Origin of the sequence: Citrobacter sp. Cm038 (genome assembly GCF_030333105.1) — a bacterium.
Taxonomy (GTDB): Bacteria; Pseudomonadota; Gammaproteobacteria; order Enterobacterales; family Enterobacteriaceae; genus Citrobacter; species Citrobacter murliniae.
This window is the reverse complement of sequence record NZ_JAOWGO010000022.1, coordinates 173,014-230,684: the sequence shown is the minus strand read 5'-3', so window position 1 is coordinate 230,684 and position 57,671 is coordinate 173,014. Positions and strand designations below refer to the sequence as shown.

Sequence of the window (57,671 nt, the reverse complement as noted above, 5' to 3'; positions counted from 1 at the left end):
GGTTATCGCGCGTTGCTGCGGCTTTTTTCACAATTCCCGGCTAATTTTTGTCTGAATACTATACGACTCGCTCAGAATTCAGACAAAACAAAACGGCCCGTAGGCCGTTTTCACATAATCTGTAGCAACATACTGGAAAAGCGCCGGTTGTTGCAAATCCGTTTTTCTACGCGATGCTTCCCGCTCCACCTCCACGACAGGGAGGAGAGGCAAAAACAGTATCCTGCAACCCTTCCCACTCCTTAGTCGTGTAGGTATGCAGGGCTAGTGCATGCACGGTTGTGGAGAGCTCCGCCGTTAACGTACCGTAAATCATCCGATGACGATTAAGAAAACGCTCACCTGCAAAGCGATCGCTGACCAGCACAACCTTAAAGTGGCTTTCAGAACCTGCCGGAACATTGTGACGATAGCTTTCATCCACAACTTCGAGGAACACGGGTTGGAACGCTGCCCTTAATTTTTCTTCTATTTGCTCACGAATCATCATGAAATATTTCCTCCGACAACGCTGAGATGTCACCCATCCCTTTAAATACTAGCCGCTTTTACCGTTTTCATTACACCTAAGCAACAAATAATTAGCGTTTGTCTGATTTTCTCATTCAAACGAATGAAGTTCACTGGTTCATCTGTTCGTTTGATTGCAAAAACTCCACTTATGGTATCTACAAAGTAACTAAACGGACAACGCGATGAATTTACATGCGTTACCCACTTCCCCTCGTCGTTGGCGATGTTATGATGGCGGGAAATTTCTCTAACCATACAATTTAGATTCGCTGAGAGCCCTGGCATGTTTAAAAAAATCCTCTTTCCTTTAGTCGCGCTGTTTATGTTGACTGGCTGCGCAACTCCACCCACCACCATTAACGTTTCTCCGAGAATTACCCTGCCGCAGCAGGATCCTAGCCTGATGGGTGTGACTGTCAGCATCAACGGCGCCGACCAGCGTCAGGATCAGGCACTGGCGAAAGTGACCCGCGACAATCAACTGGTTACTCTGACTGCTTCCCGCGATCTGCGCTTCCTGCTGCAAGAAGTACTGGAGAAACAGATGACCGCGCGCGGTTACATGGTAGGTCCGAACGGTGCAGTTAACCTGCAAATCATCGTTAGCCAACTGTATGCTGATGTGTCTCAAGGTAGCGTGCGCTATAACATCGCCACCAAAGCCGACATCGCTATTATCGCAACCGCGGCAAACGGCAACAAGATGACCAAAAACTACCGCGCAAGCTACTCTGTTGAAGGCGCATTCCAGGCCTCTAACAAAAATATTGCGGACGCCGTTAACAGCGTCCTGACAGACACCATCTCTGATATGTCTCAGGACACCAGCGTTCATGATTTCATCAAGCAGAACGCACGTTAATTTCTGCATCCTGACCCGGCTAACGCCGGGTCAGCTTTAAATACTCATGCCCAGTCACTATTTACGCATTTTCCAGCAACCGAAATCAGCTATTCTGCTGATGCTAGGCTTTGCCTCCGGTTTACCACTCGCACTGACCTCCGGTACGCTCCAGGCATGGATGACGGTTGAGAATATCGACCTTAAAACCATCGGCTTCTTTTCTCTGGTCGGCCAGGCCTACGTCTTTAAGTTCCTCTGGTCCCCGGTTATGGACCGCTACACGCCACCTTTTTTAGGGCGACGTCGCGGCTGGCTGCTCACTACCCAGCTATTACTACTCATTTCTATCGCCGCAATGGGATTCCTGGAACCTGGCTCGCAACTACGCTGGATGGCTGCACTCGCAGTAGTCATCGCGTTCTGCTCAGCCTCACAGGATATCGTCTTTGACGCATGGAAAACGGACGTTTTGCCCGCAGAAGAGCGAGGAACCGGCGCGGCAATCAGCGTGCTGGGTTACCGCCTGGGGATGCTGGTTTCCGGTGGACTGGCCCTGTGGATGGCCGATCGCTGGTTGGGCTGGCAAGGAATGTACTGGTTGATGGCAGCACTACTCATTCCTTGTATTATCGCCACCCTGTTGGCCCCCGAACCCACAGATACTATTCCGGTTCCCAAAACGCTGGAACAAGCGGTTGTCGCCCCACTACGTGACTTCTTTGGGCGTAACAACGCCTGGCTTATCCTGCTGCTCATTGTGCTGTATAAACTTGGCGATGCCTTCGCCATGAGCCTGACCACGACATTTTTAATTCGCGGCGTCGGATTTGACGCAGGCGAAGTCGGCGTCGTCAATAAAACGCTGGGGCTGCTGGCCACAATTGTTGGCGCACTCTACGGCGGGATCCTGATGCAGCGACTGTCGCTGTTCCGTGCATTGCTGATTTTCGGCGTTCTGCAAGGGGCGTCAAATGCAGGCTACTGGTTACTTTCCATTACTGATAAGCACATGTTCAGTATGGGCGCGGCAGTATTCTTCGAAAACCTCTGCGGCGGCATGGGGACAGCGGCGTTTGTCGCCCTGTTAATGACGTTATGTAATAAATCTTTTTCTGCAACGCAATTCGCCCTGCTCTCAGCCCTTTCCGCAGTTGGACGCGTTTACGTAGGTCCGGTAGCGGGTTGGTTTGTCGAAGCGCACGGCTGGCCAACATTTTATCTGTTCTCTGTGTTTGCCGCGATCCCAGGTCTCGTGTTGTTGCTGGTTTGCCGTCAGACGCTGGAACATAGCTGGCAAAACGAAAGTTTTATCCCGCGCACGGAATTCCGCGGAGCATACAATCTGGCATTAATGACGCTATTGGTGGGCTGCTGTCTACTGGCTGTATGGCTGTTACTGCTAACGATGAACGCCCTCGATTACACCAATTTCTCCTTCCTGTCGGAACTCCTTGAAGTTGCGGTCCTGATCGCCGTCTGTGGGATCGTATTCGGTGGACTGCTGGATTACCTGGCTCTACGCAAAACGCGTCTGGCGTAATTTGACCGGTTTATTTGGCCGTTGTAATCACCCTGCGTAATTATAACGGCTAAATAAACAACGATTGATAAAAATAATATTTGTTGTTTTGTGCCCCATAGAATTTGGAAATTATTGACGCCTTTTATAAATTCTATTTTCCTTACTCGATTCAGCCAAGACTGATTTATTTTCCGCCCTTCAATTGTCTCTTTATTGATAATCAATTGTTAAACAATTGTTTTATTTTACCATTGGTTATACCAATTGCCCTCTATGCCTTCTCCATGAACCCGCTTTCGTTATAACATGATGTTGCAACAGGTTCTTAAAGCCAACCTGACATATATTGCAACATATGTGACACGCACGGCAGAACCCGGTAACACAGATCCAATGATGTTTACAGTAATGTAACCTTCCCGTAAAATGCCCTCACACTTTAAACGCCACCCGGTCCCGTGGAATTGAGGTCGTTAAATGAGACTCAGGAAATACAATAAAAGTTTGGGATGGTTGTCATTAATTGCAGGCACTGCATTACTCAGTGGCTGTAATTCTGCGCTGCTTGACCCTAAAGGACAGATTGGACTGGAACAACGTTCACTGATACTGACGGCATTTGGCCTGATGTTGATTGTCGTTATTCCTGCCATCTTGATGGCTGTTGGTTTTGCCTGGAAGTACCGTGCAAGCAATAAAGATGCGAAGTACAGCCCGAACTGGTCACACTCCAATAAAGTGGAAGCTGTGGTCTGGACGGTGCCGATTCTGATCATCATTTTCCTTGCTGTACTCACCTGGAAAACCACTCACGCACTTGAGCCAAGCAAACCGCTGGCGCATGACGAGAAGCCCATTACCATCGAAGTGGTTTCCATGGACTGGAAATGGTTCTTCATCTATCCGGAACAGGGTATCGCTACCGTGAATGAAATCGCCTTCCCGGCGAACACTCCGGTTGAATTCAAAGTGACATCCAACTCCGTGATGAACTCCTTCTTTATCCCGCGTCTGGGTAGCCAGATTTATGCCATGGCCGGTATGCAGACTCGCCTGCATCTGATCGCTAACGAAGTCGGTACTTATGATGGTATCTCCGCAAGCTACAGCGGACCAGGCTTCTCCGGTATGAAGTTCAAGGCTATCGCAACAAAGGACCGCGCCGAATTCGACCAATGGGTTGCTAAAGCGAAACAGTCCACGAACACCATGAGTGACATGGCGGCGTTCGAGAAAGTGGCTGCGCCAAGTGAATACAACCAGGTGGAATACTTCTCCAACGTGAAACCGGATTTGTTTAAAGACGTTATTAACAAATTTATGGCTCACGGTAAGAGCATGGACATGACCAAACCAGAAGGTGAGCACAGCGCACACGAAGGGATGGAAGGCATGGACATGAGCCACGCGGAATCCGCTCACTAAGGGGCCGAGGAAGAATACGATGTTCGGAAAATTGACACTGGATGCAGTCCCGTTCCATGAACCAATCGTCATGGTTACGATCGCTGCCATTATCATCGGTGGAGCGGCCTTACTAGGCCTTATCACTTACTTTGGTAAGTGGACCTACCTGTGGAAAGAGTGGCTAACTTCGGTTGACCACAAACGCCTTGGCATCATGTATGTCATCGTCGCAATCGTCATGTTGATCCGTGGCTTTGCTGACGCCATCATGATGCGTAGTCAGCAAGCGCTGGCTTCTGCGGGTGAAGCGGGCTTCCTGCCTCCTCACCACTACGACCAGATCTTCACGGCTCACGGCGTGATCATGATCTTCTTCGTAGCAATGCCATTTGTTATCGGTCTGATGAACCTGGTGGTTCCACTGCAGATCGGCGCACGTGACGTTGCATTCCCATTCCTGAACAACCTGAGCTTCTGGTTCACCGTTGTCGGCGTAATCCTGGTTAACCTGTCTCTGGGCGTAGGTGAATTCGCACAGACCGGTTGGCTGGCGTATCCGCCACTCTCGGGAATAGAGTACAGTCCAAGCGTCGGGGTCGATTATTGGATATGGGCGGTCCAGCTGTCCGGTATCGGTACAACACTGACCGGTATCAACTTCTTTGTGACCATCATTAAGATGCGTGCACCAGGTATGACTATGTTCAAGATGCCAGTATTTAGCTGGGCATCTCTGTGCGCAAACATACTGATTATCGCCTCCTTCCCAATCCTGACCGTCACCGTCGCGTTGCTGACCCTGGATCGCTATCTGGGTACCCATTTCTTTACCAACGATATGGGCGGCAACATGATGATGTACATCAACCTGATTTGGGCCTGGGGCCATCCGGAAGTGTACATTCTGGTTCTGCCGGTCTTCGGTGTTTTCTCCGAAATCGCTGCAACCTTCTCGCGTAAACGCCTGTTTGGTTACACCTCGCTGGTGTGGGCAACCGTGTGTATCACCGTACTGTCGTTCGTTGTTTGGCTGCACCACTTCTTCACCATGGGTGCGGGCGCTAACGTAAACGCCTTCTTCGGTATCACCACGATGATTATCGCCATCCCGACCGGGGTGAAGATCTTCAACTGGTTGTTCACCATGTATCAGGGCCGCATCGTATTCCACTCAGCAATGCTGTGGACGATTGGCTTCATCGTAACCTTCTCAGTCGGCGGTATGACCGGCGTGCTGCTGGCGGTTCCGGGTGCAGACTTCGTACTGCACAACAGTCTGTTCCTGATTGCGCACTTCCATAACGTTATCATCGGCGGCGTCGTGTTCGGTTGCTTCGCGGGTATGACCTACTGGTGGCCAAAAGCGTTCGGCTTCACGCTGAACGAAACCTGGGGCAAACGCGCATTCTGGTTCTGGATCATCGGCTTCTTCGTGGCATTTATGCCGCTGTACGTGCTGGGCTTTATGGGGATGACCCGTCGCCTCAGCCAGCAGATTGACCCTCAGTTCCATCCGATGCTGGTCGTTGCCGCTTGCGGTGCCGCGCTGATTGCACTGGGTATCCTGTGCCAGCTGATTCAGATCTTCGTTTCTATTCGCGACCGCGAGCAGAACCGTGACCTGACCGGTGACCCATGGGGTGGCCGTACACTGGAATGGGCAACCTCTTCCCCGCCTCCGTTCTATAACTTTGCCGTTGTGCCGCACGTTCACGAGCGTGATGCCTTCTGGGAAATGAAAGAAAAAGGTGAAGCGTACAAACAGCCTGCGCACTATGAAGAGATTCATATGCCGAAAAACAGCGGTGCAGGTATCGTCATTACCGCCTTCGCAACACTGTTTGGTTTCGCCATGATCTGGCATATCTGGTGGCTGGCGATTGCAAGCTTCGCAGGCATGATCATCAGCTGGATTGTGAAAAGCTTTGATGAAGACGTGGATTACTACGTGCCGGTACCGGAAGTCGAAAAACTGGAAAACCAGCATTTCGATGAGATTACTAAGGCAGGGCTGAAAAATGGCAACTGATACTTTGACGCACGCGAATGCCCACGCGCACGAACACGGGCACCACGATGCAGGCCAGACCAAAATCTTCGGATTTTGGATCTACCTGATGAGCGACTGCATTCTGTTCTCTATTCTGTTTGCAACCTATGCCGTTCTGGTGAACGGCACCGCAGGTGGCCCAACAGGTAAGGACATTTTTGAACTGCCGTTCGTTCTGGTTGAAACATTCCTGCTGTTATTCAGCTCCATTACTTACGGCATGGCGGCTATCGCCATGTACAAGAACAACAAGAGCCAGGTTATCTCCTGGCTGGCGTTGACCTTCTTGTTTGGTGCCGGATTTATCGGGATGGAACTCTATGAATTCCATCACCTGATTGTTAACGGTATGGGCCCGGATCGTAGCGGCTTCCTGTCAGCATTCTTCGCGCTGGTCGGTACCCACGGTCTGCACGTCACCTCCGGTCTTATCTGGATGGCAGTGTTGATGGTGCAAGTTGCTCGTCGTGGCCTTACCAGTACTAACCGTACCCGTATCATGTGCCTGAGCCTGTTCTGGCACTTCCTGGACGTGGTGTGGATCTGTGTGTTCACTGTTGTTTATCTGATGGGGGCGATGTAATGAGTCATTCTAACGAGAGCGGCGGCGCATCCCATGGCAGCGTAAAAACCTACATGACAGGTTTTATCCTGTCGATCATCCTGACGGTCATTCCGTTCTGGATGGTAATGACAGGTTCTGCCTCTCCGGCCGTCATTCTGGGGACTATTCTGGCGATGGCAGTGGTACAGATTCTGGTGCACCTGGTGTGCTTCCTGCACATGAATACCAAATCTGATGAAGGTTGGAACATGACGGCCTTTGTCTTTACTGTGCTTATCATCGCCATCCTGGTTGTGGGCTCCATCTGGATTATGTGGAACCTCAACTACAACATGATGATGCACTAAGAGCGGCGATTATGATGTTTAAGCAATACCTGCAAGTAACGAAACCAGGCATCATCTTTGGCAACCTGATCTCGGTGATTGGGGGATTCCTGCTGGCCTCTAAAGGCAGCATTGACTATCCCCTGTTTATCTACACGTTGGTTGGGGTGTCACTGGTTGTGGCGTCGGGTTGTGTATTTAACAACTACATCGACAGGGATATCGACAGGAAGATGGAGAGGACCAAAAACCGCGTGTTGGTTAAGGGTCTGATTTCCCCTGCGGTCTCGCTGGTATACGCCACCCTGCTGGGTATTGCTGGCTTTATGCTGCTGTGGTTTGGCGCTAACCCTCTGGCCTGCTGGCTAGGGGTTATGGGCTTCGTCGTGTATGTTGGCGTATATAGTCTGTACATGAAGCGTCACTCGGTTTACGGCACGCTGATTGGCTCACTCTCCGGCGCTGCGCCGCCGGTGATTGGCTACTGTGCGGTAACTGGTGAGTTCGATAGCGGTGCACTGATTCTGTTGGCTATTTTCAGCCTGTGGCAGATGCCGCACTCTTACGCGATTGCGATTTTCCGCTTTAAGGATTATCAGGCAGCCAACATCCCGGTACTGCCGGTGGTAAAAGGCATTTCAGTCGCGAAGAACCATATCACTCTGTATATCATTGCGTTTGCCATCGCTACGCTGATGCTCTCACTGGGCGGTTACGCTGGATACAAATATCTGGTGGTTGCAGCAGCAGTGAGTGTCTGGTGGCTAGGCATGGCGTTGCGTGGTTATAAAGTGGAAGATGACCGGGTCTGGGCACGTAAGCTGTTCGGTTTCTCCATCATCGCCATTACTGCGCTGAGCGTGATGATGTCCGTCGACTTTATGGTGCCAAACTCGCAGAACCTGCTGACTTACGTCTGGTAAAATCTGCTGATGCGAAAAAGGGTGCTTAGGCACCCTTTTTTATGTGCGTCACAATCCCTCCTGAAACGTAATATTTACTCATTAACCGTGTATTTACCCCGCCACCATACCGCTTTACACTAGGCGCGAAATTAATACAGAGGTGGGAATGAACGATTATAAAATGACGCCTGGTGAGTTGCGCGCCACCTGGGGTTTAGGGACCGTATTCTCGTTGCGCATGCTTGGCATGTTTATGGTCCTGCCGGTTCTGACCACATACGGTATGGCGCTACAGGGTGCCAGCGAAGCGCTTATTGGTCTTGCCATCGGCATTTATGGCCTGGCGCAAGCCGTTTTCCAGATCCCCTTTGGTTTGGTCTCTGACCGCATTGGTCGAAAACCGCTTATCGTTGGCGGGCTGGCGATATTCGTTTTTGGCAGCGTGATTGCTGCACTTTCAGACTCCATTTGGGGAATTATTCTCGGTCGCGCGCTGCAGGGTTCCGGGGCGATTGCTGCCGCCGTGATGGCGTTACTGTCCGACTTAACGCGTGAGCAAAACCGCACTAAAGCGATGGCGTTTATCGGCGTCAGCTTCGGTATCACTTTTGCCATTGCAATGGTGTTAGGTCCGATCGTCACCCATGCGCTGGGATTACACGCGCTGTTCTGGATGATTGCAGCCCTCGCCACCACTGGCATCGTGCTGACGATTTGGGTAGTCCCCAATAGCACCACCCATGTGCTGAACCGCGAATCGGGCATGGTAAAAAGCAGCTTCCGCAAAGTGCTGGCAGAGCCTAAACTCCTGAAGCTCAATTTCGGCATCATGTGCCTGCACATCTTGCTAATGTCCACCTTTGTCGCGTTGCCTGGCCAGCTTGCGAAAGCGGGTTTCCCCGCAGCGGAACACTGGAAAATTTATCTGGTAACGATGCTGCTGTCTTTTGTTTCCGTGGTGCCATTCATCATCTATGCCGAAGTAAAACGTCGGATGAAACGGGTTTTCCTGTCGTGTGTGGTACTAATTCTTGCCGCAGAGATTGTATTGTGGATCGCGAACATTCATTTCTGGGGCCTGATTGCGGGTGTTCAGTTATTCTTCCTTGCCTTTAACCTCATGGAAGCCCTCCTCCCTTCGCTTATCAGCAAAGAGTCTCCCGCAGGTTATAAAGGGACGGCAATGGGCGTTTACTCCACCAGCCAGTTTCTCGGTGTCGCGATTGGCGGCTCACTTGGTGGATGGGTTGTCGAGATGTTTGATGGCCAGGCTGTATTCCTCGCCGGTGCATTGCTGGCAGCGGTCTGGCTGCTGGTCGCAAGCACAATGAAAGAGCCGCCGTATGTCAGTAGCCTGCGTGTCGAAATTCCACCGGAAATTGCCGCGGATGACACACTTAAGCAGCGTTTGCTGGCCAAAGAAGGGGTGAGCGAAGTGTTGATTGTGGCGAATGAACATTCGGCCTACGTGAAAATCGACAGTAAAGTGACCAATCGATTTGAAGTTGAGCAGGCGATAAGCCAGGCGTGATCGTGAGCTTGCCGGATAGTGAGTAACCCACCATCCGGCATAAGAACTTAATCGCGGAAGTTCTTGAACTGGAATGGCTGCCCCAAATCGCCACCGCGAACCAACGCCATAACGGCTTGCAGATCGTCACGAGCCTTACCAGTCACACGAATTTCTTCGCCCTGAATCTGCGCCTGCACCTTCAGCTTGCTGTCTTTAATCAGCTTCACAATTTTCTTCTGCACTGCGCTTTCAATGCCCTGCTTCAGTTTCGCTTCCACAAACCAGGTTTTGCCGCTGTGCACGAAGGTTTCCGGCACGTCCAGCGAAGTCCCTTCAATACCACGCTTCAGGAGCTTGGCACGCAAAATATCCAGCAACTGATTAACCTGGAAATCAGATTCGCTCAGCACCTTAATGGTCTTATTTGACTCGTTCAGCTCAAAAGTAGCCTCTACGCCACGAAAATCAAAACGTGACTCTACTTCGCGACTCGCATTATCGACCGCGTTACGGGCTTCCTGAAGATCAACTTCAGAGACAATATCGAAAGATGGCATCTTTTCTTCTCCCTTCATTTTTGATGCGAAGCATAATACCTGCAAAGTTACTCAACAGACAGCGCTATACTAGGCTGTACCTTTTAATTGTACGTGGTACTGATATCCGCGAACAATAATAGGGTGCGGCCGATATGGATTAACACCTGGTGCTGTTGCAGGTGAGGAGGAAGAATGAAAATTACCGTACTGGGATGTGGAGCCTTAGGGCAACTTTGGCTTACAGCGCTGTGCAAACATGGACATGAGGTACAAGGGTGGCTACGTGTACCACAGCCTTATTGCAGCGTTAACCTGATTGACACGGATGGGTCAGTTTTTAATGAATCCCTGACGGCAAACGACCCCGACTTTTTGGCGAAAAGCGATCTATTGCTGGTCACACTAAAAGCCTGGCAGGTTTCTGATGCGGTAAAGAGCCTGGCTACAATTCTGCCTGAAACCACGCCTATTCTGTTGATTCACAATGGAATGGGAACGATAGAAGAACTGCATAACATTCCGCAGCCATTGTTAATAGGCACCACGACGCAGGCAGCACGTCGTGACGGCAATGTCATTATTCATGTGGCGAAAGGTACAACGCGTATCGGCCCGGCGCGTGAGCAAGATGGTGATTTTAGTTATCTGGCCGAAATCCTGCAGGATGTGCTGCCGGACGTTGCCTGGCATAACAACATTCGCGCTGAGCTGTGGCGTAAACTGGCAGTAAATTGCGTCATTAACCCGCTCACCGCGCTATGGGACTGCCCTAACGGCGAACTACGCCAACATCCTGAAAAAATAGCGCTGATATGCCAGGAAGTAGCTGCGGTCATTGAACGCGAAGGTCACCATACATCAGTGGATGATTTACGTTATTATGTCGAGCAAGTGATTGACAGTACGGCGGAAAACATCTCATCAATGCTGCAGGACATTCAAGCCCTGCGTCATACCGAGATCGATTACATTACCGGCTATTTGTTAAAACGCGCACGTGCGCACGGCATCGCCGTCCCGGAAAATGCCCGCCTGTTTGAAATGGTTAAGCGAAAGGAGAGTGAGTATGAGCGCTCAAGCACTGGTATGTCTCGCCCCTGGTAGTGAAGAGACCGAAGCGGTCACCACTATCGACCTGTTGGTGCGTGGCGGCATTCAGGTAACTACCGCAAGTGTCGCCAGCGATGGCGACCTGACGATTGTTTGCTCACGCGGCGTGAAGCTCCTGGCGGATGCGCCGTTGGTCGAAGTCGCTGATGGCGATTATGACATCATCATCCTGCCCGGCGGTATTAAAGGCGCGGAATGTTTCCGTGACAGCCCACTGCTGGTTGAAACCGTAAAACAGTTTCACCGCTCCGGGAGAATTGTCGCCGCGATTTGCGCCGCAGCGGCAACCGTACTCGTCCCACATGATATTTTCCCCATCGGCAACATGACCGGTTTCCCGGCGCTGAAAGACCGCATTCCAGCGGAGCAGTGGCAGGATAAGCGCGTCGTATGGGATCCTCGCGTCAACCTGTTGACCAGCCAGGGGCCAGGGACGTCTATCGACTTCGGCTTGAAAATAATCGATCTGCTGGTTGGACGCGAAAAAGCCCATGAAGTGGCGTCACAACTGGTCATAGCTGCGGGTATTTATAACTACTACGAGTAAACGAGATTCACCACCAGTCTACACTGACCCGACCTACTGTCTGATACGAGCGATAGGTCGGGTAATGCACTGTTGTCACCTGAATTATCCCTTAGAACCAAGGGATCCCACTCATCACATTAGTGTAAAACAGCATTCTTCCCGCCAGTTCACCCGTTACTATCAACATAATCCAACCCCAACTATTCAGGCCTAGATTCAGACGAGATACTCCCCATACCGCCACGCAAATACTGGCAAAAAGTTGCCACCAGAGCAAAGGGCTGGACGCATCTGCACCGGGGATCTGATAGCGAACCAACAGCGCACCAACGCTTAATAGAATTCCGATGAAGATTCCTGAGCGACTCAATATTGATATCGGCTTATGCCAATAGCTATACGCTGCAGTCACACTAATAAAACCGAGCAACACAGCTGTCCCCAAAAATCCGATGGGCGTAGCAGCAGAATGCCATAGCGGATGCAGCGCCATCTGGTAATAAACCTGAGAAGTCACCAAAATTGACGCCAACCCAACAAGCGCCGTCATCCCCCCCAGAAGATTAACGGTTCGATGCTGAGGCTTAAACCAACATAGCCCCATCCAACAAAATATCATTGCATTCAGCGCAATAAACATAACCACTTCCCTGCTAAGCCAGGATATTCCCAACCCTGCCAGTGAGCGGTATGCACCTGAGGGCGTTCCCAGATGCGCCAGTGATGCTAAAGACCCCAATACAGTGATGATCCAAAAAAGCAATGCCAACATACGATACTGGTTTGCACTGAATTTAGTTGCACTGAAACTCTGGCACAGCGTAAGCGCCAGCACTCCGCCAGCTCCCCATTGTGCAAAGACTGTGAAAAAAACGAGTGGCAATTCATAATGTTCCATTTTTCACCTCAGTCCTGTGCCGGAATAATCACAATATTGGGCTTACTGATGTTATGGTCAGGTAGGTTGTAGCGTTTTTCCAACACCGTCCATTGAGTAGTGTATTCTTTGCGTAGCGCCTCTATATCACCAAAACATAATACTCCCGCAGGGCAAGACTCGACACAACGCGGCTGCAACCCCTCATCTAACCTTTCTGCACACAGATTGCATTTGCTGGTTTTTCCCTCATTAGGATCATAAACGGGCGCACTCCAGGGGCAGGCCATAATGCACATTCGACACCCGATACATCGTTCGTGGTCCTGCACAACAATACCGTCCGCCCGTTTGGTATACGCTCCTGCCGGGCACACTTTCATGCATTGTGGGTCATCACAATGATTGCATGACATACTGATAAAGGCCTGAGTGTTTGGTTCATCCGTGTGACATTCACGGACCCGACGCCATAGTACCCCGAGCGGCGTCATATTTTCTGATTTACAGGCCATGCTGCAGGTCTTACAGCCATAACAGTTCTGCATATCAATAAGAAATCCGAATTGTTTTATCATGATTGAGCCTCCCTTCTGACATCAACCAGCGTACTGTTACAACAGTGTCCATTACCCAGCAGTTCCACCTGATCGTTGGTGACATGACTGCTGCTTCCGCCCTGCTGTTCCCACCAGCCGTTATCCAGACTTACAACGCCTCGTTTAATATGCGTTGTAACATCAGCAATGGCACGGTGCTCCCCACGATGATTGAAGACGACAACCCATTCTCCGGCCTGTATCTGACGATGTTGGGCATCTTCCGGGTGAATCATAACGTTCGGGCGATTGCGCTGAACTTCAAGGATCCACTCGTTCATGCCGTGGCTGGAATGCACGCTGCGCGCCAGCTTACGTTGTACCGCCATAAGGGGGTACTTACGGGCAAGTTCAGGCGAACCTTTCACCGATTCCGTCACCTGCTTCCAGGTCACCACGGGCATAAATTTCTTTTTCGCCCACTCTTCAATATAAAAATGTGCTTTGCCAGTCGACGTGCGGAACTGCCCATCTTTAAACGGGATCCAATCCTCTTCAACAGGGCACACAGGACCGTTTTTCAACATCTCTCGCGTAATACCGGAGCCTTTGAGACACGCATCGATGTAATGCTCAATCGGCTGATTAAAAAACTCTCCAAAGCCAAAACGTTCGGCAAGCCGGGCAAAAATCCAATAATCGGGCTTTGCTTCTCCCGGTGGCTCAACCGCTTTTTCCATCAACTGAACATAATGGCTTCGCACTCCCGCCATCAGGCTGACATCCTCAAAAATCGTCGTGACAGGCAGCACCAGGTCGGCATACAACGCGGATGAACTCATCAGGTTGTCCGCAACCACAACAAACGGAACTTTTTTAAACGCTTCTCTGACCTGGTTAGTGTTAGGAAGCTGCGTCATCGCACCCAGCGTCATATTCCACCAGAACTTAATAGGATGAGGCTTTTCGTTAACAAGCCAGTCACCAATTTTAGAAATGGGAATGGAGGGGATTTTTTCCGCATGAGGTGCTGGTGGAATAATCGGCGAGAATTTAGCCATCTGCCGGACTCCTCCTGCATCACAGACACCCGCCCCACGTTTTCCGATATTGCCGGTGATAAGTGCCAGATAAAACTGGCTTGCGGCCACGTACGTTCCAAACTCTGTCCTCTGTGCACCGGACATATTCTGAACAATCATGGCTGGCTGTGTGGAAGCGTAATCGCGCGCCAGACGTAACACGGTCTGTGCCGGAACATCAGTTTCTTCCTCAACCCTCTGCGCCGACCAGGGTTTGGCCTGCGCCCACACGGTATCCAGCACCGTCATAAACTTACGATCAACAGGCAGTTCATCGCTCAATAACGCAGGGATTACACCTGGTTCATCATGTTGTTTCAGTGTCTGAGTTCGCGTATCAAAAACCAGATAGCTGTCAGTATCCTGAGGATCTGCACGCATCAGTTGCTGCTGGTCATCAACCAGGTAGATAGCTCCTGTATGTGCTCGCAAGAAATCAGCGTCATAACGTTTTTCTTCCATAATGATGTTGATCATTCCCAGCGCCAATGCGATATCCGTACCGGGCACGATAGGAACCCATTCATCGGCTTTGGCTGCTGTTTCGTTAAAGCGTGGATCAATAACGACTATCCGCGCTCCATTACGCTGTGCCTGTGAATAATATTTGAAGTATGCGTGCATAGTGACTGCAGGGTTATTTCCCCAGCACAGGATATATCGACTATCGGCTATCGTATCCCGGGTATCCGCATACCTTAATCCCACCATTGGCATCATGGCGGCAGTTACCGCCGCACAACATAACGATCCAGCTTGTTTCGTTGCTCCACCGAGATAATCAAAAAAAGCCTTACCCATATCATTTTTAATAGAATCCATATTTCCGGATGCTGCGGTAAGGAATAGGCCTTTATTACCGTCAGTCGCGATAGTTTCTCTGATTTTCTTTTCAATCAAATCCAGCGCTGCGTCCCAGCTGATCGGCTTAAACTTGCCTTCCCCCTTTTCTCCTGTACGGAGCAGAGGTTGCGTTAAACGCAGAGGATGGTAGACCCATTTAGTTCGGCTAATCCCTCGCAAACAACATTTCACATTGAAATCTTTTGTCGCTTCAATTTTCATTAAGCGATCTTTCCAGACATAGGCAGTGAGATTGCAGTGCAAACACTCCATCGCACAGGTAGAACGAAACGTCTGGTAATCCGCTTGCTTTAGACGAAATCGGGGCAGCAGCGAGCCATTGGCCTGTCGTAAAGTTAAAAAAACGCCCCCCAGAGAAGACAATCCCACCACGCCCAGCCCTTTTAGCAAGGTTCTTCTTTTTAAACGTATCTTATTTAATGCTTCCATAATTGCATCCTCATAAAGTTCATCATTAGTGAACCAAAGGGCACCATTAGTTAACTTGCGATGTATCAAGTTCTAATCATTTAGGAGTAGTGTTGTTTTTTAAATTGCGAGGGCAGTAAGGATTTAAAGCACAGTGATATAATTGGGAGAATCTTAAATAGAGAAAAAATATGACTGAGACATCTCAAGGGGTAAATTCGGTTGATATCGCCGTCGGCATTCTGACTTTTGTTGCACGTTACAACGGCCAGGCAAGAGCTATCGATATCGCTACTGGATGCAATCTATCCAAAAGCCGATTACATAAGTATCTGATTTCATTGTGTAGAACAGGGATGTTGTACCAGAATGAGAAAGGAATTTACTCTCTGGGGGCAACTATTCATCAGCTGTCCGGGAACGGCTCAGGCGAAAGCAATACGATCCGCAAACTCAATGACGTACTCACCGCTTTTCGCGATAAGTTTAACTATTCTACGGGGGTGGTTGTCAGCACTGGCGAAGGACTCGTACTCAAGCACTATAACCGTAGCTTTCGTAATGTTGATATTGATTTTCTCCCCAACACCCCTGTACCGCTTCATCACAGCGCTGCCGGGCAGATTTTCATGGGCTTTACAGACCATCCGCAAGGTGATCAATATACTTCACTGATTACTCAAGTCCGGCTACAGGGCTTTGCTGTGCGTTATCAACCTACCCACGGCATTCCTGGGGCGCAGTCTATTGCCTGCCCACTGCTGGATAATAAAGAGAAGTTAATTGCAATCGCTGTGACGATGGGTTTTTTTAGTACAGAAGACATTCCACAGATTGCGGTACAACTTATGAACACTGTGGGTTCGCTTAGCCAGTAGACTTATGTTGCCCCGACACCTAAGGCCAGGGCAACAAAAGAACTAAGGACGATACACCTTCACATTTTCGAAGCCCTGCTCGCGCAGATAGAGCGCCTGCAGACGACTCATCACGCCACGTTCACACCACAGCAACCAGGTTTTATTCTGGTCCAAATCGCCGAATTTAGTGCTGAGTTTGTAGAACGGCAGAGAAACCACATCGACACCTTCAACCTTCAGCGGTTTGTCATCCTGTTCATCCACAGAACGGATATCCAGAATCACATCGTTCGGGCCGAAACCACTCACGGTTTCTACTTCCACGACAGTCTGCTGCGTCTGCTGGGCGATGTCGCGAATATCAATATTATTGGCTTCTTCAACCACTTTATCGAGGATCGAGAAGTCGAAGTTTTCTTCTTCGGCCTCAATCTTCGCTTTGATGGCTTTCACCGTTGGGCTTTTCGAGATCACACCACAGTATTCCGGCATGGTGCGGGCAAAATCCTCAGTACCAATTTCCCGCGCCAGGTTAATGATGTGCTCTTTGTCGTGAGAAATCAGCGGGCGCAGGATCAGCGTGTCAGATACATTGTCGATCAGGCGCAGGTTAGTCAGCGTCTGGCTGGACACCTGGCCCAGCGCTTCACCGGTCACCAGCGCCTGTACGCCGTAACGCTCGGCCACTTTAGACGCCGCGCGAACCATCATACGTTTGAGGACCACGCCCATCTGACCATCGTCGACTTTTTCCAGGATCTCACCGACCACCGGCTCAAAGTTGATAGCGACAAAACGCACGCGATGCGAGCTACCAAAGCGGTTCCACAGGTAATGTGCCACCTGACGAACGCCGATTTCATGCGCGGCACCGCCGAGGTTAAAGAAGCAATAGTGTACGCGACAGCCGCGACGCATCAGCATATAGCTGGAGACGCCGGAATCGAAACCACCGGAAATCAGGGAAAGAACATCTTCCTGCGTCCCGATAGGGAAACCGCCAATTCCTTCATAGCGACCTTTTACCAACAGCAGACGGTCATTTTCGATTTCAAGATTGACGGTCACATCAGGTTTCGTCAGCTTCACGCGTGCGGATTCAATATGCTGATTCAGTCCACCGCCAACATAACGTTCCACCTCGATGGAGCTAAACTCATGTTTACCGCGACGCTTGACGCGCACACAGAAGGTTTTACCTTCCAGTTGATCGCGGTATTGCACCAGCGCTTTCTCGAAAATATCGTGCATATCAGTGAACGGCACGTCTTCCACTTCGAGAATATGGTGGATACCTGGAATACGAGTCAGTGCGTCACGAATATCCAGGCGCTGGCTTTCATCTTTAGCGCGAACCTCAACGTGATCCCAGTGACGGACGACGGCAAGGTCCTCATCATAGTGCTTTAAAACGTTACGGATGTTCCCTGTCAGAATTTTTATAAAGCGCAAACGCACAGATTGGCTTTTGATGGTGATTTCTGGGAACAATTTAATGATAAACTTCATGGCGGCAATGGTTCTTTGGCAAGTCTGAACGACTTGTAATGGGAAAAATACAGCAGCCCATACCCTGCGGCTGCATCCAGGCGCGCAAGTATACCACCATCATGGTCATCCTGTGCACATTGCCTTACCATTGCGCGTTATTTGATAATTGCGCTGAGTCCGTTACCATGACCAGGCTGAAAATATTAAGAGTCAGACATTCATTATGCCGAAGAAAAATGAAGCGCCCGCCAGCTTTGAAAAATCGCTGAGCGAGCTGGAACAGATTGTTACCCGTCTGGAAAGCGGCGACCTGCCGCTGGAAGAGGCGCTGAACGAATTCGAACGTGGCGTACAGCTGGCGCGTCAGGGACAGGTGAAGTTGCAACAGGCTGAACAGCGCGTGCAAATTCTGCTGTCAGATACGGAAGACGCCGCCCTTACGCCTTTTACACCGGATAATGAGTAAATGGATTTTACGCAGCAGCTTCAGGCTTGCGTTGAGCAGGCCAACCAGGCACTGAGCCGTTTTATCGCGCCACTGCCCTTTCAGAACACTCCCGTGGTTGAAACCATGCAATATGGCGCATTATTAGGCGGTAAACGTCTGCGCCCGTTCCTGGTTTACGCCACCGGTCAGATGTTTGGCGTGAGCCTGAGTACACTTGACGCTCCCGCAGCCGCCGTCGAATGCATCCATGCTTATTCGCTGATGCACGATGATTTGCCCGCCATGGACGACGATGACCTGCGTCGCGGCCTGCCAACTTGCCACGTGAAATTTGGCGAGGCAAACGCGATTTTGGCCGGAGATGCGCTGCAAACGCTGGCGTTTTCCATCATCAGCGACGCGCCGATGCCGGAAGTCGCTGACCGTGACCGCATCGCCATGATCTCTGAACTGGCTCAGGCCAGCGGTATCGCCGGTATGTGCGGCGGACAGGCACTTGATCTGGCAGCAGAAGGTCACCAGGTTGAGCTGGATGCGCTGGAGCGTATTCACCGCCATAAAACCGGAGCTTTGATTCGCGCTGCCGTTCGTCTGGGTGCGTTAAGCGCGGGTGATAAAGGGCGAGAATGCCTGGCAATACTCGATAAATACGCAGAAAGCATCGGTCTGGCCTTCCAGGTTCAGGATGACATACTGGATGTGGTAGGCGATACTGCAACATTGGGTAAACGTCAGGGTGCCGATCAGCAGCTTGGCAAAAGTACCTATCCTGCACTTCTGGGTCTTGAGCAAGCCCGGAATAAAGCCCGGGATTTGATTGAGGAAGCCCGCCAGTCGTTAAGTTTGCTGGCCGCACAGTCACTCGATACCTCGGCACTGGAAGCGCTAGCGGACTACATAATCCAGCGTGATAAATAAACTAACATATCCAATGAGCTTGCGATGAGTTTTGATATAGCCAAATACCCGACCCTGGCGCTGGTCGACTCCACCCAGGAGTTAAGACTGCTGCCAAAAGAGAGCCTGCCAAAGCTTTGCGACGAACTGCGCCGCTATTTGCTCGACAGCGTGAGCCGTTCCAGCGGGCATTTTGCCTCCGGTCTGGGCACTGTGGAGCTTACCGTCGCGCTGCACTACGTCTACAACACCCCTTTCGACCAGTTAATCTGGGATGTGGGACATCAGGCTTATCCGCACAAAATTCTTACCGGTCGCCGCGATAAAATCGGCACCATTCGTCAGAAAGGCGGCCTGCATCCGTTCCCATGGCGCGGCGAGAGCGAGTATGACGTATTAAGCGTTGGGCACTCCTCAACCTCTATCAGCGCAGGCATTGGTATTGCGGTTGCCGCCGAGAAAGAAGGCAAAGAGCGCCGCACCGTTTGCGTGATTGGCGACGGAGCTATCACTGCGGGAATGGCGTTTGAAGCCATGAACCACGCGGGGGATATTAAGCCTGACATGCTGGTTATCCTGAATGACAACGAAATGTCTATTTCGGAAAACGTCGGCGCGCTGAACAACCATCTGGCGCAACTGCTCTCTGGCAAGCTCTATTCTTCGCTACGCGAAGGCGGAAAGAAAGTCTTCTCCGGCGTGCCGCCAATTAAAGAACTGCTCAAACGCACTGAAGAACACATCAAAGGCATGGTGGTGCCGGGCACGCTGTTTGAAGAACTGGGCTTTAATTATATCGGCCCGGTAGACGGTCACGACGTAATGGGACTCATCACCACGTTGAAAAATATGCGTGACCTGAAAGGCCCGCAGTTTCTGCACATCATGACCAAAAAAGGTCGTGGCTACGAGCCTGCAGAAAAAGACCCGATCACGTTCCACGCAGTGCCAAAATTCGATCCTTCCAGCGGATGTCTGCCGAAAAGCAGCGGCGGTCTGCCGAGCTATTCAAAAATCTTCGGTGACTGGTTGTGCGAAACCGCAGCGAAAGACAACAAGCTGATGGCAATCACCCCGGCGATGCGCGAAGGCTCTGGGATGGTGGAATTCTCACGCAAGTTCCCGGACCGCTACTTTGACGTGGCGATTGCCGAACAGCACGCGGTGACCTTTGCAGCTGGTCTGGCGATTGGCGGTTATAAACCCGTCGTCGCTATCTATTCCACCTTCCTGCAACGCGCCTACGATCAGGTGCTGCACGATGTCGCCATTCAGAAACTGCCGGTACTGTTTGCCGTTGACCGCGCGGGGATCGTGGGTGCGGACGGGCAAACCCACCAGGGGGCGTTCGATCTCTCCTTCCTGCGCTGCATCCCGGAAATGGTCATTATGACCCCGAGTGATGAAAACGAATGCCGTCAGATGCTGTTCACCGGCTATCACTACAATAACGGCCCAACCGTCGTACGCTATCCGCGCGGTAATGCCGTTGGCGTTGAGCTGGCACCGCTGGAAAAATTACCGATTGGTAAAGGGATCGTGAAGCGCCACGGTGAGAAACTGGCAATTCTGAACTTTGGTACACTGATGCCAGAAGCCGCTAAAGTTGCGGAAGCGCTGAACGCTACGCTGGTCGATATGCGCTTTGTCAAACCGCTGGATGAAACATTAATTCTGGAGATGGCCGCCCGCCACGAGGTGCTGGTCACGCTGGAAGAAAATGCCATTATGGGCGGTGCTGGCAGTGGCGTAAACGAAGTGCTGATGGCACACCGCAAGCCGGTTCCTGTGCTCAATATTGGTCTGCCTGATTTCTTTATTCCACAAGGCACCCAGGACGAAGCCCGCGCAGATCTTGGTCTTGACGCCGCCGGAATTGAGTCCAAAATCAAGGCCTGGCTGGCATAATCCCCTCTTCGCTCCTGCTATGCTTAAGAGATTATTCATAGCGGGAGCTGCAGCATGCAATACAACACCTTAGGAAAAACCGACCTTCGGGTATCTCGTCTTTGTCTGGGCTGCATGACGTTTGGCGAACCTGACCGTGGTAATCATGCCTGGACGCTGCCTGAAGAAAGCAGTCGCCTAATCATCAAACACGCCCTTGAGGGTGGCATCAACTTTTTCGACACCGCTAACAGCTACTCCGCAGGCAGCAGTGAGGAAATTGTCGGTCGTGCCCTGCGCGATTTCGCCCGTCGTGAGGAGGTGGTGGTGGCAACCAAAGTTTTTCACCGCGTTGACGACCTGCCGGAAGGGTTATCCCGTGCGCAAATTTTGCGTTCTATTGACGACAGCCTGAGACGACTCGGCATGGACTATGTCGATATCCTGCAAATTCACCGCTGGGATTACAACACGCCAATTGAAGAAACGCTGGAAGCTCTCAACGACGTGGTGAAAGCCGGGAAAGCACGCTATATCGGCGCATCCTCCATGCACGCTTCGCAGTTTGCTCAGGCGCTGGCCCTGCAAAAACAACACGGCTGGGCGCAGTTTGTCAGCATGCAGGATCACTACAACCTGATTTACCGCGAAGAAGAGCGCGAAATGTTGCCTCTCTGCTCTCAGGAAGGTGTCGCGGTGATCCCGTGGAGTCCGCTGGCGCGTGGTCGCCTGACGCGGCCATGGGGAGAGACGACAGCGCGTCTGGTTTCTGATGAGGTTGGCAAAAATTTGTACAACGAGAGCGATGAAAACGACGCGCAAATTGCTGCACGACTGACCCGAGTCAGTGAGGAACTTGGCGCGACACGTGCGCAGGTGGCTCTGGCATGGCTGCTGAGCAAACCCGGTGTTGCCGCACCGATTATCGGCACATCGCGTGAAGAACAGTTAGATGAATTACTTAACGCGGTGGATTTAACGCTGAAACCAGAGCAGATTGCTGAGCTGGAAATGCCGTACAAACAGCATCCGGTCGTGGGATTTAAATAACAAATTGCCCGATAGCGCTACGCTTATCGGGCATACCTGTTCACTCTCAGAACAGCCCAATCGGCCAGTGATGCCCGATAAAATAGAGGATCCCAGCAGAAAGGATCCCGGCCACAATATCATCAATCATGATCCCCGTACCGCCATGCACGTTACGATCGAACCAACGAATCGGCCAGGGTTTCCACATATCCAGAATACGAAAGATCACAAATCCGCCGGCAACCCACTGCCAGTCATTGGTCGGCAGCGCCATCAGGGTTATCCACATCCCGACAAACTCGTCCCAGACAATGCTGCCGTGATCGTGCACACCCATATCTTTCGCCGTCTGATGGCAAAGATAGACGCCGATGCAGATCGACAGCATGACAACCAGAGAATAGAGCTGCCACGGCAGAAACGTCATTAGATACCAAAACGGGATCGCCGCCAGCGATCCCATGGTGCCCGGTACAATGGGACTCAACCCACTGCCAAACCCGGTGGCCAGCAGGTGCCACGGATTGCGCATACTCAAACGGCTTTTTGCGACATCTTTTTTAAGGCGTGGCAAAATGGTCATATCCTTTCCAGTCAAAAGTGACAGGCTTGCCGTCACGCGTAAAGTGAATGCCTTCCACGTCAGCACTCATCTGTCCGATGCAGGTAAATGATGCGCCCAGATGCCCCAGCGCCACGTCCAGGGCGCCACGGTTTATTTCCGGTACAGTAAAGCATAACTCATAATCTTCACCACCCGAGAGCGCCCAACGCAACGCCTGTTCAGGCTCAACGCATTGGGCAAGCGCTGTCGAATATGGCAAGGCATCGACGTTAACCCGTGCGCCACAGCCACTGGCATTGACGATATGCCCCAGATCAGAAATCAGACCATCAGAAAGATCGATTGCCGCACTCGCCAGGTCGCGCAGGCCCTGGCCCTGCAAAATTCGTGGCGTTGGACGCAGATGCCGCTTAAGCAAATAGTCCGCATGTTTTGCATCTGCAACCTGTAAATGGTGCTGCAAAATCGCCAGCCCTGCAGCGCTGTCGCCTGGCGTACCGGTCACGTAGATCCAGTCTCCTGGCTTCGCACCGGAGCGTTTTAAGGCCCGTCCTACCGGGACGTAGCCATGGATACCCAACGTCATCGACAAGGGCCCACGCGTGGTGTCACCGCCAATCAGTTGCATATCATAATAATTGAGGAGTTCAAACAGGCCATCACTGAAGGCTTCGAGCCAGGCTTCATCGACGTCAGGCAAAGTGAGCGCAAGCGTTAGCCATGCAGGATCAGCCCCCATCGCAGCCAGATCACTCAAGTTCACTGCCAGCGCTTTCCAGGCCAGATCGGTGGGATCGATGTCAGGAAGGAAGTGATTACCCGCTACCAGCGTGTCAGTACTGATCGCCAGGGTTTGTTTATCAGGGATATTCAGGAGTGCGCAATCGTCACCAATACCGGTTTCGACATCAAGACGAGAGCTTCTAACACGGTCAAAATAACGGGCAATCAGGGAGAATTCGCCACATGCCATACGTTATGCCTCAGCAGGAAAAAAGAAAAGGCCGGCGACAGCGGAAATATAATTCCGCTATCCTACCGGCCTGGAGATCACTTTTTGTTGGGGCGAATCGCAGGTGCTGCTTTATCCAGTACGCCGTTAACGAATTTATGGCTATCTTCAGCGCCGAAGGTTTTCGCCAGTTCAATCGCCTCGTTGATGGCCACTTTATACGGCACATCACTACGTTTAGACAGTTCAAACAGCGCAATACGCAGCACGGCTTTTTCTACCTGACCCAGCTCTTCCAACAGGCGAGACAGGTAAGGCTTCATTAGTCCATCCAGGTACGCGCTGTTAGTCGCCACCCCGGACAGCAGTTCACGGAAATACAGAACGTCGACATCTTTTACGTCCTGTTCCGCCAGGAACTGGTATTCAACATCAGCGATGTCGTTCTGGGACAACTGCCAGGAGTAGAGCGCCTGGACGGCACACTCACGGGCGCGGCGACGAGCAGCAGGTTTCACGGATTTCCCCTTACAAAAATCAGGCCTTAATGGCTTTCAATACATTAATCATTTCAAGTGCAGTCAGTGCAGCTTCTGCGCCTTTGTTGCCGGCTTTAGTGCCAGCGCGTTCAATGGCTTGTTCAATACTTTCGGTGGTCAGAACACCGAAGGCTACCGGAATGCCACTGTCCTGAGCGACATGCGCCAGGCCATTGCTTGCACCGCCAGCCACATATTCGAAGTGTGCGGTACCGCCACGAATCACCGTGCCTAACGCAATCACCGCGTCGTATTTACCGGTTTTTGCCAGCGCACCTGCCGCCAGCGGCAGCTCATACGCGCCTGGAACCCAAACGACGGTAATGTTTTCATCTTTAACCTGACCAATACGTTTCAGGGCGTCGATCGCACCTTCCAGCAGGCTGTCATTGATAAAGTTGTTGAAACGCGCAATGGTGATGGCGACGCGAGCGTCCGGGGTAGCAACGTTAGCTTCAATAATGTTCATATTCTTCCTTCGGATTCACTAGACCCCGCAGGGGGGCGGATTTTATCATAATAATCTGTGCGCTGCTTCCCTTTCGAACCGGGAGATCATGCGCCCACTAAATGCAGGCAAAGGTCCGGACCTACATGGCGTATCTCATTGAATTTGAAATGGGGGGCATCAGCCAGTTTCTCAAGCCCTGGCAGCACACATAATCCTCGTGCATCGCTCCCTAACAGTTTAGGCGCAACATAGATGATTAGCTCATCAACCACTCCGGCCTGTAATAACGCGCCCGCAAGCGTCGGGCCAGCCTCAACCCAAATGCTGTTAATTTGTTGCTTGCCTAGTTGCATCAGCAGCACCACCAGGTCCAGATGCCCGTTATGTTCAGGAATCTTCAGGCTACGAACCGCCTCCGGCCAGCTGCGAGGATCGTCATGAGTACGGGCAATCCAGGTTTCTCCCGGCTGCTGCACAATACGATGCTCCGGCGTCACCTGGTTTTGGCTATCAAGGACAATGCGGATCGGCTGACGCAGATTTTCTTGCGGATAGAGAGCCTGGGTTGACTCCCCCAACTCCTCCCAACGGACGGTAAGCTGAGGATCGTCCGCCAGTACCGTGGCGCTGCTGGTCAAAATGGCATGGTTTTGTGCGCGCAGGCGCTGCACATCGCGGCGCGCCTCGGGCGAGGTTATCCACTGACTTTCGCCGCTGGCCATCGCAGTGCGGCCATCGAGCGATGCGCCAAGCTTAAGCTGCACATACGGGAATCCTGTACGCATCCGCTTGAGGAAGCCTTTATTAAGTTGTTCAACCTCACTCATCATCAGCCCGTGGCTGACGTCAATGCCCGCCTGTTGCAGGCGATAAAGCCCGCGCCCAGCGACCTGCGGATTGGGGTCCTGCATGGCGGCCACAACTCGCGTCACGCCTGCGGCGATCAGCGCATCACAGCACGGCGGAGTCCGACCATGGTGGCTGCAGGGTTCCAGCGTAACGTAGGCCGTTGCGCCTTTTGCTTTCTCACCCGCCATCCGCAACGCATGAACTTCAGCATGCGGTTCACCTGCGCGATGATGATAACCTTCACCGACGATCTCGCCATCTTTAACAATCACACAGCCTACGTTGGGGTTGGGATGTGTGGTAAAACGTCCGCGCGCAGCAAGCTTCAGCGCTCGCGCCATGTAAAATTCATCCTGCATGGCTTAGTCCTGTAGGCGAGCAATCTCTTCGCCAAATTCTTTGATATCTTCAAAGCTCCGGTAGACCGAGGCAAAGCGGATGTAGGCGACTTTATCGAGCTTTTTCAGTTGCTCCATCACCAGGTTACCGATCATCTTGCTCGGAACCTCACGTTCGCCTGTCGCGCGCAGCTGGGATTTTATATGGTTTAACGCCATTTCGACGTCATCAGCGCTAACAGGTCGTTTCTCAAGTGCTCTGAGCATACCGCTACGCAGTTTTTCCTCATTAAAAGGTTCACGCACATCATTGCTTTTTACAACGCGCGGCATGACAAGTTCAGCCACTTCAAAAGTGGTAAAACGTTCGTTACAGACCAGACACTGCCGGCGGCGGCGTACCGAGGAGCCCTCGCCTACAAGACGAGAGTCAATTACCTTAGTGTCTACGGCGAAACAGAATGGGCAATGCATACGGCGTCCTGACCAGGTGGTTAACAGAAATCTATTTTACCCTGAACTGGCGTGACAACAAAGGCAGAGCGCTTTTGAGATAAAGGATCGATGCCTTCGTGCTCTTTGCACACTACCATTATGCTATCGCGACAATAAAGGAAGTAACCTACATGACAAGACGTTACCTAAGAATTCTCCTGGTGGGAAGTCTCTTTAGTCTTAGCGCCTGTGCACAGCAAAGCGAAGTACGCCAAATGCATCAAAGCGTCAGCACGCTGAACAAAGAGATGACACAGCTTAATCAGGAAACGGTGAAAATAACGCAGCAGAATATGTTGAATGCAAAATCCACCAGTGGCGTCTATTTACTACCGGGTTCCAAAACCCCCGCCCGACTGAACAGTCAGATCGGTACGTTACGCATGTCACTGGTGAATATTGCACCAAATGCAGACGGTACGCGCCTGACATTACGTATTCAGGGCGAATCCGACACCCCTTTACCCGCTTTTAGCGCCACCGTAGAGTACGGGCAAATTCAGGGCACCACGGACAACTATCAGGAGGTGAATGTTCAGAATCAATTGATAAACGCTCCGGCAAGTATTCTTGCACCCAGCGACGTAGACATTTCGTTACAGCTTAATGGCCTGTCTCCGGAGCAACTGGGGTTTGTACGCATCCACGACATCCAGCCTGTGACACAATAAACTTTTTTGCGGAACGTTTTGTGCGTTCCGCAACATCACCAGCCTTCATTTTGTTACTCCTCTGACATCATCGAGATTTTTAGTAAAACTTGGCAACATTCATGGGAGCCAGTACAATTCGCCGCCTAAAGTACGCAAACGTGAACGCAATCGATTACGCAAATGATAGAACTGTGAAACAAGACATATTTTTGTGAACAATGATTTTTATAATAGGCTCCGAAGAAATACGAAATATTTAGAAACGCAAATTGCGCCTTTTTCACTCCCGAAAGGGATTTCAAACAGTGGCATACATATGAAAAAAACATTACTTGCAGCCGGTGCAGTACTGGCGCTCTCCTCGTCCTTTACTGCTAATGCGGCAGAAAATGACAAACCGCAATATCTTTCCGACTGGTGGCATCAGAGCGTTAACGTAGTAGGTAGCTACCACACCCGTTTCGGACCACAGATCCGTAACGATACCTATCTGGAATATGAAGCTTTCGCTAAGAAAGACTGGTTCGACTTCTATGGTTACATGGATGCGCCAGTCTTCTTCGGTGGTAACACCGATGCGAAAGGTATCTGGAACCACGGTTCCCCGCTGTTTATGGAAATTGAACCGCGTTTCTCCATCGACAAACTGACCGGTACTGATCTGAGCTTTGGTCCGTTCAAAGAGTGGTACTTCGCCAACAACTATATCTACGACATGGGTCGTAACAAAGATGGCCGTCAGAGCACCTGGTATATGGGTCTGGGTACCGACATCGACACTGGCCTGCCGATGAGCCTGTCCATGAACGTATACGCTAAGTATCAGTGGCAGAACTACGGTGCAGAAAATCAAAACGATTGGGATGGCTACCGTTTCAAAGTGAAATACTTTGTGCCAATTACCGAACTGTGGGGTGGTAACCTGAGCTACATTGGTTTCACTAACTTTGACTGGGGTTCCGATCTCGGTGATAAGAGTGCTTATGCTGAGAATGGTATTAAACAGCGTACTAACGACTCTATCGCCTCCAGCCACATTCTGGCACTGAACTACGACCATTGGCACTATTCCGTCGTCGCTCGTTACTGGCACAACGGCGGTCAGTGGAACGATGACGCTGATCTGAGCTGGATGAAAGAAAACGTTCGTTCTACCGGTTGGGGTGGCTATCTGGTTGTCGGTTACAACTTCTAATTTTGCCTGATACCGGGCGGCACTGCGCCGGCCCGGAGACCAGCATGTTAAAGCCAGCTTAACCGCTGGCTTTTTTATGGCTTATCGTCACAGCGAACTTTACGCAAAAAGTCGCTTAGCGAACGTCCGGTATCCTCACGAAAATGCCTGTCCACAGGGGTAACGCAGAGACAACGATCAACACGAAAACAGCGATAATCCTCACGCCTTTCACACCATGCAACCAGTAGCCAGTGCTCTCCCCAGAAAAATAACCCCAGCGGCTGCACATCTCGCCAGGAGAGTTGCCCGGCTTCGTCACGATAATGCAGTGCCAGAACCTGTTGGGTAGATACAGCCCGGTGTATAAGATCAAATGTGCTACGAGAATGTAATTGAGTTCCAAAGTCAGGGGCAAAAATACGCGTCTGTTCTGCCCTGCGACGACTCTCTTCTGGCAGGATCGCCAACACTTTTTCCTGCGCCGATTCCAGCTCCCGCGAGAGCGAATCACCGCCCCAGGTTTTCAGTAATCGGATTGCGACCATCAGTGCTTCTGACTCACGGTGAGTGAGCATTAAAGGTGGCAGATCAAATCCTGCCATTAAACGGTACCCGCTGCCCGCCTCCCCTTCAACAGGCACGCCGGATAATGATAAATCGCAGATATCGCGGTAGATCGTGCGAGGAGAAACCTCGAGCCGCTCCGCCAGATGCGCCGCCGTTGTCAGCCTCCTGCCACGCAGGATCTGTACAATCTGAAATAAACGGTCAGCGCGCCTGGTCATCTTAACCCTCTGTATTTAGAAATATTATGCAGGCTGGTGCAAGCCAACGCGATTACCTTCACTATCGGTAAATAACGCAATCGTGCCAATATCCTGCCCCAGCTCAAGTGGTCCAAACACACACTTACCACCCGCTGTTTCGACACGCGCAAGCGTAGCCGGGAGATCGTCCGTATGCAGATAAATAATAGCGCCCTGCTGCGAAGGCGTAATACCATCAAATTTAGCCAGTGCGCCACCGGGGGCTGGGTCCTGATGCGGGAACACTGCCAGCTCAGCACAATCCATATTCTCCCGACGCAGCGAAACCTGCATCACCGGTTCATAAAAAGCAATGGCACGATCCATTTCCGCTACCGGGATTTCAAACCAGTTAATCACGTTATTCATACATCCTCCTGCCTTTGTGAGTAATCTCAGAAGGACTATAAAACAGGACTACTGACAGCATACTGTCAGTAGTGTTTGCAAAAAGGGACAAAAGTTTCCCTCTGGCCTGTTTCGGGCGTATGTTGCCACGCGGCGACAAGGCCAACGGGGATCAAGCCCCGCAACACTGTGCCTCACCGGGTCACCCCAGCTTGGGGCGATTCTACTCCACTCGCTAATATCCACACGAAATCAGCGTGCTACAGGCAAAAAAAATCCCGACCTTGCGATCGGGATTCCAGCTTTTACGCGCAGCTTCGGTTACGGCAGAATAGACGGCTGATCCGCCCCTTCTTTCTCGACCTTCTGCTGCAGCATGTGCTCGCGCTTCATACCCAGCTTCAACGCCAACGCCGATGCTACGTAGATAGACGAGGCAGTACCGATGGAGACACCGATAAGCATGGTCAGCGAGAAGCCTTCCAGCACCGGACCACCAAAGAGGTACAGCATCAGAATAACCACTAACGTCGTACCGGAGGTGATTAACGTACGGTGCAACGTCTGGGTCAGTGACACGTTAAAGATTTCGTAAGGCGTACCGCGACGAATTTTGCGGAAGTTTTCACGAATACGGTCAGATACCACGATACTGTCGTTTAGCGAGTAACCAATTACCGACATCAACGATGCGACGATTGTCAGGTCAATCTCGATATGGAACAACGACAGGATCCCTAAGGTGATAATCACGTCGTGCGCAAGGGAAATCACGACCCCAGCGGCCAGTCGCCACTCAAAGCGGAAACCGACATACACAAGGATGGAAATCAGCGCCACCATCAGCGCCATCGCACCGGTTTGCGCCAGATCAGCACCCACGCTGGGTCCGACGAACTCGATACGTTTCACAGCGGCATTCTGGTTAGTTGCTTCGTTAATTACACTCAGCACTTTACTACCCAGTACCTGCCCGCCGTTTTCACCTTCAGTTGGCGGCATACGAACCATAATGTCGTGGCTACTACCGAAGTTCTGCAGCAGCGGCTCAACGAAGCCCGCTTTCTCCAGCGCATCGCGCATCACGTCCATTTCCGCTGGTTTTTCCAGCGTGATTTCAATTACCGTACCACCAGTAAAATCGAGCCCCCAGTTAAATCCGCGTACGCCCATCACCACGATGGCCGCAATCAGCAGAAAACCAGAGATGCCGAAAGCCCAGTAGTCCCAGCGCATAAAGTCGATGACTTTACGGCCGTGGTTCAATTGTTCAACAGTATATTCCTGTGCCACATCGCACTCCTCAGATTGACAGCTTTTTGACGCGCTTGCCGCCATACAACAGGTTTACGATGGCACGTGTACCGACGATCGCGGTGAACATCGACGTCGCCACACCAATACCGGTAGTAATCGCGAACCCTTTAATTGCCCCAGTACCGACTGCATACAGGATCAGGACCTTAATCAGCGTCGTAATGTTCGCATCGAAGATGGAACTGAACGCGCCCGCATAGCCCTCGTTGATCGCCTGCTGTATCGAACGTCCGTTGCTCAACTCTTCTTTGATACGTTCGTTGATCAGTACGTTCGCATCGACCGCGACGGCAAGGGTTAAGACGATCCCCGCAATACCCGGCATACTTAGCGTGGCACCCGGCAGCAACGACATGATACCGACGATCAGTACCAGGTTGGCAATCAGCGCACTTGTCGCAATCAGGCCGAACTTCTTATAGAAGAAGATCATGAACAGGATAGAAACCACCAGACCAGCCAGACAGGCTTCCAGACCCTGCTTGATGTTCTGCATACCCAGAGTCGGGCCGATAGTCCGTTCTTCAACAATCTGAATCGGCGCAATCAACGCACCGGCACGCAGCAGCAGCGACAGCTGACGCGCTTCGTTCGGGTTGTTAATTCCAGTGATACGGAAGCTGTTACCCAGGCGAGACTGGATGTTGGCGATGTTAATCACCTCTTCCTGTTTCACCAGCATCGCACGGCCGTTAGCATCTTTTTTACCGCTGTCTTTGTACTCGACGAACAAGGTCGCCATCGGCTTACCGATATTGTCCTTGGTAAAGTTAGACATGATGTTACCACCCGCGCTATCCAGCGAGATGTTAACCTGCGGTTGGTTATACTCATCCATGCTCGACGTGGAGTCGGTGATATGGTCGCCGGTCAGGATCACGCGTTTATACAGCACAACTGGCTGTCCTTCGCGGGACTGTTTCACTTCTGAGTCACCCGGTACGCGCCCGGATGCAGCAGCAGACTGATCAACGTTGGTATTTACCAGACGGAATTCCAGCGTAGCAGTCGCACCCAGAATTTCTTTCGCACGCGCGGTGTCCTGAATACCAGGCAGTTCGACCACAATACGGTCAGCGCCCTGGCGTTGAACAACCGGCTCAGCGACACCCAGTTGGTTAACACGGTTGCGCAGAATGTTAATGTTCTGCTGTACCGCGTATTCACGAGCTTCGCTCAAACGCGCATCAGTCATCACCGCACGCAGCGCATTGCTGCCCTGGCTTGAAATCACCAGATCCTGATGACGCTTGCTCAGGTAAGAGATAGCCTCGTCACGGGCTTTGCTGTCACGGAAGGTGATGCTCAGACCGTAGTTATCTTCTTTACGAACGGTAGTATAAGGAATGCCTTTTTCACGCAGGTCGCTGCGCAGGCTGTCGATATTTTGTTCCTGCAGTTTACCCAGCGCGGTGTCCATATCCACTTCCATCAGGAAGTGAACGCCGCCACGCAGGTCAAGACCGAGTTTCATCGGTTCTGCGTGAATGGCAGCCAGCCAGCGTGGTGTTGCCGGAGCCAAGTTAAGCGCCACGACATATTGATCACCCAGCACGCCCAGCAGCACTTCACGTGCGCGCAGTTGGGTATCGGTGGAGTCGAAGCGCGCAAGAATAGCGCCCTCTTCCAGAGCCACAGACTTAGGTGTAATTTTTTCTTCTTGTAACGTTTTCTGGACCTGGATCAGCGTTTGCTCACTGGCGGCGGCACCGCGCACGCCAGTGATTTGAACAGCCGGATCCTCACCATACAGGTTGGGAAGTGCGTAAAGCAGGCCGACGATAATCACGACGACCAGCATGATGTACTTCCACAAAGGATAACGGTTTAACACGGCAGTTCCCTTCGGGAAAACAATAAATTACAGCGCCTTCATCGTGCCTTTCGGCAGAACGGCAGCTACGAAATCACGTTTGATAACCACTTCAGTGGTGTCGTTCAGCGCGATAGCGATGTAGCCAGTTTCTGCTACTTTGGTCACGCGACCGACCAGGCCACCGTTAGTCAGCACTTCATCACCTTTGGCAATGGAGTTCATCAGGTTTTTATGTTCTTTGGTGCGTTTCTGCTGTGGACGCAGGATCATGAAATAGAAAATCAGACCAAACACCACCAGCATCAGAATCAGAGACATCGGGCTGCCCTGCGCCGGAGCACCTGTTGCCGCTACCGCATCAGAAATAAAAAAGCTCATTCAAATTCCCTCATTATTAAAATTAATCAACGTTCAAAGGTGGAACAGGTCGACCCTGACGTTGGTAAAAATCGGTCACGAAGCTCTCTAATTTACCCTCTTCAATAGCCTTGCGTAAACCCGCCATCAAGCGCTGGTAGTAACGAAGGTTATGAATCGTATTGAGTCGCGCGCCTAATATTTCGTTGCAACGGTCAAGATGATGCAAGTAGGCGCGTGAATAATTGCGACAGGTGTAGCAATCGCACTCGGCATCGAGCGGACTGGTGTCGCTTTTATGTTTCGCATTACGAATTTTTACCACGCCGTCAGTCACAAACAAATGACCATTACGGGCATTTCGTGTTGGCATCACGCAGTCAAACATATCAATACCACGACGTACACCTTCAACCAGATCTTCTGGTTTGCCGACGCCCATCAGGTAGCGAGGTTTATCTGCCGGAATCTGCGGGCAAACATGCTCCAGAATGCGGTGCATATCTGCTTTCGGCTCACCCACAGCCAAACCGCCGACAGCGTAGCCATCAAAGCCGATATCTACCAGACCTTTGACAGAGATATCACGTAAATCTTCGTAAACGCTGCCCTGAATGATGCCAAAAAGCGCATTTTTGTTGCCGAGCCCGTCAAAACGGTCACGGCTACGCTTCGCCCAGCGCAAAGACATCTCCATCGAGCGTTTAGCATAGTCCCAGTCAGCCGGATAAGGAGTACATTCGTCGAAAATCATCACGATATCGGAACCGAGATCGTATTGGATCTCCATCGACTTTTCTGGATCAAGGAAAATCGGATCACCGTTGATCGGGTTGCGGAAATGCACACCCTGTTCGGTAATTTTACGAATGTCGCCCAGGCTGAAGACCTGGAAGCCGCCGGAATCGGTGAGGATTGGCCCTTTCCACTGCATGAAATCATGCAAATCGCCATGCAATTTCATGATTTCCTGACCCGGGCGCAGCCACAGGTGGAAAGTGTTACCGAGAATAATTTGTGCACCGGTAGCTTCAACTTCTTCCGGCGTCATGCCCTTCACGGTGCCGTAAGTACCAACCGGCATAAAGGCTGGCGTTTCTACTACGCCACGATCAAAAACCAGGCGGCCGCGGCGAGCGCGACCGTCTGTGGTGTCCAGTTCAAATTTCATTTTAACTCCTGCGTCAGAAAAACAGTCTGACGTTAAACACTCATGCCGGGGATTTACTCCCCGACACGCTCGGAAATAGCTTGCGGATTGTACGTGATAAACATGGCATCCCCGTAACTAAAAAAGCGATATTCCGCTTTTACGGCTTCATGATAGGCGTTCATGGTGTTTTTATAGCCCGCAAACGCTGAAACCAACATAATCAATGTTGATTCAGGTAGATGGAAGTTAGTCACCAACGCATCGATCACTTTGTACTGATAGCCTGGGTAAATAAATATTTGCGTATCGCCAAAGAATGGCTCAATCAGGTCGTTTTTAGCCGCCTGCGCCGCGCTTTCCAGCGAGCGAACTGAGGTCGTCCCCACCGCAATAACACGATTACCGCGTGCTTTCGCCGCCAGCACCGCGTCGACCACATCCTGCGGCACTTCCGCATATTCGGAGTGCATGATGTGATCTTCGATCGTGTCGACACGCACCGGCTGGAACGTCCCCGCGCCAACGTGCAGTGTCACGAACGCCATCTCAATGCCTTTATCGCGCAGTTTTGCCAGCAACGGATCGTCAAAGTGCAGACCAGCAGTCGGCGCCGCCACGGCACCGGGTTTTTCACTGTAGACCGTCTGATACAGTTCGCGGTCGGCATCTTCGTCAGGGCGGTCGATATACGGCGGCAGTGGCATATGGCCGATAGCATTCAGGATGTCCAGCACGCTGCGCTCGTCGTCAAACTCCACTTCGAACAGTGCGTCATGACGGGCAACCATTGTCGCTTTAATGCTTTCATCGTCGCCCAACAACAATTCAGCACCCGGCTTCGGCGCTTTAGATGCGCGAATATGTGCCAGAATACGTTTGTCATCCAGCATACGCTCGACCAGCACTTCAATCTTGCCGCCGCTGGCTTTACGGCCAAACAGACGCGCCGGAATTACGCGGGTGTTGTTAAAGACCAGCAAATCTCCGGGGTTGAGCTTGTCGAGCAAATCAGTGAAAGTACCGTGTGTCAGCGCGCCAGTCGGCCCATCCAGTGACAGCAAGCGGCAGCTACTGCGCTCTGCCTGCGGATAGTGGGCAATCAGGGATTCGGGTAGTTCAAAGGTGAAATCGGTAACGCGCATGACACTGACTCAGACTAAAATAAGAGGCGGGTAGTCTAGTGCCGGGGCGCTTTCCCTGCAACCTTTACCCCTCAAGATGAGTGACATAATCTATACGCAAAATCATTCAAGATGCATCGAGGCGGCAAGTGAATGAGTCCCCAGGCGCTTACACTAGTAAGTGACTGGGGTAAGTGACAAATCTGTAGGGAACAGATTTGAACGTCGCGGAGCGGCGGTCCGTAAGGGCGAGTCTCATGGATGAGACGAGTAACTCAGCAGCCAACAAAGGGGCAGTTTGAAGGATGAAGTGGATATGAATTTTCTAGCACACCTGCACTTAGCCCATCTTGCCGACAGCTCGCTTTCTGGCAATTTACTGGCCGATTTTGTTCGGGGGAACCCGGAAGCCAGTTTTCCACCTGACGTGGTGGAAGGCATTTTTATGCACCGTCGTATCGACGTAATGACCGATAACCTGCCTGAAGTGCGTGAAGCCCGAGAGTGGTTTCGCCGCGAGACTCGCCGCGTCGCGCCTATTACGCTGGATGTCATGTGGGATCACTTCCTGTCGCGTCACTGGTCAGAAATATCACCGGACTTCCCGCTCGCGGCCTTTGTCAGCTACGCCCACACGCAGGTTGCCACTATCCTGCCTGAATCGCCGCAGCGCTTTGTGAATCTGAACAACTTTATGTGGTCAGAGAAATGGCTGGAGCGCTATCGTGATATGGACTTTATTCAGAATGTCTTAAACGGCATGGCCAGCCGCCGTCCAAAACTCGACGCACTGCGCGACTCCTGGTATGACCTGGATGCGCATTACGATGCCCTGGAAGCACGTTTCTGGCAGTTTTATCCGCGCATGATGGCGCAGGCCAGCAGCAAGGCTCTTTGATTGCCTGATGGCGCTACGCTTATCAGGCCTGCCTGTTGTATCAGGGGTTGCAGACCGGATAAGGCGAAACCGCTATCCGGTAATGCATTGATAGCCAAAACCTGTCTCATTGATTGCCAGCGCCTCTTTGTCTTATTCCCGAACAGTCTCTATACTGGCCCGCGTTGCGTTCCAAAAACCCCTTAACTTTGCAGGAGAATTATATGGTACTGGTAACTCGTCAGGCTCCGGATTTCACAGCAGCTGCGGTACTGGGTAGCGGTGAGATTGTTGAAAACTTCAACTTCAAACAGCATACCAACGGTAAAACCACCGTTCTGTTCTTCTGGCCAATGGACTTCACCTTCGTTTGCCCGTCAGAACTGATCGCGTTCGACAAACGTTACGAAGAATTCCAGAAACGCGGCGTTGAAGTCGTTGGTGTTTCTTTTGACTCTGAATTCGTCCACAACGCATGGCGTAACACCCCTGTCGACAAAGGCGGCATTGGTGCAGTGAAATACGCAATGGTTGCTGACGTTAAGCGCGAAATCCAGAAAGCCTACGGCATCGAGCACCCGGAAGCGGGCGTTGCTCTGCGCGGTTCTTTCCTGATTGACGCTAACGGCGTTGTTCGTCACCAGGTTGTAAACGATCTGCCGCTGGGTCGTAACATTGACGAAATGCTGCGTATGGTTGACGCGCTGCAGTTCCACGAAGAGCACGGTGACGTTTGCCCGGCTCAGTGGGAAAAAGGTAAAGAAGGTATGAACGCGTCTCCGGACGGCGTTGCAAAATACCTGACCGAAAACGTATCCAGCCTGTAATCGGCTAACGTTTAGCAAAAAGGCTCGCGCAGGCGAGCCTTTTTTGTTGCCGGATGGCGGCGAAGCGCCACCGGGCAATGATTAAAACGCGAAACAAGAACAACCCAACACGCCCCAAAACGCACGATCGTCTGACACCGGGATCCCCGATTTACGCGCCATATCGTGCTGATGTCCGTGAACGCCGCAGCTACCGCAACACTGATGCATCTGGACCATAGCACCAACTTTCGCAGTAGTAGGTGGCGCAGAGCGATAATGCCCCGGAACGTTTACCACTGGCGACCAGTCAGGGACAACAGGGATCGCAGGCGGTGCCAGCGGCGTGAAATGCCCGGCAGCATAAACGACTTTGCCATCAACAATGGTCATCACCGACTCAATACCTTTGATCTCCTCCTCCGGTACGCTGAAATAATCTTTTGATAACACCACCAGGTCGGCAAGTTGATCTTTTTCAATGTGGCCTTTCTTACCCTGCTCGCTGGAGAACCAGGCACTGCCTGCGGTCCACAGTTCCAGCGCCACATCGCGCGCCAGTCGGTTGTTATCGTCGTACATCGCCATCCCGCCGACAGTACGTCCGGAAACCAGCCAGTAGAGCGCCGTCCACGGGTTGTAACTTGCCACGCGGGTTGCGTCGGTCCCCAGTCCAACCGGAACATCAGCCGCCAACATTTTTGCTACCGGTGGCGTATGTTTAACCGCATCTTTTCCATAGCGATCGACAAAATATTCGCCCTGGAACGCCATCCGATGCTGAACTGCAATACCGCCACCCAGCGCTTTTACGCGCTCAATATTACGTTCGGTAATCGTTTCTGCGTGATCGAAGAACCAGTGCAGGCCGTTGAACGGAATATCACGATTCACCTTCTCAAAGACATCCAGCATCCGGCTGATGGACTCATCATAGGTTGCATGCAGACGGAACGGCCAGCGATGTTCCACCAGGTGGCGGACGACACGCTCCAGCTCATCCTCCATGCCTTCAGGTAAATCCGGGCGCGGTTGCAGGAAGTCTTCAAAATCCGCCGCCGAAAAGACCAGCATTTCCCCTGCTCCATTAGCACGATAAAAATCAGTCCCTTGCCCTGGTTTGAGCATATCGGTCCAGCGTTCGAAATCTTCCAGTTCCTGCTTAGGACGCTGGGTAAACAGGTTGTAGGCAATACGGACCGTCATCTGCTTATTGGCATGTAGTTGCTCGATAATTTCATAATCTTCCGGGTAATTCTGAAAGCCGCCGCCGGCGTCAATGGCGCTGGTGAGCCCAAGTCGATTTAGCTCTCGCATAAACTGACGGGTGGAATTAACCTGCATTTCCAGCGGAAGTTTTGGTCCTTTCGCCAGCGTAGAGTAGAGGATCATAGCGTTCGGTTTGGCGATCAGCATCCCCGTAGGATTACCATTGCCATCGCGAACAATTTCTCCCCCTACCGGATCCGGCGTTGCTTTGGTGTAACCGACCGCTTTTAGGGCCGCGCGATTTAGCAACGCCCGATCGTAGAGATGCAGCACAAATACCGGTGTATCCGGCGCGGCTTCATTGAGTTCTTCCAGCGTCGGCATACGGCGTTCAGCGAACTGAAATTCACTCCAGCCGCCTACCACGCGAACCCATTGCGGCGAGGGTGTTCTGTCAGCCTGATCTTTAAGCATACGTAGCGCATCCGCCAGCGACGGCACACCTTCCCAACGTAACTCAAGGTTGTAATTCAACCCTCCGCGAATGAGATGCAGATGTGAGTCGTTTAAACCTGGGATCACTGTATGACCTTTCAGATCAATAATCTGTGTCCCATCAGTCGCAAAATTCATGATCTGATCATGAGAACCGGTCGCCAGAATTTTTCCATCTTTAATCGCCACGGCGTCCACCTGAGGGCTTTGGCGATCAAGAGTATGGATTTTTCCGTGAGTCAGAATAAGTGTTGCAGTTTGAGACATAACAATCTCCTGAGAAACCGGTCAGGCTTTTTTCAGCCAGCCGGCAAACAGACGGGTTACGATAGGCATCCAGAACCAGACCACCAGCGCAACCACACAGGCATCATTAATCAGATGCAGGAGCAATGATCCCTTCATTGAGGGCAGCACGATACCGGTCAGCCACGGCACCAGATTGGTGCTGGGAAAAATCACCAGCAGAGTTATCAGGAACTGCTTCCAGCGTTTAGGCTGGCGAACATGTGATGCAGGCGGGGTAAACCAAAATGCCGCTTCCGTACGAATCTCGGTTTTGTCGCCCTCCGCCAGCAATGGCGCGATCTCCTCGACCAGCGCACGGCGCGTATCAGACTGGGTCCAGTTATACAGATGCTCGACGGTGTCAAAGCGGATAATAATGTTCCACAGGTTTTGTCCGTCGGTAGGGCGAATGACGTTAGCGCCAAGATGACCAGGAAACTCTGCGGCCACTGGCATGATTTTCCCCAGCCACTGCTCATACCGCTGCGCCTGGTCAGGCCGCAAGGTGTGAGTAATCACCAATGTCACATGTTTATTCTGCGCCATGAAGGGTTCCTTGCTGAAGGATAATGGCGGGATTGCCCCGCCAGCGGAATTAAATCTTACGTTCTGGTGCACCATGTACCATGGTATAGGCATAATCCACGCCCATACCGTACGCACCGCTGTGTTCACGCACCAGGTCCATCACCGCGTCGTAAGTCTCTTTACGTGACCAGTCGCGTTGGTACTCCAGCAGCACCTGCTGCCAGGTAACAGGTACCGCACCCGCCTGCACCATACGATCGATAGAACGTTCATGAGCATCCACGGATGTACCGCCGGAAGTGTCGGTGACGACATACACTTCATAACCCGCTTCCAGCGCCATCAACGCCGGGAATGTCAGGCAAACTTCGGTCCACAGTGCGGAGATAATCAGTTTTTTACGCCCGGTCGCTTCCACTGCTTTAACAAAGGCCGCATCTTCCCAGGAGTTCATTGAAGTACGCTCGATAGGCTTGACATCAGGATGAACAGCTAACAATTCCGGCCAGATATATCCGCTAAAACTTTTCGTTTCAACCGAGGTATAAATCACTGGAACATTAAATATTTTTCCGGCTTTGGCTAATGCTACAGTATTATTTTTCAACGTCTGGCGATCAATATTCGCCACACCAAATGACATTTGCGGTTGATGGTCAATAAAAATAAGCGTTGAGTTTTGTGGGTCAATCAGTTCCCGAATAGACATAGCACACCTTCTTAATCAATGAGTTAAAAGGCAACGGTCTGTAACTGCCGTCAGCAGCAGGATCCTGAATCAGAAAGCTTGTTGAGTATAGCGGGAATTTTCTAACGAGTTATTAAAGAAAACTTATCATCGAGTGATGATAATAATTTTGTCTTGAGATATATCTCAATCATCATCAAAAAAATGCGAATGTCTTATCTAATTTATTCACTGGCATTGTTTTTCTCTATTCTGTAAAAATGAGGTGTTTAATTTTCAGGATATATTCAGCTTATGCGCATCAATCTGGACGTTCTGCTCATCCTCGACGCACTCGACAGGCATGGTTCATTTGCTGCCGCTGCCGAATCACTGTTTAAAACCCCTGCCGCACTCAGCTATATGATTCAGAAGCTGGAAAACGATCTGAATATCGAATTGCTCGACCGTTCCGGGCATCGGGCAAAATTTACCGATACCGGCCTGATGATGCTGGAAAAAGGACGTTTGCTCCTCAGCGCTGCCAAAGACCTCGAAAAACAGGCGTTACAACTGAGCGCTGGCTGGGAAAAAGAGCTGGCAATTGCGCTGGATGCCTCCTTCCCCTTCGCCGCACTGGTGCCGATTATCGAAGCTTTTTACGCACTCAATAAACAAACTCGCCTCAACTTTACTCACCACACGCTGGCAGGTTCCTGGGAAGAACTCACCCATAACGGAGCGGATATTATTCTGGGCGCTATTAATGAGCCACCAACATCAGCGGCCTGGTCTTACAAAATGCTCGGCACGCTGGATAATGTGTTTGTTGTCGCACCCGGGCATCCACTGGCAGCGGCATCGGATAGTTTAACCAATGAACAACTGTGCCTGCACCGGGCGATAGTCATCAGCGACAGCGCCCGCTATTGTCATCCGTTACAAAGCAACCTGATAGACGAACAGGCGCAGATTCGTGTCGATGATTTCCACAGTAAAGTGATGTTACTGCGGGCGGGAACCGGTTGCGGATTTCTCCCACGCCACATCGCAAGCCCATGGTTAGCCACAGGCGAGCTGGTGGAAAAACCCGTGTTGTCTTTTCGTCAAAAAGACGTCGCCTATATGGCGTGGCGCAATAGCAATGACGGACTGGCGCAGCGCTGGTGGCGGGAAACGCTGCTGACCAGTGAGGAGATTGCGCGTTTGTATCAATGACACATCCAGATTGAGGCAGAAATCGCAGGTAGCGTCAGAATGTCATCCGCGAGCTGGCCTTTGCCTTCTTTATGCAGCCATTGGATGGCATTGAGCAATGGCGAGGCTGGCAACACCACTTCACAGGCCTGGCCACGATTGATTGCTACCAGCACGCGCTGTCGGTTTAGTACTCGCACAAATACCACCACGTTATCCTCTGCGTAAATCACCTGACAACCGCCGTGGCGTAGCGCCTGACTCTGATGACGCATTTTAGCCAGCCGCTGATACAGCGCCAGCAGGTCAGAATCCTGTTTGTCCTTCCGCCATGGGAACGGCTTGCGGCAAAACGGATCGTTATTACCGTCCAGCCCCACTTCATCACCGTAGTAGATACAGGGGACCCCAGGCCAGGTAAACAACCAGACTACCGCCAGAGGCAGGCGCGCGACATCTTTACCTAGCAGCGATTTAAAACGGGCCGTGTCGTGGCTGTCGAGCTGATTGAACATACGCAGTTGCTGCTGATGTGATAAACCTGCACGATAGTTATCCATCCACGCCATACAGGTTCGGGCATCAATAAACTGCGGATCATAAGAGATATCGGTATTGGCGAGAAATCCCCATATGGGAAAGGTAAAGCCACGATAGTTCATCGCGGCATCTTCAGCATCAGCCTGCAACCACTGACGCGCATCACCGAAATGTTCGCCAACAATGTATGCTTCTGGCTGAGTTTCTTTAGCCGCCTGGGCGATCCCGGCAACATGCTGGAGGTTATTGCGCGCACCACCGGCTTCACCCAACATGTGTACGACATCAAGCCGCCAGCCATCCATATTCCATGGTGCTTTTAACCAGTGACGGACAATGCTGTCTTCGCCGCGATAGATTTCATTCACCAGGCTTTCAGATGCATAGTCCAGTTTGGGCAGGCTTGAATACCCCAGCCAGTCCAGCGCGACGCCTTCCGTTGAAAAATGGTACCAATCGCGCCAGGGGGAATGTGGGTTATGGCATGCGCCATCCGTTCCCCGACTATGCCGGTCAAACCAGGCGTGCGAATCGCCGCTGTGGTTAAATACGCCGTCCAGAACCAGCCGCATTCCCTGCGCCTGTGTATTGTGTCGCAGGCGCAGTAACGCCCTGTCGCCACCAAACTGTGGATCAACATGACGATAATCTTCAGTATCGTACTTATGTACGCTTGGTGCGGTAAACACCGGGTTCAGATATAGCGCGGTTACGCCCAACGTTTTCAGATAGGGCAGTTTCTCACTGATACCGTCCAGATCACCGCCATAGAACGTGGAACCGCCAGCCTGCGCAGTCAGCGGCTCATCCCACTCACGCTGCACAATATCCTGTCCTGCTGCATGGTGGTAATAAACGTTGTTCTGATACGCTTCACGTGACTGGCTACGTGCAAAACGGTCCGGGAAAATCTGATAGAAAATCTGATCGGCCACCCATTGCGGTCCGTTATCCGGCACATCCACGGCGAACTGTTCCAGACGTGCTGGCGGAATACGGCTGAATCCCTGCGGGGTAAACCACAGCTGACGATCAAGCCACAACAATTTAAAGCTATAACGCCGACGAGGTTGACCGCTGGAAAGATCGATTGCGGCTCGCCACGCAGTAACGCCAGGCTGAGGCTGGCTGCGCTGCTTACGCATAATCAGCGAAATCTCTTCGTTATCATTTTCCGCGCGTAGCGTTATACGTTGGGGAGGATTATCTCCCGCCAGCCATAACGTAATCGTCAGTTGATCTTTGTTTTGTTTAACAAATGGGGCAACCGGAAGGTGCCAGGCGTTCAACATCACGTATCCCCTTTGATGAAAATGAAGCCACCTTGCCATAGCGCAGTGCAGGATCACTCATCATCTTAACGTTTATTGGGGGAGGAGTTCGGGGGAGGAGATTTCGCCGGATGGCGCTACGCATCTTTGGCCTACACACTCTCGAGTAGGCCAGATAAGACATAGCGGTCATCCGGTAAAAAATTACTGTGCTTCAGCCAGTTGACGCTCGCGACGACGCTTAAATACCCAGCCAACCAACAACAGGATAATCCACGCGAAACCAACGTAAAGCGAAATACGAGTATCCGGGTGGTAACCGATGAGCGCGATAATAAAGACCAGGAAAATCAGGCCAACAACGGTCGTCGTCACTCCGCCAGGCACTTTGAATTTCAGCGCCTTAACCTCTTCCGGCGGCAGACGGCGGCGGAAGGCAATCTGCGACAGCAGAATCATAATCCACACCCATACCGTGGCAAACGTTGCCAGTGAGGCAATCACCAGGAAGACGTTTTCCGGCATGATGTAGTTGAGATAAACCGCAAACAACAGTGCGAATGTCATCACCATCACCGTCACCCACGGCACACCGCGACGTGAGGTTTTAGCAAACATTTTCGGCGCGCTGCCCTGCTCCGCCATACCGTGCAGCATACGGCCTACGCCAAAGACGTCAGAGTTGATCGCCGACAACGAAGCGGTCAGCACCACAAAATTCAGGATACCGGCGGCAAAAGTAATCCCCATGTGCTGGAAGGTCAGTACAAACGGGCTTCCATCTGTGCCGACCTGGTTCCACGGGTAGATGGACATAATGACGAACAGCGTGCCCACATAAAACACCAGGATACGCATCGGTACAGAATTGATAGCGCGCGGGATAGATTTTTCCGGGTCTTTTGCTTCACCTGCGGTAATGCCAATAATCTCAATCCCGCCATAGGCGAACATTACCATTTGCAGCGACATCACCATACCGAGCCAGCCGTTGCTGAAGAAGCCGCCGTTACTCCACAGGTTGTGGATGCCGGTCGGTTGCCCACCGTTACCAATGCCCCAGATGATGATGCCGAAACCAGCAACAATCATGATGATAATAGTGGCGACTTTAAAGAATGAGAACCAGAACTCCAGTTCACCAAACACCTTCACGCTCATCAGGTTAATGGCGCAGATAATCAATACCACGCTGAGGACCCAAATCCAGTGCGGTACGGCCGGGAACCAGACGCCCATATAAATACCGAAGGCAGTAACATCGGCGATGGCGACAATCAGGATTTCAAAACAGTAGGTCCAACCGGTAATGTAGCCCGCGAGAGGCCCGAGGTTTTCCTGCGCATAGCGCGAGAAAGAGCTGGCTGCAGGGTTATGAACTGACATTTCGCCCAGCGCACGCATAATTATGTACGCCGCCACGCCACCGATAAGATAGGCCAAAAGTACGCTTGGCCCCGCCATTTTGATGGCATCGGCCGAACCATAAAACAGCCCGGTACCAATTGCTGAACCTAATGCCATAAAGCGAATGTGCCGGGTGCTCAGCCCACGCTTTAGCTTGTTATTACTTTCCATCGATTCCTAACCTGTTAACACAATAAAAAAACCACGGGGCCATATTAATAGCCCCGTGGTTAAAACTTATTGTCAGTGATTTTAGTGTGCGCTGGAGGTCACTTGTCGACCCGCTGCGCGATCCCAGATTACTGCCAGGACCACCATCACGACTGTTGGCATCAACCACGCCAGACCTTGTTCCGCCAGCGGTAAACGCTGGGTCCAGGCCGGTAAGATGTCGCCAATTGCAGAAGCTTTAATGCCATCAAGGATACCAAAAATCAGACTGATAAACATCGCAGGTGCAATGACGCGGGAAGAATTATGCCACCATGAGCGGGTAAAGCTTAATACAACCAGTGCGATGCATGGCGGATAGATAGCCGTCAGCACCGGAATGGAGATCTGAATCAGGTGGCTCAGACCCAGGTTCGATACCACCATCGAGAAGCCGCCGAGGATAAACACCAGCGTACGATAAGACAGCGGCACATACTGGGCAAAGAACTCAGCGCACGCACAGGTCAGGCCAACTGCAGTCACCAGACAAGCAATAAAAATCAGTGCGGCCAGCAAGAAGCTACCTGCGCCACCGAAGGTATGCTGAACATACGCATGCAGAATCGCAGCACCATTAGCAGACTGATCGACCAGCGTCGCACTGTCAGAACCCAGGCGGAACAACGCAAGGTACAACAGCGTTAAGCCCACACCAGCCATCAGACCCGCCCAGACGGTATAACGGGTCAGCAGACGCGCTTCAGTAACGCCACGCGAACGAGCGGCATTAACAATAACAATACCAAAGACCATCGCACCCAGCGTATCCATTGTCAGATACCCGTTCACGAAGCCATTAGAAAACGCTGCGGTTTCATAGGCTTCCATGGCGTTACTGATCGGGCCCGCAGGCCAGACAATCGCTGCAACAGAAAGCACAACCAGCGCAATAATTTTCAGCGGCGCAAGGAAATTCCCCACCGTATCCAGCAGTTTGCCCGGATAGAGCGACACCAGAATAACAATCGCGAAATAAACCACGCTATAGATAAACAACGGCAGCGCCGAGTCACCAGTCAGCGGAGCAATTCCCACTTCAAAAGAGACTGTCGCGGTACGCGGAGTAGCAAATAACGGCCCTACCGCCAGATAACAAACGGTAGCCAGCAGTAAACCTGCTACTTTGCCGATCGGGGTGCTCAGGCTGTCTACACCGCCACCGACTTTCGCCAGCGCTACAACGGTAAGCACCGGAAGACCAACGGCGGTAATCAAAAAGCCAAAAGCCGCAGTCCAGACGTGTTCGCCGGCCTGCAAACCAACCATTGGGGGGAAAATGATGTTACCTGCACCAACGAACAGTGCAAATGTCATAAATCCCAGGGCGATAATATCGCGTGATTTTAACTGATGGGTCATAAAGTCTTACAGCCTGTGGATGTGGTGTTGAAAACGTTTAATTTTCTGCCGTTCCCTGAGGGACAATACAGCGGCATTTTTAATCAATTCCAGCGGGATATCCTCCCAACCAGACGCAGCGAAGAATAGTTTTTCGATTTACCGCGTAAATGCAGTCGGTATGACAGCACTTGGTGCGCAATTTAAACGCTTATAACGTTTTAAAGCAAGGTGGGATCTAAAAACCAGAACAATATAGTGATATGAAAAATTGAACCAGCACAAAACACCATTCCCGTGAAAAAGTCATGGGCAATAATGCGAACAAAAAACAATCAAACGTCGTAAAATTCAGGATGTCATTATTGACGATGATGAAAAAAGCCAGCTTGCGCTGGCTTTTGGAAAGTTAACATTACAAATGAGCGTTAGCGGTTACTTTTGGCAATTAAACGTTCCGGGAGTATGAAACTAAACCGCGTTCCTTTTCCTGGTGCACTGTCGATAATCAACCGACTGTCATGATGATTTAACGCATGCTTCACGATCGCCAGCCCTAATCCACTACCGCCCGTTTGCCGGGATCGCGCTTTATCCACGCGATAAAATCGCTCAGTCAGACGCGGGATATGCTCAGAAGCAATGCCGGGGCCGTTGTCTTCGACGCTGAACTCAGCGCCTTGGGTCACATGCTGCCAGCGAACGGTGATATGCGTTCCCGCAGGGGTATGGTTGACAGCGTTATAGATAAGATTCGAGATAGCACTGCGCAATTGCTCCTCATTACCCAACACACTTAGCTGGCTATCAACGTCAAAGGTAAAGGTGTGTTTATTCTGGCTCAGCGTTTGCGCCTCATGTTCAACCACGCGCAGTATCACCGGCACATCGACTTTTTCATTCAACAGCAGCGCTGGTGCGGCCTCGATTCTCGACAATGTCAGCAGTTGCTTAACCAGCCCTTCCATACGCTGTGTTTGCTCACGCATGGTGTGCAGCGCTTTTTCTCGCGTTGCACCTTCCAGGGGATGTTCCTGCATCATTTCCAGATAGCCTTGCAGCACCGTGATTGGCGTACGCAGCTCATGGCTGGCGTTGGCAAAAAAGTTACGCCGCGCGCCTTCCAGTTGGTGCATCTGGGTGACATCACGCGCCACCATCAGCAATTGCTTATCGGTATAGGGCATCACGCGAATTTCCAGATGTCGTCCGGTATTGAGAACCAAATTGATCGGTCGGCTAAAGTCGCGCGTTTTCAGGTACAACGTGAATTCCGGGTAACGCAGCAGGTTAAGAATATTTTGGCCGCTATCGTCCGGCCAGCGTAATCCCAGAACCTGCTGCGCCAGGCCATTACACCAGAAAATACCGCCCTCTTCGGTAGTCAGTACAACCGCGTCGGGGAGTGATTCAGCCCCACTACGAAAGCGTTTGATCAGATTACCCAGTTCACGACGGCGCTTCTTGTTACGTAGCTGCATTTGATGCAAACCGTACAGCAACGGTTCCCAACTGCCTCGCCCCGGCGGTGGTGTCATACTCCTGTCGACCCACAACCACCAGGACAAACGTAATAAATTCCAGAAATGCCAGACAAGCAGGCTTGTTACCGACGCCAGTAAAAACCAGGGCAGATAACCGAAAAAAGCACTAAGGATAAAAGCCGGTATGCAGCAAAGTATCAGCTCCAGTACCAGCCTTCTCCATGACAATCGTTCAAGCAAACGTCATACTCCATTTACAGCCAGGTCCATTAGGCTTGTATTCTTACCAGTCAGAAGCGGGTCGAAAAACGATATCCCGTCCCACGCACCGTCTGCACCATGCGATCGTGTCCGCTGTGCTCCAGCGCCTTGCGCAACCGGCGGATATGCACATCTACTGTCCGGTCTTCCACGTAAACATTGGTGCCCCAGACATGATTGAGTAATTGCTCGCGACTGTAGACGCGCTCAGGGTGGGTCATAAAGAAATGCAATAACTTGAATTCGGTGGGTCCCATATCAAGCGGATCCTCGCCGGTCATCACACGATGCGAGGTTGGATCCAGGCTCAGGCCCTGCATCTCAATGACCTCTTCAACCGCCATTGGCGAAATACGACGCAAAACGGCTTTAATACGCGCTACCAGTTCCTTGGGAGAAAACGGCTTAGTGATATAATCATCTGCACCGGTTTCCAGACCACGCACGCGGTCCTCCTCTTCCCCCCTTGCCGTCAGCATCATCACAGGAATGTCCCGCGTCATCGCTTCTCGCTTGAGATGTTTAATGAACTGCAGACCCGACCCGCCCGGAAGCATCCAGTCCAGCAGGATGAGATCCGGCCAGGGTTCATTAAGTTGGTTCACAGCACTGTCATAGTCTTCGGCTTCTACGGGATGAAAACCGTTTTGCTCGAGCACGAAGCAGACCATTTCACGAATTGGAGCTTCATCTTCTACGACCAGAATACGTCTCGCCATGATTTGCCCTGTTTTTTAATTAACTCGTTTATCATCAATACGGTGTCATTATGCGTCAGATTTATGACAGATTTATGAAAAGATAGTCCAGGTTTAACGAAGGTTGTTGAATTATGACAGCCCGGAGGCAAGATATTACCGTCCTGCAAAGGTTATAATCCTGTTCACGTTTTTTGCCATGGAACACTTATGCGCATCCTTCACACGTCTGACTGGCATCTGGGCCAAAACTTCTACAGCAAGAGCCGCGCCGCTGAGCATCAGGCCTTTCTCGACTGGCTTCTGGATACGGCACAATCCCATCAGGTGGATGCGATTATTGTGGCTGGCGATATTTTTGATACCGGCTCTCCCCCAAGCTACGCCCGTGAGCTATACAATCGCTTTGTTGTAAATCTGCAACAAACAGGTTGTCATTTGGTGGTGTTGGCAGGAAACCACGACTCTGTCGCCACGCTCAATGAATCCCGCGATATTCTGGCGTTTCTGAACACCACGGTGGTCGCCAGCGCAGGTCATGCGCCACAGATACTCCAGCGCCGCGACGGCACACCGGGTGCGATATTATGCCCGATCCCTTTTTTACGTCCACGCGACATCATCACCAGCCAGGCAGGACTCACAGGCGGAGAAAAGCAGCAGCATCTGCTGGGAGCCATCACCGACTATTATCAACAGCAATATGAGGACGCCTGTAAGCTACGCGGCGACCAGAACCTGCCCATTATTGCGACAGGGCATCTGACTACCGTCGGTGCCAGTAAAAGTGACGCCGTTCGTGACATCTACATTGGCACGCTGGATGCATTTCCGGCACAAAATTTCCCGCCAGCGGATTACATCGCGCTGGGACATATTCACCGGGCGCAGATCATCGGCGGAACAGAGCATATTCGCTACTGTGGCTCGCCGATTGCGCTGAGTTTTGATGAGTGCGGCAAAAATAAATGCGTTCATCTGGTGAGTTTCGAAGAGGGTAAGCTGCGCGCGGTTGAAAACCTCACCGTGCCGGTTACACAGCCGCTTGCGGTACTGAAAGGCGATTTAGCGTCTATTACTGCTCAACTTGAGCAGTGGCGCGACACAGATCAGGAACCGCCCATCTGGTTAGATATCGAAATTACCACTGATGATTATCTGCACGATATGCAGCGTAAAATTCAGGCCTTAACTGAAGACTTACCGGTAGAAGTCTTGCTGGTACGCCGCAGCCGGGAACAGCGTGAACGTATTATGGCGAATGAACGACGCGAAACGCTGAGCGAACTGAGCGTGACAGAAGTCTTTGACCGCCGCCTGGCGCTGGAAGAGCTGGAAGAACCACAGCGCGAGCGCCTGAATCAGCTGTTCAGTACCACATTACAGACACTCGCCGGGGAGCATGAAGCATGAAAATTCTCAGCTTGCGCCTGAAAAACCTGAACTCCCTGAAAGGGGAATGGAAAGTCGATTTCACGGCAGAGCCGTTCGCCAGCAACGGCTTGTTCGCTATCACCGGTCCGACAGGGGCTGGAAAAACCACACTGCTGGATGCTATTTGCCTCGCGCTGTACCACGAAACACCGCGACTGAGTAACGTATCTCAGTCACAAAACGATCTGATGACCCGCGACACCGCAGAGTGTCTGGCGGAAGTGGAATTCGAAGTCAAAGGCGAAGCCTATCGTGCCTTCTGGAGCCAGAACCGTGCCCGTAACCAGCCAGAAGGTAACCTGCAGGTCCCACGCGTAGAGCTTGCCCGTTGCGCCGACGGGAAAATCCTTGCAGATAAAGTCAAAGACAAACTGGAGATGACCGCCACGCTCACCGGGCTGGACTACGGACGATTTACCCGCTCCATGCTGCTTTCACAGGGGCAGTTTGCCGCGTTTCTTAACGCCAAACCGAAAGAACGTGCCGAACTGCTGGAAGAGCTGACCGGCACAGAGATCTACGGCCAAATCTCGGCGATGGTATTTGAAAAACACAAAACGGCCCGGACAGAGCTGGAAAAATTGCAGGCGCAGGCCAGCGGCGTTTCGCTGTTAGCAACAGAACAGGTGCAATCGCTCACAGAAAGTTTGCAGGTACTTACTGACGAAGAAAAACAGCATATTGTCAGTCAGCAAACTCAGCAACAGCACCTCAACTGGTTAATTCGGCAAAATGAGCTACAGACGGAAATAAACCGCCATCAGCATGCGTTGCGGGTCGCACAAGAGGCGCAGGAACAAGCGCAGCCGCAGCTGGCGTCACTCAGCCTGGCACTACCTGCCAGAGCATTACGCCCGTACTGGGATCGAATTCAGGAACAAACGGCTACACTCACCCAAGCACGCCAGAATATTCAAGAAGTGAATGCTCGCTTACACCACAGCTTAGCGCTGCGCAGTCGCATTCGTCAGCATGCGCAAAGGCAATCCGTCATAATGTTAACCGCACAACAGACGTTAACGAACTGGCTGGCCGAGCATGACCGTTTCCGTTTATGGAACAGCGAGCTGGCGGGGTGGAAAGCACTCTTTGCCCAGCAGTCTGACGCCAAAAACCAGCTACGCCAGTGGCAACAGTTGCGGGAGAACGACACGCGTAAACTGGAGGCTCTTGCGCAACCGACGCTGTCACTTTCGGCTGAAGACGTATCCCTGGCGCTGGCGCAACATGCGCAGCTTCGTCCGTTACGCCAGCATCTGAGCACGCTTCATGGGCAAATTGCCCCCAGGCAAAAACAGCTAACGCAACTGCGCACGACTATCCAACAGCGACAGCAGGAGCAGCTTCAGCGCAACGCCGCTCTGGCGGATAAACGCCAGCGCTATAAAGATAAAAATCAGCAACTTGCTGATGTAAAAACGATTTGCGATCAGGAATCCCGCATTAAAAATCTGGAAAGTCAGCGGGCATTACTGCAGTCAGGCCAACCGTGCCCACTCTGCGGCTCCATCACGCATCCGGCGATCGCGACTTATCAAACGCTTGAGCTGAGCGTCAACCAGGCACGGCGTGAAGCGTTAGAAAAAGAGGTCAAAACGCTGGCTGATGAAGGCTCTACCCTACGTGGGCAGCTCGACGCAATAACTCAGCAGCTACAGCGTGATGAACACGAAGCGCAGACGCTTTTTCAGGAGGAGCAAGCACTTACTCAAGAGTGGCAAACAGTGACCGCCGGTCTGAACATTACCCTCCAACCGCAGGACGATATCTCCAGTTGGCTCGCCGCCGAAGAAGAGCACGAGCAACAACTTCACCAGTTGAGCCTGCGCCATGCCCTGCAGGCGCAAATCACCGCGCATACAGAACAAATCTCTCACCTGCAGCAACAGATTGATCAACGCCAGAGCACGTTGCAGGCTGAGCTAACCCGGAATGGCCTGTCTCTTCCTGCCAATGGTGAAGAAGCTGCGTGGCTCAGCGAGCGGGCAAGCGAAACACAAATATGGCAGAGCCGCCAGAGTGAACTGACCGAGCTACAAGCGCAGATTGCGCAACTTACTCCTCTTCTGGAAACGCTACCTGAGACCGAAGTCATTCAGGATAACGAAGATAACCTGTCACTGGAAAACTGGCGACAGGTGCACGATGATTGCCTTTCATTACAGGGCCAGTTGCAAACACTGCAACAGCAGGAGGCACAAGACCTCCAACGCGTCGCTGAGATTCAGGCGCAATTTGATGCCGCACTGCAAACCAGCATCTTCGACGATCGCGACGCTTTTCTTGCCGCCCTGCTGGATGAAGAGACCTTTAACCGACTCGAACAGCTAAAGCAGTCGCTGGAAAGCCAGTTACAGCAGGCTCAAACACTGGTCAATCAATCGACACAGGCGCTGGCGACGCACCAACAGCAACCGCCCGTCGGCGCGGACCTCACCCTTAGTCAGGAACATCTTCGCGATACGCTGACGCAGCTCGCCCAAAGGCTACGGGATAACGCCACCCGTCAGGGAGAAATTCGCCAGCAGCTCAAGCAAGATGCCGAAAACCGTCAGCAACAAAAGAGTCTGATGCAGGAGATTGAAAAGGTCTCGCAGCAGGTCGAAGACTGGGGTTATCTGAACGCCCTTATCGGCTCTAAAGAAGGTGACAAGTTCCGCAAATTTGCGCAGGGGCTGACGCTGGATAATCTGGTCTGGCTGGCCAATAACCAACTGACCCGCCTGCATGGCCGCTACCTGCTACAGAGAAAGGCCAGCGAAGCACTGGAGCTGGAAGTGGTTGATACCTGGCAGGCCGATGCCGTTCGCGATACCCGGACACTTTCCGGCGGCGAAAGCTTCCTCGTCAGTCTGGCACTGGCGCTGGCGCTGTCCGATCTGGTCAGCCACAAGACGCGAATTGATTCCCTGTTCCTCGATGAAGGCTTTGGCACGCTGGACAGCGAGACGCTTGATACCGCCCTGGACGCGCTGGATGCCCTTAACGCTACCGGCAAGACCATTGGGGTTATAAGCCACGTCGAAGCGATGAAAGAGCGTATTCCGGTGCAGATAAAAGTTAAAAAAATCAATGGACTGGGTTACAGCAAACTCGACAGGATGTTTGCGGTGGAATAGGCCAGACTCTGTTGTAATGCCGGATAGCACAGATAAACGTGCATACCCAAAATAATTCGAGTTGCTTGTAGGCGGCAATTGAGTGAAGCCCCAGGAGCTTACTCAGGTAAGTGACTGGGGGAGTGACAAATCTGTCAGGAGCAGATTTGAATGCTGCGGAGCGGCGGCCCGTCAGAATGAGGTTAATGGACGAGCCGGGTAACGCGCAGCCAACTTGAAGTATGACGGGTTATCCGGCAAAAGAGATTATGACTCTTGCGGCCACAGCCAGGCCGCACCGCGTACGCCGCTGGAGTCACCGTGCAGCGCTTTTCGTAGAGGCGTTTCACACTCGCCGCCGAAGACAAACTGCTTAATCAACGACGGGACCGTTTGATACAACCTGTCGACATTGCTCATCCCGCCGCCCAGTACAATGACGTCAGGATCAAGAATGTTCACCACATGAGCTAACGATTTCGCCAGGCGTAACTCATATCGTCTCAGTGCCTGCTCAGCCAGGGCATCCTGCTCATCTACCAGGCGAATAATTTCACTGCCTTTTAGCTGATTTCCGCTCAGCCGATGATAATCCGTAGCAAACCCAGTCCCAGAAATGAAGGTTTCAATACAGCCCTGTTTGCCGCAATAACAAGGCACTTCCTGCCGATAACGCAGTTCATCCTCATCCATCCACGGTAGCGGGTTATGTCCCCACTCTCCCGCCGTACCGTTGCCACCGGTATGCGCTCGCCCATTCAAAGCCACGCCAGAACCACATCCCGTACCGATAATCACTGCAAACACGGTTTGCGCACCCGCCGCCGCGCCATCTACCGCTTCAGAAACGGCCAGACAGTTGGCATCGTTTGCCAGACGCACTTCACGCTTCAACCGCGCGCTTAAATCTTTATCAAAAGGCTGACCATTGAGCCAGGTCGAGTTGGCGTTCTTCACCACACCAGTGTAAGGGGAAATCGAACCAGGGATCCCCATACCAACGGTTCCCGTCTGGCCGGTTGCGTTTTCCGCCATTTCCACCAGCGTAGCGATTGTTTCTATTGTTTGCCGGTAATCATCACGCGGCGTGGGCAGGCGATGGCGAAAAAGCTGTTCGCCCAAATCACCTAGCGCAATCACTTCTGTTTTCGTGCCGCCTAAATCGATACCTATACGCACTGTATGTCCCTCTTCCCGATTAACAATGCAAGCATAGCGACAATTCGCTATTATGCCCGCTGGATTTAACGACAAGGCCGTGGAAATTATCATGCTGTGGTTCAAAAATTTAATGGTTTACCGTCTTAGCCGCGATGTTTCTTTGCGTGCCGAAGAGATGGAAAAACAGCTAGCCTCAATGACGTTTACCCCTTGTGGCAGCCAGGATATGGCAAAAATGGGTTGGGTTCCGCCGATGGGATCGCACAGCGATGCATTGACGCATACCGCCAACGGCCAAATTATTATCTGCGCCCGCAAAGAAGAGAAAATCCTGCCATCACCTGTGATTAAGCAGGCGCTTGAAGCCAAAATATTCAAACTGGAAGCTGAGCAGGGTCGCAAACTCAAAAAGACCGAAAAAGACTCGCTTAAAGATGAAGTGTTGCATTCATTGCTGCCGCGCGCCTTTAGCCGCTTCAGCCAGACAATGATGTGGATAGACACCGTCAATGACCTGATCATGGTCGACTGCGCAAGCGCGAAGAAAGCGGAAGATACGCTGGCGTTGTTGCGTAAAAGCCTGGGTTCTCTGCCGGTTGTTCCGTTAGCGCTGGAAAATCCGATCGAGTTAACGCTCACCGAATGGGTGCGTTCCGGCTCTGTCGCCCAGGGCTTCCAGTTGCTGGATGAAGCTGAACTGAAAGCCATGCTGGAAGATGGCGGCGTGATCCGCGCGAAGAAACAGGATCTGGTGAGCGACGAGATTGCCGTTCACATTGAAGCCGGTAAAGTCGTCACCAAACTGGCTCTCGACTGGCAACAACGTATTCAGTTTATGATGTGTGACGATGGCTCACTGAAGCGTCTGAAGTTCAGTGATGAACTGCGCGATCAAAACGAAGACATCGACAGAGAAGACTATGCTCAACGTTTTGATGCCGATTTCATCCTGATGACCGGAGAACTGGCGGCGTTAATCAAAAGCCTGGTGGAAGGATTAGGCGGAGAAGCACAGCGCTGATTAGGATGTGCCGGATGGCAGCTTCGTCATCCGGCATTTTACAATTACAAATAGCGGCAAAGATACGATGTTGGCTCTGCCACCTGCAGATGAAACTCACTGTGCCCTGGCACGTTGAACACGTCCCCTGCAGCATACACTTTCCACTCAGTTTCCCCTGGCAGCAACACATTCAGCGCGCCGCTAACCACCGTCATCTCTTCAGGTGCCGCAGTACCGAAAGTGTATTCGCCTTCCGCCATGACGCCAACGCTGGCACGGCCAGTACTGCTGCTGGTAAAACCAATCGATTTTACTTTGCCGGAAAAGTATTCATTACTTTGAAGCATACAACTGGCCCTATCTCGTTATTAAGTTAACAAACAATATAGGGGCCTGACGTTCCACCTGTCACGCAAAATTAAGCGAGCAGTTCTGAAGCCAACCGCGCAATCAGGACATTAGACAAAAGCACCGGAACATCCAGCGATTTTTGCAGTAAATCACGATGTCGCTGATTAAACCCTAAACAATCCAGCATGATCACATCAGCTCCTTGCTCAATGAGATCTTTCCCCGCATCGATCAGTTGTTGTGCGGATCCATCAAGAGGATTTGCCACGGCATAAACTGGCGGGGTCTGTAATACCTGCCATTTACTCACCTGGGCCTCAAGCAACTCAGTGACAGGCACAATCACCCCGACCTGATGCCCATCCACAATCGATGCCACCAGAGGGGGGATAATACGTAGGGGCTCAAGCAGGATGCTATTGTGTGCCGTCAGGCGGGCAATTGAAGCGGTACTCATCAATAAGATGACGTCAAAACCCTGGTTATCCAGCACTTCAACAATGCTTTGGAGATCGCGCTCAACTTTCTGGCGCGAGACATGAGCAAGCCGATGGTCGCTGAGCAACGTTAATAACAAATCATCACCTGGCGATACGGCATATTCGAGCATCACATCTTCCCTCTGCATCTGCCCCAGCAGACTATGGTGCGTGATGTGTTGCTCATCAATATATTCCGTCAGGAGCGGTAATACCTCACTCATCGGGACAACACCAATCGTGAGGATAGCCAGCGACGTACTCATTTGTTACTCCACCGTCTTCTTACTGCGTCATGAATTCCCAGGCAAATGCCGGACACCTACCTGCGCTACAAATGCTCAAAAGCGTAGCAGCAGATAAGCAAGGCATAATGTAAAGATTCCTAATCATTCCAGTATTATGTTGTTATCGCTTAATTTTCAATTTTCGCTGTGTATGACGACGTGCGAAAAATGTGATACCGATACGAGCAGAGGGTACTCTGATTTCTTTACCAGCAACGCCTGGCGTCAGGTTTTATCGGGATCCTCATAGCGCTTTTTGGCGTCCATGGCCTCTTGCGCGGAAGGATGTTCACTGATCAATGAATCGGGTTTAGGATGATCGGCGCGAAGTTGATACCAGGTTACCGTCTGGCCAGGAGTCCCTTTCTCAACTGTCACAATGGTAGCTTTACGCGGGTAAGGTGGTTTTGTCGGCATATCTCTTCCTTTTGAGTGGATGAGCTTTAAGTATAGACACCACCCTGTAACCGTGACGCCGGCTGCGACAGTAGCCCCAGAATATCGGCAACAACCTGAGAAGGTTTATTTGTTGCATCAACAATGTAGTGCGCCGCTTCCCGATACAGGACATCGCGCTGCTCCAGCACTTCCTGCACTTCTTCAGTTAATGGTTTACCGGTTAAGGTCGGGCGTAACCCTTCTTCCGGCGCGGCCTCCAGGCGGTTAACCAGTACTGATACGGGTGCGCTTAAATAAATGACTACACCACTATTGCGCATGTAGTGCCGGTTGTATTCGGTGAGAATGATACCGCCGCCGGTCGCAACAACGGTTAAAGGTGCGGTAACGGCTTCCAGAGCAGCCGTCTCCTGGGCGCGAAACCCCTCCCATCCCTCTCTTTCGACAATTTCCGCCACGGTCATTTGTACATGAGATTGCAACCAGCGATCGGTATCAACAAATTGGAAATCGATAGCCTTGGCGAGCGCCATTCCGGTTGTCGTCTTACCACACCCCCGGGGGCCAACAAGAAAAAGAGGTTGCGTCATCACAGAAATTCCCCAGAGAACCGCAAGCGAGCGGGATCTGATGCTGTTAAAGTTATAATCATACCATCAAACTAGTACATCACCAAAGTGTAAACAATACATTCCACTTGGGGCAATTAAATTAATTAAGCCCTACTATAACAAGAATTCACCATGATGAAAGTGTAAAAAATAAATTACAGCTACTATTTTCTGCGCTGAACTTCCAACCACCATTTATCAAGTTCAGCTGCAAAATGCTGGCGATCGCGTGGTGAAAGACTATCAGGCCCGCCGGTCTGGATCCCACTGGCACGCAGGGTATCCATAAAATCACGCATCGTCAGGCGTTCACGGATTGTCGCTTCGGTATAACGTTCTCCGCGTGGGTTTAGTGCAGCCGCACCTTTTTCAATAACCTCAGAAGCCAACGGGATATCCGCCGTGATCACTAAATCGCCCACAT

Annotated in this window: 56 protein-coding genes (1 of these 56 running past the window's edge); 23 read left to right on the top strand and 33 right to left on the bottom strand. The window is 51.7% G+C overall.

Translation table 11 applies throughout. The features are described from left to right. Positions 1-166: 166 nt before the first annotated feature. Positions 167-490 (bottom strand): transcriptional regulator BolA, encoded by a 324-nt coding sequence (bolA, locus tag OGY01_RS12450; RefSeq protein ID WP_045440548.1) that lies wholly within the window; start codon positions 488-490, stop codon positions 167-169. Positions 491-796: 306 nt separating this feature from the next. Between bolA and OGY01_RS12445 the strand changes: the two genes are divergently transcribed. The 8 genes from OGY01_RS12445 to OGY01_RS12410 all read left to right on the top strand — a co-directional run bounded on the left by OGY01_RS12445 (position 797) and on the right by OGY01_RS12410 (position 9,663). Next, a complete protein-coding gene (locus tag OGY01_RS12445; protein ID WP_286493176.1) occupies positions 797-1,375 on the top strand; it encodes a lipoprotein in 579 nt (192 codons plus the stop codon). A gap of 46 nt (positions 1,376-1,421) precedes the next feature. Beyond that, the gene (gene ampG, locus OGY01_RS12440; RefSeq protein WP_045440544.1) at positions 1,422-2,897 is read left to right on the top strand and encodes a muropeptide MFS transporter AmpG; all 1,476 of its coding nucleotides are present in this window, start codon (positions 1,422-1,424) and stop codon (positions 2,895-2,897) included. Positions 2,898-3,356: 459 nt separating this feature from the next. Continuing rightward, positions 3,357-4,304 (top strand): cytochrome o ubiquinol oxidase subunit II, encoded by a 948-nt coding sequence (gene cyoA, locus OGY01_RS12435; RefSeq protein ID WP_045440542.1) that lies wholly within the window; start codon positions 3,357-3,359, stop codon positions 4,302-4,304. A 19-nt stretch (positions 4,305-4,323) separates the two neighbouring features. Continuing rightward, entirely contained in the window at positions 4,324-6,315 is a 1,992-nt protein-coding gene (gene cyoB / locus OGY01_RS12430; RefSeq protein ID WP_003831008.1) for a cytochrome o ubiquinol oxidase subunit I, read from the top strand. Next, a complete protein-coding gene (locus OGY01_RS12425; protein WP_045440539.1) occupies positions 6,305-6,919 on the top strand; it encodes a cytochrome o ubiquinol oxidase subunit III in 615 nt (204 codons plus the stop codon). The genes cyoB and OGY01_RS12425 overlap by 11 nt, the downstream gene beginning before the upstream one ends. Further along, on the top strand, positions 6,919-7,248 hold the full coding sequence (locus OGY01_RS12420) for a cytochrome o ubiquinol oxidase subunit IV (protein ID WP_045440536.1): 330 nt from the start codon (positions 6,919-6,921) through the stop codon (positions 7,246-7,248). Before OGY01_RS12425 ends, OGY01_RS12420 begins: the two co-directional genes overlap by 1 nt. Before the next feature lie 11 nt (positions 7,249-7,259). Next, complete coding sequence (cyoE, locus tag OGY01_RS12415; RefSeq protein WP_144243050.1) at positions 7,260-8,150, top strand: heme o synthase; 891 nt, start codon at positions 7,260-7,262, stop codon at positions 8,148-8,150. Positions 8,151-8,298: 148 nt separating this feature from the next. Further along, complete coding sequence (locus OGY01_RS12410) at positions 8,299-9,663, top strand: MFS transporter (protein ID WP_045440531.1); 1,365 nt, start codon at positions 8,299-8,301, stop codon at positions 9,661-9,663. Between the two features lie 47 nt (positions 9,664-9,710). On the opposite strand, the gene OGY01_RS12405 is transcribed toward OGY01_RS12410, so the two are convergent. Continuing rightward, a complete protein-coding gene (locus OGY01_RS12405; RefSeq protein ID WP_045440528.1) occupies positions 9,711-10,202 on the bottom strand; it encodes a YajQ family cyclic di-GMP-binding protein in 492 nt (163 codons plus the stop codon). A gap of 174 nt (positions 10,203-10,376) precedes the next feature. On the opposite strand from OGY01_RS12405, the gene panE reads away from it, so the two are divergent. Next, the gene (gene panE, locus OGY01_RS12400) at positions 10,377-11,288 is read left to right on the top strand and encodes a 2-dehydropantoate 2-reductase (RefSeq protein WP_045440527.1); all 912 of its coding nucleotides are present in this window, start codon (positions 10,377-10,379) and stop codon (positions 11,286-11,288) included. Next, complete coding sequence (gene yajL, locus OGY01_RS12395; protein WP_048221950.1) at positions 11,251-11,841, top strand: protein deglycase YajL; 591 nt, start codon at positions 11,251-11,253, stop codon at positions 11,839-11,841. The genes panE and yajL overlap by 38 nt, the downstream gene beginning before the upstream one ends. A 91-nt stretch (positions 11,842-11,932) precedes the next feature. Here the strand turns inward: yajL and OGY01_RS12390 are convergent, their stop codons facing one another. The 3 genes from OGY01_RS12390 to OGY01_RS12380 are packed head-to-tail and all read right to left on the bottom strand — an operon-like array spanning position 11,933 to position 15,614. Further along, complete coding sequence (locus OGY01_RS12390) at positions 11,933-12,721, bottom strand: dimethyl sulfoxide reductase anchor subunit family protein (RefSeq protein ID WP_286493175.1); 789 nt, start codon at positions 12,719-12,721, stop codon at positions 11,933-11,935. 8 nt (positions 12,722-12,729) lie between these two features. After that, positions 12,730-13,278, bottom strand: a complete 549-nt coding sequence (locus OGY01_RS12385; protein ID WP_286493174.1) for a 4Fe-4S dicluster domain-containing protein — start codon at positions 13,276-13,278, stop codon at positions 12,730-12,732. Further along, positions 13,275-15,614 carry a molybdopterin-containing oxidoreductase family protein gene (locus OGY01_RS12380; RefSeq protein WP_286493173.1) on the bottom strand — a complete coding sequence of 780 codons (2,340 nt, stop codon included), beginning with the start codon at positions 15,612-15,614 and terminating at the stop codon, positions 13,275-13,277. Before OGY01_RS12380 ends, OGY01_RS12385 begins: the two co-directional genes overlap by 4 nt. A gap of 170 nt (positions 15,615-15,784) precedes the next feature. Between OGY01_RS12380 and OGY01_RS12375 the strand changes: the two genes are divergently transcribed. Next, complete coding sequence (locus OGY01_RS12375) at positions 15,785-16,471, top strand: helix-turn-helix domain-containing protein (RefSeq protein WP_286493172.1); 687 nt, start codon at positions 15,785-15,787, stop codon at positions 16,469-16,471. 42 nt (positions 16,472-16,513) lie between these two features. Here the strand turns inward: OGY01_RS12375 and thiI are convergent, their stop codons facing one another. Continuing rightward, entirely contained in the window at positions 16,514-17,962 is a 1,449-nt protein-coding gene (gene thiI, locus OGY01_RS12370) for a tRNA uracil 4-sulfurtransferase ThiI (protein ID WP_045440518.1), read from the bottom strand. A gap of 205 nt (positions 17,963-18,167) precedes the next feature. Here thiI and xseB point away from each other — a divergent pair, with 205 nt between their 5' ends. The 4 genes from xseB to yajO are packed head-to-tail and all read left to right on the top strand — an operon-like array spanning position 18,168 to position 22,226. Beyond that, positions 18,168-18,410, top strand: coding sequence for an exodeoxyribonuclease VII small subunit (gene xseB / locus OGY01_RS12365; RefSeq protein WP_045440516.1), 243 nt, complete (start codon positions 18,168-18,170; stop codon positions 18,408-18,410). Next, positions 18,411-19,310 (top strand): (2E,6E)-farnesyl diphosphate synthase, encoded by a 900-nt coding sequence (gene ispA, locus OGY01_RS12360; protein ID WP_045440514.1) that lies wholly within the window; start codon positions 18,411-18,413, stop codon positions 19,308-19,310. It abuts the gene before it with no gap. A 24-nt stretch (positions 19,311-19,334) separates the two neighbouring features. Further along, on the top strand, positions 19,335-21,197 hold the full coding sequence (gene dxs / locus OGY01_RS12355) for a 1-deoxy-D-xylulose-5-phosphate synthase (RefSeq protein ID WP_286493171.1): 1,863 nt from the start codon (positions 19,335-19,337) through the stop codon (positions 21,195-21,197). Between the two features lie 54 nt (positions 21,198-21,251). Beyond that, positions 21,252-22,226, top strand: a complete 975-nt coding sequence (gene yajO / locus OGY01_RS12350; protein WP_045440509.1) for a 1-deoxyxylulose-5-phosphate synthase YajO — start codon at positions 21,252-21,254, stop codon at positions 22,224-22,226. A gap of 46 nt (positions 22,227-22,272) precedes the next feature. Here yajO and pgpA read toward each other — a convergent pair whose 3' ends face one another. The 6 genes from pgpA to nrdR form a co-directional block, all read right to left on the bottom strand. Beyond that, positions 22,273-22,791, bottom strand: coding sequence for a phosphatidylglycerophosphatase A (gene pgpA, locus OGY01_RS12345; RefSeq protein ID WP_045440507.1), 519 nt, complete (start codon positions 22,789-22,791; stop codon positions 22,273-22,275). Further along, positions 22,769-23,746, bottom strand: a complete 978-nt coding sequence (gene thiL / locus OGY01_RS12340; RefSeq protein WP_045440505.1) for a thiamine-phosphate kinase — start codon at positions 23,744-23,746, stop codon at positions 22,769-22,771. The genes pgpA and thiL overlap by 23 nt, the downstream gene beginning before the upstream one ends. A gap of 77 nt (positions 23,747-23,823) precedes the next feature. Then, positions 23,824-24,243, bottom strand: a complete 420-nt coding sequence (gene nusB, locus OGY01_RS12335) for a transcription antitermination factor NusB (protein ID WP_045440503.1) — start codon at positions 24,241-24,243, stop codon at positions 23,824-23,826. A gap of 19 nt (positions 24,244-24,262) precedes the next feature. Further along, the gene (ribH, locus tag OGY01_RS12330; protein ID WP_045440500.1) at positions 24,263-24,733 is read right to left on the bottom strand and encodes a 6,7-dimethyl-8-ribityllumazine synthase; all 471 of its coding nucleotides are present in this window, start codon (positions 24,731-24,733) and stop codon (positions 24,263-24,265) included. Positions 24,734-24,819: 86 nt separating this feature from the next. Next, the gene (gene ribD, locus OGY01_RS12325; RefSeq protein ID WP_048221954.1) at positions 24,820-25,923 is read right to left on the bottom strand and encodes a bifunctional diaminohydroxyphosphoribosylaminopyrimidine deaminase/5-amino-6-(5-phosphoribosylamino)uracil reductase RibD; all 1,104 of its coding nucleotides are present in this window, start codon (positions 25,921-25,923) and stop codon (positions 24,820-24,822) included. Positions 25,924-25,926: 3 nt separating this feature from the next. Then, positions 25,927-26,376: a transcriptional regulator NrdR gene (gene nrdR / locus OGY01_RS12320; RefSeq protein WP_003021571.1), complete on the bottom strand. Its 450-nt coding sequence runs from the start codon at positions 26,374-26,376 to the stop codon at positions 25,927-25,929. A 152-nt stretch (positions 26,377-26,528) separates the two neighbouring features. On the opposite strand from nrdR, the gene OGY01_RS12315 reads away from it, so the two are divergent. After that, on the top strand, positions 26,529-27,068 hold the full coding sequence (locus OGY01_RS12315) for a SadB/YajI family lipoprotein (protein WP_045440494.1): 540 nt from the start codon (positions 26,529-26,531) through the stop codon (positions 27,066-27,068). 298 nt (positions 27,069-27,366) lie between these two features. Continuing rightward, on the top strand, positions 27,367-28,245 hold the full coding sequence (locus OGY01_RS12310) for a nucleoside-specific channel-forming protein Tsx (protein ID WP_045440493.1): 879 nt from the start codon (positions 27,367-27,369) through the stop codon (positions 28,243-28,245). A gap of 74 nt (positions 28,246-28,319) precedes the next feature. Here OGY01_RS12310 and OGY01_RS12305 read toward each other — a convergent pair whose 3' ends face one another. The 7 genes from OGY01_RS12305 to queA form a co-directional block, all read right to left on the bottom strand. Further along, positions 28,320-29,012, bottom strand: coding sequence for a helix-turn-helix transcriptional regulator (locus OGY01_RS12305; RefSeq protein ID WP_048221955.1), 693 nt, complete (start codon positions 29,010-29,012; stop codon positions 28,320-28,322). Positions 29,013-29,036: 24 nt separating this feature from the next. After that, positions 29,037-29,402 (bottom strand): VOC family protein, encoded by a 366-nt coding sequence (locus OGY01_RS12300; protein ID WP_045440489.1) that lies wholly within the window; start codon positions 29,400-29,402, stop codon positions 29,037-29,039. A gap of 300 nt (positions 29,403-29,702) precedes the next feature. Then, positions 29,703-30,674: a protein translocase subunit SecF gene (gene secF / locus OGY01_RS12295; RefSeq protein WP_045440487.1), complete on the bottom strand. Its 972-nt coding sequence runs from the start codon at positions 30,672-30,674 to the stop codon at positions 29,703-29,705. Between the two features lie 10 nt (positions 30,675-30,684). Continuing rightward, positions 30,685-32,532, bottom strand: coding sequence for a protein translocase subunit SecD (gene secD, locus OGY01_RS12290; RefSeq protein WP_071828898.1), 1,848 nt, complete (start codon positions 32,530-32,532; stop codon positions 30,685-30,687). Between the two features lie 27 nt (positions 32,533-32,559). Beyond that, positions 32,560-32,892, bottom strand: a complete 333-nt coding sequence (yajC, locus tag OGY01_RS12285) for a preprotein translocase subunit YajC (RefSeq protein WP_002890398.1) — start codon at positions 32,890-32,892, stop codon at positions 32,560-32,562. Between the two features lie 22 nt (positions 32,893-32,914). Beyond that, complete coding sequence (gene tgt, locus OGY01_RS12280) at positions 32,915-34,042, bottom strand: tRNA guanosine(34) transglycosylase Tgt (protein WP_045440480.1); 1,128 nt, start codon at positions 34,040-34,042, stop codon at positions 32,915-32,917. 53 nt (positions 34,043-34,095) lie between these two features. Then, entirely contained in the window at positions 34,096-35,166 is a 1,071-nt protein-coding gene (gene queA, locus OGY01_RS12275) for a tRNA preQ1(34) S-adenosylmethionine ribosyltransferase-isomerase QueA (RefSeq protein ID WP_045440477.1), read from the bottom strand. A 295-nt stretch (positions 35,167-35,461) separates the two neighbouring features. Here queA and acpH point away from each other — a divergent pair, with 295 nt between their 5' ends. Continuing rightward, positions 35,462-36,043, top strand: coding sequence for an ACP phosphodiesterase (acpH, locus tag OGY01_RS12270; RefSeq protein ID WP_286493170.1), 582 nt, complete (start codon positions 35,462-35,464; stop codon positions 36,041-36,043). 203 nt (positions 36,044-36,246) lie between these two features. After that, a complete protein-coding gene (locus OGY01_RS12265; RefSeq protein WP_045440472.1) occupies positions 36,247-36,849 on the top strand; it encodes a peroxiredoxin in 603 nt (200 codons plus the stop codon). 81 nt (positions 36,850-36,930) lie between these two features. On the opposite strand, the gene OGY01_RS12260 is transcribed toward OGY01_RS12265, so the two are convergent. The 3 genes from OGY01_RS12260 to OGY01_RS12250 are packed head-to-tail and all read right to left on the bottom strand — an operon-like array spanning position 36,931 to position 40,057. Then, positions 36,931-38,799 (bottom strand): amidohydrolase, encoded by a 1,869-nt coding sequence (locus tag OGY01_RS12260; protein ID WP_045440469.1) that lies wholly within the window; start codon positions 38,797-38,799, stop codon positions 36,931-36,933. A gap of 21 nt (positions 38,800-38,820) precedes the next feature. After that, positions 38,821-39,366 carry an antibiotic biosynthesis monooxygenase gene (locus OGY01_RS12255; protein WP_045440468.1) on the bottom strand — a complete coding sequence of 182 codons (546 nt, stop codon included), beginning with the start codon at positions 39,364-39,366 and terminating at the stop codon, positions 38,821-38,823. Positions 39,367-39,415: 49 nt separating this feature from the next. Continuing rightward, entirely contained in the window at positions 39,416-40,057 is a 642-nt protein-coding gene (locus tag OGY01_RS12250; protein ID WP_045440467.1) for a hydrolase, read from the bottom strand. A 273-nt stretch (positions 40,058-40,330) separates the two neighbouring features. Here OGY01_RS12250 and OGY01_RS12245 point away from each other — a divergent pair, with 273 nt between their 5' ends. Further along, entirely contained in the window at positions 40,331-41,233 is a 903-nt protein-coding gene (locus OGY01_RS12245; protein WP_286493169.1) for a LysR family transcriptional regulator, read from the top strand. Here OGY01_RS12245 and malZ read toward each other — a convergent pair. From malZ to phoB, 5 genes are all read right to left on the bottom strand, one after another. Continuing rightward, entirely contained in the window at positions 41,227-43,044 is a 1,818-nt protein-coding gene (gene malZ, locus OGY01_RS12240) for a maltodextrin glucosidase (RefSeq protein WP_286493168.1), read from the bottom strand. The genes OGY01_RS12245 and malZ overlap by 7 nt on opposite strands. A gap of 183 nt (positions 43,045-43,227) precedes the next feature. Continuing rightward, positions 43,228-44,601 carry a proline-specific permease ProY gene (gene proY, locus OGY01_RS12235; protein ID WP_045440458.1) on the bottom strand — a complete coding sequence of 458 codons (1,374 nt, stop codon included), beginning with the start codon at positions 44,599-44,601 and terminating at the stop codon, positions 43,228-43,230. Between the two features lie 81 nt (positions 44,602-44,682). After that, positions 44,683-46,002 carry a branched-chain amino acid transporter carrier protein BrnQ gene (gene brnQ, locus OGY01_RS12230; protein ID WP_045440455.1) on the bottom strand — a complete coding sequence of 440 codons (1,320 nt, stop codon included), beginning with the start codon at positions 46,000-46,002 and terminating at the stop codon, positions 44,683-44,685. Positions 46,003-46,409: 407 nt separating this feature from the next. Then, positions 46,410-47,705: a phosphate regulon sensor histidine kinase PhoR gene (gene phoR, locus OGY01_RS12225; RefSeq protein ID WP_045440453.1), complete on the bottom strand. Its 1,296-nt coding sequence runs from the start codon at positions 47,703-47,705 to the stop codon at positions 46,410-46,412. Between the two features lie 50 nt (positions 47,706-47,755). Continuing rightward, positions 47,756-48,445, bottom strand: coding sequence for a phosphate response regulator transcription factor PhoB (gene phoB / locus OGY01_RS12220; RefSeq protein WP_045440451.1), 690 nt, complete (start codon positions 48,443-48,445; stop codon positions 47,756-47,758). 189 nt (positions 48,446-48,634) lie between these two features. On the opposite strand from phoB, the gene sbcD reads away from it, so the two are divergent. Together sbcD and sbcC are read left to right on the top strand one after the other, a co-directional pair. Then, the gene (gene sbcD, locus OGY01_RS12215; RefSeq protein WP_286493167.1) at positions 48,635-49,837 is read left to right on the top strand and encodes an exonuclease subunit SbcD; all 1,203 of its coding nucleotides are present in this window, start codon (positions 48,635-48,637) and stop codon (positions 49,835-49,837) included. Further along, the gene (gene sbcC, locus OGY01_RS12210; protein WP_286493166.1) at positions 49,834-52,977 is read left to right on the top strand and encodes an exonuclease subunit SbcC; all 3,144 of its coding nucleotides are present in this window, start codon (positions 49,834-49,836) and stop codon (positions 52,975-52,977) included. The genes sbcD and sbcC overlap by 4 nt, the downstream gene beginning before the upstream one ends. A gap of 246 nt (positions 52,978-53,223) precedes the next feature. Here the strand turns inward: sbcC and mak are convergent, their stop codons facing one another. Next, positions 53,224-54,135, bottom strand: a complete 912-nt coding sequence (mak, locus tag OGY01_RS12205) for a fructokinase (protein WP_225760580.1) — start codon at positions 54,133-54,135, stop codon at positions 53,224-53,226. A 91-nt stretch (positions 54,136-54,226) separates the two neighbouring features. On the opposite strand from mak, the gene rdgC reads away from it, so the two are divergent. Next, positions 54,227-55,138 (top strand): recombination-associated protein RdgC, encoded by a 912-nt coding sequence (gene rdgC / locus OGY01_RS12200; protein ID WP_045440439.1) that lies wholly within the window; start codon positions 54,227-54,229, stop codon positions 55,136-55,138. A gap of 44 nt (positions 55,139-55,182) precedes the next feature. Here rdgC and ppnP read toward each other — a convergent pair whose 3' ends face one another. From ppnP to OGY01_RS12175, 5 genes are all read right to left on the bottom strand, one after another. Continuing rightward, positions 55,183-55,467 carry a pyrimidine/purine nucleoside phosphorylase gene (ppnP, locus tag OGY01_RS12195; RefSeq protein ID WP_045440436.1) on the bottom strand — a complete coding sequence of 95 codons (285 nt, stop codon included), beginning with the start codon at positions 55,465-55,467 and terminating at the stop codon, positions 55,183-55,185. Between the two features lie 71 nt (positions 55,468-55,538). Next, the gene (locus tag OGY01_RS12190; protein ID WP_048221959.1) at positions 55,539-56,216 is read right to left on the bottom strand and encodes an AroM family protein; all 678 of its coding nucleotides are present in this window, start codon (positions 56,214-56,216) and stop codon (positions 55,539-55,541) included. A 246-nt stretch (positions 56,217-56,462) separates the two neighbouring features. Next, positions 56,463-56,654, bottom strand: a complete 192-nt coding sequence (gene yaiA / locus OGY01_RS12185; protein WP_045440432.1) for a protein YaiA — start codon at positions 56,652-56,654, stop codon at positions 56,463-56,465. Between the two features lie 26 nt (positions 56,655-56,680). Beyond that, positions 56,681-57,226 carry a shikimate kinase AroL gene (aroL, locus tag OGY01_RS12180; RefSeq protein WP_045440429.1) on the bottom strand — a complete coding sequence of 182 codons (546 nt, stop codon included), beginning with the start codon at positions 57,224-57,226 and terminating at the stop codon, positions 56,681-56,683. A gap of 185 nt (positions 57,227-57,411) precedes the next feature. Next, positions 57,412-57,671, bottom strand: partial view of a YaiI/YqxD family protein gene (locus tag OGY01_RS12175; protein WP_045440426.1) — the 3' portion only. Its footprint extends 196 nt past the window's final position; 260 of the gene's 456 nt are visible here — the last part of the coding sequence; the start codon falls outside the window, past its right edge; its stop codon occupies positions 57,412-57,414.

Excerpts from the sequence above, each read along its gene's own strand:
- ampG (WP_045440544.1), top strand. The coding sequence starts at position 1,422 with ATGCCCAGTCACTATTTACGCATTTTCCAGCAACCGAAATCAGCTATT.
- OGY01_RS12255 (WP_045440468.1), bottom strand. The coding sequence starts at position 39,366 with ATGGCGCAGAATAAACATGTGACATTGGTGATTACTCACACCTTGCGG.
- acpH (WP_286493170.1), top strand. The coding sequence starts at position 35,462 with ATGAATTTTCTAGCACACCTGCACTTAGCCCATCTTGCCGACAGCTCG.
- malZ (WP_286493168.1), bottom strand. The coding sequence starts at position 43,044 with ATGTTGAACGCCTGGCACCTTCCGGTTGCCCCATTTGTTAAACAAAAC.
- ribD (WP_048221954.1), bottom strand. The coding sequence starts at position 25,923 with ATGCAGGATGAATTTTACATGGCGCGAGCGCTGAAGCTTGCTGCGCGC.
- OGY01_RS12445 (WP_286493176.1), top strand. The coding sequence starts at position 797 with ATGTTTAAAAAAATCCTCTTTCCTTTAGTCGCGCTGTTTATGTTGACT.
- OGY01_RS12385 (WP_286493174.1), bottom strand. The coding sequence starts at position 13,278 with ATGATAAAACAATTCGGATTTCTTATTGATATGCAGAACTGTTATGGC.
- OGY01_RS12405 (WP_045440528.1), bottom strand. The coding sequence starts at position 10,202 with ATGCCATCTTTCGATATTGTCTCTGAAGTTGATCTTCAGGAAGCCCGT.
- OGY01_RS12305 (WP_048221955.1), bottom strand. The coding sequence starts at position 29,012 with ATGACCAGGCGCGCTGACCGTTTATTTCAGATTGTACAGATCCTGCGT.
- OGY01_RS12425 (WP_045440539.1), top strand. The coding sequence starts at position 6,305 with ATGGCAACTGATACTTTGACGCACGCGAATGCCCACGCGCACGAACAC.
- queA (WP_045440477.1), bottom strand. The coding sequence starts at position 35,166 with ATGCGCGTTACCGATTTCACCTTTGAACTACCCGAATCCCTGATTGCC.
- proY (WP_045440458.1), bottom strand. The coding sequence starts at position 44,601 with ATGGAAAGTAATAACAAGCTAAAGCGTGGGCTGAGCACCCGGCACATT.
- thiI (WP_045440518.1), bottom strand. The coding sequence starts at position 17,962 with ATGAAGTTTATCATTAAATTGTTCCCAGAAATCACCATCAAAAGCCAA.
- OGY01_RS12420 (WP_045440536.1), top strand. The coding sequence starts at position 6,919 with ATGAGTCATTCTAACGAGAGCGGCGGCGCATCCCATGGCAGCGTAAAA.
- brnQ (WP_045440455.1), bottom strand. The coding sequence starts at position 46,002 with ATGACCCATCAGTTAAAATCACGCGATATTATCGCCCTGGGATTTATG.
- nrdR (WP_003021571.1), bottom strand. The coding sequence starts at position 26,376 with ATGCATTGCCCATTCTGTTTCGCCGTAGACACTAAGGTAATTGACTCT.
- sbcD (WP_286493167.1), top strand. The coding sequence starts at position 48,635 with ATGCGCATCCTTCACACGTCTGACTGGCATCTGGGCCAAAACTTCTAC.
- OGY01_RS12380 (WP_286493173.1), bottom strand. The coding sequence starts at position 15,614 with ATGGAAGCATTAAATAAGATACGTTTAAAAAGAAGAACCTTGCTAAAA.
- thiL (WP_045440505.1), bottom strand. The coding sequence starts at position 23,746 with ATGGCATGTGGCGAATTCTCCCTGATTGCCCGTTATTTTGACCGTGTT.
- rdgC (WP_045440439.1), top strand. The coding sequence starts at position 54,227 with ATGCTGTGGTTCAAAAATTTAATGGTTTACCGTCTTAGCCGCGATGTT.
- ispA (WP_045440514.1), top strand. The coding sequence starts at position 18,411 with ATGGATTTTACGCAGCAGCTTCAGGCTTGCGTTGAGCAGGCCAACCAG.
- OGY01_RS12265 (WP_045440472.1), top strand. The coding sequence starts at position 36,247 with ATGGTACTGGTAACTCGTCAGGCTCCGGATTTCACAGCAGCTGCGGTA.
- pgpA (WP_045440507.1), bottom strand. The coding sequence starts at position 22,791 with ATGACCATTTTGCCACGCCTTAAAAAAGATGTCGCAAAAAGCCGTTTG.
- phoB (WP_045440451.1), bottom strand. The coding sequence starts at position 48,445 with ATGGCGAGACGTATTCTGGTCGTAGAAGATGAAGCTCCAATTCGTGAA.
- yajL (WP_048221950.1), top strand. The coding sequence starts at position 11,251 with ATGAGCGCTCAAGCACTGGTATGTCTCGCCCCTGGTAGTGAAGAGACC.
- xseB (WP_045440516.1), top strand. The coding sequence starts at position 18,168 with ATGCCGAAGAAAAATGAAGCGCCCGCCAGCTTTGAAAAATCGCTGAGC.
- OGY01_RS12310 (WP_045440493.1), top strand. The coding sequence starts at position 27,367 with ATGAAAAAAACATTACTTGCAGCCGGTGCAGTACTGGCGCTCTCCTCG.
- OGY01_RS12315 (WP_045440494.1), top strand. The coding sequence starts at position 26,529 with ATGACAAGACGTTACCTAAGAATTCTCCTGGTGGGAAGTCTCTTTAGT.
- OGY01_RS12390 (WP_286493175.1), bottom strand. The coding sequence starts at position 12,721 with ATGGAACATTATGAATTGCCACTCGTTTTTTTCACAGTCTTTGCACAA.
- OGY01_RS12300 (WP_045440489.1), bottom strand. The coding sequence starts at position 29,402 with ATGAATAACGTGATTAACTGGTTTGAAATCCCGGTAGCGGAAATGGAT.
- cyoA (WP_045440542.1), top strand. The coding sequence starts at position 3,357 with ATGAGACTCAGGAAATACAATAAAAGTTTGGGATGGTTGTCATTAATT.
- OGY01_RS12250 (WP_045440467.1), bottom strand. The coding sequence starts at position 40,057 with ATGTCTATTCGGGAACTGATTGACCCACAAAACTCAACGCTTATTTTT.
- tgt (WP_045440480.1), bottom strand. The coding sequence starts at position 34,042 with ATGAAATTTGAACTGGACACCACAGACGGTCGCGCTCGCCGCGGCCGC.
- OGY01_RS12375 (WP_286493172.1), top strand. The coding sequence starts at position 15,785 with ATGACTGAGACATCTCAAGGGGTAAATTCGGTTGATATCGCCGTCGGC.
- cyoE (WP_144243050.1), top strand. The coding sequence starts at position 7,260 with ATGATGTTTAAGCAATACCTGCAAGTAACGAAACCAGGCATCATCTTT.
- aroL (WP_045440429.1), bottom strand. The coding sequence starts at position 57,226 with ATGACGCAACCTCTTTTTCTTGTTGGCCCCCGGGGGTGTGGTAAGACG.
- dxs (WP_286493171.1), top strand. The coding sequence starts at position 19,335 with ATGAGTTTTGATATAGCCAAATACCCGACCCTGGCGCTGGTCGACTCC.
- panE (WP_045440527.1), top strand. The coding sequence starts at position 10,377 with ATGAAAATTACCGTACTGGGATGTGGAGCCTTAGGGCAACTTTGGCTT.
- yaiA (WP_045440432.1), bottom strand. The coding sequence starts at position 56,654 with ATGCCGACAAAACCACCTTACCCGCGTAAAGCTACCATTGTGACAGTT.
- yajO (WP_045440509.1), top strand. The coding sequence starts at position 21,252 with ATGCAATACAACACCTTAGGAAAAACCGACCTTCGGGTATCTCGTCTT.
- OGY01_RS12410 (WP_045440531.1), top strand. The coding sequence starts at position 8,299 with ATGAACGATTATAAAATGACGCCTGGTGAGTTGCGCGCCACCTGGGGT.
- cyoB (WP_003831008.1), top strand. The coding sequence starts at position 4,324 with ATGTTCGGAAAATTGACACTGGATGCAGTCCCGTTCCATGAACCAATC.
- yajC (WP_002890398.1), bottom strand. The coding sequence starts at position 32,892 with ATGAGCTTTTTTATTTCTGATGCGGTAGCGGCAACAGGTGCTCCGGCG.
- ribH (WP_045440500.1), bottom strand. The coding sequence starts at position 24,733 with ATGAACATTATTGAAGCTAACGTTGCTACCCCGGACGCTCGCGTCGCC.
- OGY01_RS12190 (WP_048221959.1), bottom strand. The coding sequence starts at position 56,216 with ATGAGTACGTCGCTGGCTATCCTCACGATTGGTGTTGTCCCGATGAGT.
- OGY01_RS12245 (WP_286493169.1), top strand. The coding sequence starts at position 40,331 with ATGCGCATCAATCTGGACGTTCTGCTCATCCTCGACGCACTCGACAGG.
- sbcC (WP_286493166.1), top strand. The coding sequence starts at position 49,834 with ATGAAAATTCTCAGCTTGCGCCTGAAAAACCTGAACTCCCTGAAAGGG.
- bolA (WP_045440548.1), bottom strand. The coding sequence starts at position 490 with ATGATGATTCGTGAGCAAATAGAAGAAAAATTAAGGGCAGCGTTCCAA.
- ppnP (WP_045440436.1), bottom strand. The coding sequence starts at position 55,467 with ATGCTTCAAAGTAATGAATACTTTTCCGGCAAAGTAAAATCGATTGGT.
- OGY01_RS12260 (WP_045440469.1), bottom strand. The coding sequence starts at position 38,799 with ATGTCTCAAACTGCAACACTTATTCTGACTCACGGAAAAATCCATACT.